This is a genomic window from Exiguobacterium sp. s28 (genome assembly GCF_018618135.1).
GTDB lineage: Bacteria > Bacillota > Bacilli > Exiguobacteriales > Exiguobacteriaceae > Exiguobacterium > Exiguobacterium mexicanum_A.
Map to the genome: position 1 here is coordinate 1 of NZ_JACSLL010000013.1, position 57,671 is coordinate 57,671.

53 protein-coding genes, 1 tRNA gene and 1 pseudogene (1 of these 55 running past the window's edge) are annotated in these 57,671 nt (G+C 52.7%); 36 read left to right on the forward strand and 19 right to left on the reverse strand.

Annotated elements, in window-relative coordinates; translation table 11 throughout:
- Positions 1–324 precede the first annotated feature (324 nt).
- A complete protein-coding gene (miaA, locus tag KNP78_RS12440) occupies positions 325–1,275 on the forward strand; it encodes a tRNA (adenosine(37)-N6)-dimethylallyltransferase MiaA (protein WP_214824563.1) in 951 nt (316 codons plus the stop codon).
- A 12-nt stretch (positions 1,276–1,287) separates the two neighbouring features.
- Positions 1,288–1,536 carry an RNA chaperone Hfq gene (gene hfq, locus KNP78_RS12445; protein WP_021067304.1) on the forward strand — a complete coding sequence of 83 codons (249 nt, stop codon included), beginning with the start codon at positions 1,288–1,290 and terminating at the stop codon, positions 1,534–1,536.
- Between the two features lie 41 nt (positions 1,537–1,577).
- Here hfq and KNP78_RS12450 read toward each other — a convergent pair whose 3' ends face one another.
- Positions 1,578–2,090: a hypothetical protein gene (locus KNP78_RS12450; RefSeq protein ID WP_138859499.1), complete on the reverse strand. Its 513-nt coding sequence runs from the start codon at positions 2,088–2,090 to the stop codon at positions 1,578–1,580.
- A 156-nt stretch (positions 2,091–2,246) separates the two neighbouring features.
- Between KNP78_RS12450 and KNP78_RS12455 the strand changes: the two genes are divergently transcribed.
- From KNP78_RS12455 to KNP78_RS12480, 6 genes are all read left to right on the forward strand, one after another.
- Positions 2,247–3,425 (forward strand): DNA-binding protein, encoded by a 1,179-nt coding sequence (locus KNP78_RS12455; protein WP_214752836.1) that lies wholly within the window; start codon positions 2,247–2,249, stop codon positions 3,423–3,425.
- Between the two features lie 15 nt (positions 3,426–3,440).
- A complete protein-coding gene (locus KNP78_RS12460) occupies positions 3,441–4,370 on the forward strand; it encodes a CobW family GTP-binding protein (protein WP_138859498.1) in 930 nt (309 codons plus the stop codon).
- The gene (locus KNP78_RS12465) at positions 4,370–5,152 is read left to right on the forward strand and encodes a 5'-3' exonuclease (RefSeq protein ID WP_214824565.1); all 783 of its coding nucleotides are present in this window, start codon (positions 4,370–4,372) and stop codon (positions 5,150–5,152) included. The genes KNP78_RS12460 and KNP78_RS12465 overlap by 1 nt, the downstream gene beginning before the upstream one ends.
- Positions 5,133–5,522: a reverse transcriptase-like protein gene (locus KNP78_RS12470; RefSeq protein WP_214824568.1), complete on the forward strand. Its 390-nt coding sequence runs from the start codon at positions 5,133–5,135 to the stop codon at positions 5,520–5,522. The genes KNP78_RS12465 and KNP78_RS12470 overlap by 20 nt, the downstream gene beginning before the upstream one ends.
- A 106-nt stretch (positions 5,523–5,628) precedes the next feature.
- The gene (fumC, locus tag KNP78_RS12475) at positions 5,629–7,029 is read left to right on the forward strand and encodes a class II fumarate hydratase (RefSeq protein WP_214824570.1); all 1,401 of its coding nucleotides are present in this window, start codon (positions 5,629–5,631) and stop codon (positions 7,027–7,029) included.
- A gap of 170 nt (positions 7,030–7,199) precedes the next feature.
- The gene (locus KNP78_RS12480; protein ID WP_214824571.1) at positions 7,200–8,690 is read left to right on the forward strand and encodes a GGDEF domain-containing protein; all 1,491 of its coding nucleotides are present in this window, start codon (positions 7,200–7,202) and stop codon (positions 8,688–8,690) included.
- A gap of 15 nt (positions 8,691–8,705) precedes the next feature.
- Here the strand turns inward: KNP78_RS12480 and KNP78_RS12485 are convergent, their stop codons facing one another.
- From KNP78_RS12485 to KNP78_RS12495, 3 genes are all read right to left on the reverse strand, one after another.
- A complete protein-coding gene (locus tag KNP78_RS12485) occupies positions 8,706–9,185 on the reverse strand; it encodes a dihydrofolate reductase (RefSeq protein ID WP_214797739.1) in 480 nt (159 codons plus the stop codon).
- On the reverse strand, positions 9,182–9,976 hold the full coding sequence (locus KNP78_RS12490; RefSeq protein WP_034777438.1) for a thymidylate synthase: 795 nt from the start codon (positions 9,974–9,976) through the stop codon (positions 9,182–9,184). Before KNP78_RS12490 ends, KNP78_RS12485 begins: the two co-directional genes overlap by 4 nt.
- A gap of 154 nt (positions 9,977–10,130) precedes the next feature.
- The gene (locus KNP78_RS12495; RefSeq protein WP_214752842.1) at positions 10,131–10,802 is read right to left on the reverse strand and encodes a Type 1 glutamine amidotransferase-like domain-containing protein; all 672 of its coding nucleotides are present in this window, start codon (positions 10,800–10,802) and stop codon (positions 10,131–10,133) included.
- A 172-nt stretch (positions 10,803–10,974) separates the two neighbouring features.
- Between KNP78_RS12495 and KNP78_RS12500 the strand changes: the two genes are divergently transcribed.
- The 6 genes from KNP78_RS12500 to KNP78_RS12525 all read left to right on the forward strand — a co-directional run bounded on the left by KNP78_RS12500 (position 10,975) and on the right by KNP78_RS12525 (position 15,232).
- Positions 10,975–11,256, forward strand: a complete 282-nt coding sequence (locus KNP78_RS12500; protein WP_138859493.1) for a hypothetical protein — start codon at positions 10,975–10,977, stop codon at positions 11,254–11,256.
- 104 nt (positions 11,257–11,360) lie between these two features.
- Positions 11,361–12,281, forward strand: coding sequence for an NAD(P)-dependent alcohol dehydrogenase (locus tag KNP78_RS12505; RefSeq protein WP_214824572.1), 921 nt, complete (start codon positions 11,361–11,363; stop codon positions 12,279–12,281).
- 96 nt (positions 12,282–12,377) lie between these two features.
- Positions 12,378–12,902: a type 1 glutamine amidotransferase domain-containing protein gene (locus tag KNP78_RS12510; protein WP_034777442.1), complete on the forward strand. Its 525-nt coding sequence runs from the start codon at positions 12,378–12,380 to the stop codon at positions 12,900–12,902.
- Between the two features lie 27 nt (positions 12,903–12,929).
- On the forward strand, positions 12,930–13,664 hold the full coding sequence (locus KNP78_RS12515) for a Bax inhibitor-1/YccA family protein (RefSeq protein WP_138859490.1): 735 nt from the start codon (positions 12,930–12,932) through the stop codon (positions 13,662–13,664).
- A gap of 80 nt (positions 13,665–13,744) precedes the next feature.
- Positions 13,745–14,863 (forward strand): NAD(P)/FAD-dependent oxidoreductase, encoded by a 1,119-nt coding sequence (locus KNP78_RS12520; RefSeq protein ID WP_214797736.1) that lies wholly within the window; start codon positions 13,745–13,747, stop codon positions 14,861–14,863.
- 21 nt (positions 14,864–14,884) lie between these two features.
- On the forward strand, positions 14,885–15,232 hold the full coding sequence (locus tag KNP78_RS12525) for a hypothetical protein (protein ID WP_214797735.1): 348 nt from the start codon (positions 14,885–14,887) through the stop codon (positions 15,230–15,232).
- Between the two features lie 82 nt (positions 15,233–15,314).
- Here the strand turns inward: KNP78_RS12525 and KNP78_RS12530 are convergent, their stop codons facing one another.
- Positions 15,315–15,878 (reverse strand): TetR/AcrR family transcriptional regulator, encoded by a 564-nt coding sequence (locus KNP78_RS12530; protein ID WP_214824573.1) that lies wholly within the window; start codon positions 15,876–15,878, stop codon positions 15,315–15,317.
- Positions 15,879–15,999: 121 nt separating this feature from the next.
- On the opposite strand from KNP78_RS12530, the gene KNP78_RS12535 reads away from it, so the two are divergent.
- From KNP78_RS12535 to KNP78_RS12560, 6 genes are all read left to right on the forward strand, one after another.
- Positions 16,000–16,872 carry an ABC transporter ATP-binding protein gene (locus KNP78_RS12535; RefSeq protein WP_034777447.1) on the forward strand — a complete coding sequence of 291 codons (873 nt, stop codon included), beginning with the start codon at positions 16,000–16,002 and terminating at the stop codon, positions 16,870–16,872.
- Positions 16,873–17,670, forward strand: coding sequence for an ABC transporter permease subunit (locus KNP78_RS12540; protein ID WP_034777448.1), 798 nt, complete (start codon positions 16,873–16,875; stop codon positions 17,668–17,670).
- A 66-nt stretch (positions 17,671–17,736) separates the two neighbouring features.
- Entirely contained in the window at positions 17,737–18,549 is an 813-nt protein-coding gene (locus KNP78_RS12545) for an aldo/keto reductase (RefSeq protein WP_034777450.1), read from the forward strand.
- Positions 18,550–18,766: 217 nt separating this feature from the next.
- Entirely contained in the window at positions 18,767–19,516 is a 750-nt protein-coding gene (locus KNP78_RS12550) for a TspO/MBR family protein (protein ID WP_034777451.1), read from the forward strand.
- 277 nt (positions 19,517–19,793) lie between these two features.
- A complete protein-coding gene (gene gltB / locus KNP78_RS12555; RefSeq protein ID WP_214824575.1) occupies positions 19,794–24,233 on the forward strand; it encodes a glutamate synthase large subunit in 4,440 nt (1,479 codons plus the stop codon).
- A complete protein-coding gene (locus KNP78_RS12560) occupies positions 24,230–25,681 on the forward strand; it encodes a glutamate synthase subunit beta (protein ID WP_214824576.1) in 1,452 nt (483 codons plus the stop codon). Before gltB ends, KNP78_RS12560 begins: the two co-directional genes overlap by 4 nt.
- A 149-nt stretch (positions 25,682–25,830) precedes the next feature.
- Here the strand turns inward: KNP78_RS12560 and KNP78_RS12565 are convergent, their stop codons facing one another.
- The 3 genes from KNP78_RS12565 to KNP78_RS12575 form a co-directional block, all read right to left on the reverse strand.
- Positions 25,831–27,150, reverse strand: a complete 1,320-nt coding sequence (locus tag KNP78_RS12565; protein WP_214824578.1) for a Na+/H+ antiporter family protein — start codon at positions 27,148–27,150, stop codon at positions 25,831–25,833.
- Positions 27,151–27,298: 148 nt separating this feature from the next.
- Entirely contained in the window at positions 27,299–28,009 is a 711-nt protein-coding gene (locus KNP78_RS12570) for a YebC/PmpR family DNA-binding transcriptional regulator (protein ID WP_034777456.1), read from the reverse strand.
- A 79-nt stretch (positions 28,010–28,088) separates the two neighbouring features.
- Positions 28,089–28,535, reverse strand: a complete 447-nt coding sequence (locus KNP78_RS12575) for a MarR family winged helix-turn-helix transcriptional regulator (RefSeq protein WP_034777458.1) — start codon at positions 28,533–28,535, stop codon at positions 28,089–28,091.
- A gap of 385 nt (positions 28,536–28,920) precedes the next feature.
- On the opposite strand from KNP78_RS12575, the gene adhE reads away from it, so the two are divergent.
- The 9 genes from adhE to KNP78_RS12620 all read left to right on the forward strand — a co-directional run bounded on the left by adhE (position 28,921) and on the right by KNP78_RS12620 (position 40,797).
- Positions 28,921–31,512 carry a bifunctional acetaldehyde-CoA/alcohol dehydrogenase gene (gene adhE, locus KNP78_RS12580; RefSeq protein ID WP_034777460.1) on the forward strand — a complete coding sequence of 864 codons (2,592 nt, stop codon included), beginning with the start codon at positions 28,921–28,923 and terminating at the stop codon, positions 31,510–31,512.
- Between the two features lie 718 nt (positions 31,513–32,230).
- Complete coding sequence (locus KNP78_RS12585; protein ID WP_214797730.1) at positions 32,231–33,142, forward strand: alpha/beta hydrolase; 912 nt, start codon at positions 32,231–32,233, stop codon at positions 33,140–33,142.
- Between the two features lie 139 nt (positions 33,143–33,281).
- On the forward strand, positions 33,282–34,028 hold the full coding sequence (locus tag KNP78_RS12590) for a DeoR/GlpR family DNA-binding transcription regulator (RefSeq protein ID WP_034777464.1): 747 nt from the start codon (positions 33,282–33,284) through the stop codon (positions 34,026–34,028).
- Positions 34,025–34,954 (forward strand): 1-phosphofructokinase, encoded by a 930-nt coding sequence (pfkB, locus tag KNP78_RS12595; RefSeq protein WP_214797729.1) that lies wholly within the window; start codon positions 34,025–34,027, stop codon positions 34,952–34,954. Before KNP78_RS12590 ends, pfkB begins: the two co-directional genes overlap by 4 nt.
- On the forward strand, positions 34,951–36,858 hold the full coding sequence (locus KNP78_RS12600; RefSeq protein ID WP_214797728.1) for a PTS fructose transporter subunit IIABC: 1,908 nt from the start codon (positions 34,951–34,953) through the stop codon (positions 36,856–36,858). Before pfkB ends, KNP78_RS12600 begins: the two co-directional genes overlap by 4 nt.
- A gap of 133 nt (positions 36,859–36,991) precedes the next feature.
- Positions 36,992–37,513 (forward strand): GNAT family N-acetyltransferase, encoded by a 522-nt coding sequence (locus tag KNP78_RS12605; RefSeq protein ID WP_138859476.1) that lies wholly within the window; start codon positions 36,992–36,994, stop codon positions 37,511–37,513.
- A gap of 198 nt (positions 37,514–37,711) precedes the next feature.
- Entirely contained in the window at positions 37,712–38,104 is a 393-nt protein-coding gene (locus KNP78_RS12610; protein ID WP_214797727.1) for a hypothetical protein, read from the forward strand.
- Between the two features lie 74 nt (positions 38,105–38,178).
- Positions 38,179–38,646, forward strand: coding sequence for an SRPBCC domain-containing protein (locus KNP78_RS12615; protein ID WP_214797726.1), 468 nt, complete (start codon positions 38,179–38,181; stop codon positions 38,644–38,646).
- Positions 38,647–38,817: 171 nt separating this feature from the next.
- Positions 38,818–40,797, forward strand: a complete 1,980-nt coding sequence (locus KNP78_RS12620; protein ID WP_214797725.1) for a methyl-accepting chemotaxis protein — start codon at positions 38,818–38,820, stop codon at positions 40,795–40,797.
- A gap of 143 nt (positions 40,798–40,940) precedes the next feature.
- On the opposite strand, the pseudogene KNP78_RS12625 reads toward KNP78_RS12620, so the two are convergent.
- From KNP78_RS12625 to cls, 3 genes and pseudogenes are all read right to left on the reverse strand, one after another.
- Positions 40,941–42,286: pseudogene (locus KNP78_RS12625) on the reverse strand (IS1182 family transposase); the annotation flags it as partial.
- A gap of 339 nt (positions 42,287–42,625) precedes the next feature.
- Positions 42,626–43,531 carry a sensor domain-containing diguanylate cyclase gene (locus KNP78_RS12630; RefSeq protein WP_214755015.1) on the reverse strand — a complete coding sequence of 302 codons (906 nt, stop codon included), beginning with the start codon at positions 43,529–43,531 and terminating at the stop codon, positions 42,626–42,628.
- 233 nt (positions 43,532–43,764) lie between these two features.
- A complete protein-coding gene (gene cls / locus KNP78_RS12635; RefSeq protein WP_214755017.1) occupies positions 43,765–45,222 on the reverse strand; it encodes a cardiolipin synthase in 1,458 nt (485 codons plus the stop codon).
- Between the two features lie 94 nt (positions 45,223–45,316).
- Between cls and KNP78_RS12640 the strand changes: the two genes are divergently transcribed.
- From KNP78_RS12640 to KNP78_RS12655, 4 genes are all read left to right on the forward strand, one after another.
- Positions 45,317–45,742 carry an OsmC family protein gene (locus KNP78_RS12640; protein ID WP_214755019.1) on the forward strand — a complete coding sequence of 142 codons (426 nt, stop codon included), beginning with the start codon at positions 45,317–45,319 and terminating at the stop codon, positions 45,740–45,742.
- A 79-nt stretch (positions 45,743–45,821) separates the two neighbouring features.
- On the forward strand, positions 45,822–46,310 hold the full coding sequence (locus tag KNP78_RS12645) for a GNAT family N-acetyltransferase (RefSeq protein WP_034777473.1): 489 nt from the start codon (positions 45,822–45,824) through the stop codon (positions 46,308–46,310).
- 60 nt (positions 46,311–46,370) lie between these two features.
- On the forward strand, positions 46,371–47,369 hold the full coding sequence (locus KNP78_RS12650) for a Gfo/Idh/MocA family oxidoreductase (protein WP_214824585.1): 999 nt from the start codon (positions 46,371–46,373) through the stop codon (positions 47,367–47,369).
- Between the two features lie 231 nt (positions 47,370–47,600).
- Positions 47,601–48,644: a lipid II:glycine glycyltransferase FemX gene (locus KNP78_RS12655; RefSeq protein WP_214824587.1), complete on the forward strand. Its 1,044-nt coding sequence runs from the start codon at positions 47,601–47,603 to the stop codon at positions 48,642–48,644.
- A gap of 41 nt (positions 48,645–48,685) precedes the next feature.
- Here the strand turns inward: KNP78_RS12655 and KNP78_RS12660 are convergent, their stop codons facing one another.
- Positions 48,686–49,720 (reverse strand): PTS sugar transporter subunit IIC, encoded by a 1,035-nt coding sequence (locus tag KNP78_RS12660; protein ID WP_034777476.1) that lies wholly within the window; start codon positions 49,718–49,720, stop codon positions 48,686–48,688.
- Positions 49,721–49,971: 251 nt separating this feature from the next.
- On the opposite strand from KNP78_RS12660, the gene KNP78_RS12665 reads away from it, so the two are divergent.
- Both KNP78_RS12665 and KNP78_RS15750 read left to right on the forward strand, forming a co-directional pair.
- Positions 49,972–52,635 carry a cation-transporting P-type ATPase gene (locus KNP78_RS12665; protein ID WP_214755025.1) on the forward strand — a complete coding sequence of 888 codons (2,664 nt, stop codon included), beginning with the start codon at positions 49,972–49,974 and terminating at the stop codon, positions 52,633–52,635.
- Between the two features lie 56 nt (positions 52,636–52,691).
- Complete coding sequence (locus KNP78_RS15750; RefSeq protein ID WP_034777478.1) at positions 52,692–52,826, forward strand: hypothetical protein; 135 nt, start codon at positions 52,692–52,694, stop codon at positions 52,824–52,826.
- Between the two features lie 69 nt (positions 52,827–52,895).
- Here KNP78_RS15750 and KNP78_RS12670 read toward each other — a convergent pair whose 3' ends face one another.
- The 3 genes from KNP78_RS12670 to KNP78_RS12680 form a co-directional block, all read right to left on the reverse strand.
- Entirely contained in the window at positions 52,896–53,168 is a 273-nt protein-coding gene (locus KNP78_RS12670; RefSeq protein WP_235420191.1) for a hypothetical protein, read from the reverse strand.
- A 120-nt stretch (positions 53,169–53,288) separates the two neighbouring features.
- Positions 53,289–53,921: a hypothetical protein gene (locus KNP78_RS12675; protein WP_138859467.1), complete on the reverse strand. Its 633-nt coding sequence runs from the start codon at positions 53,919–53,921 to the stop codon at positions 53,289–53,291.
- An 87-nt stretch (positions 53,922–54,008) separates the two neighbouring features.
- Complete coding sequence (locus KNP78_RS12680) at positions 54,009–54,365, reverse strand: PilZ domain-containing protein (protein WP_034777480.1); 357 nt, start codon at positions 54,363–54,365, stop codon at positions 54,009–54,011.
- Positions 54,366–54,511: 146 nt separating this feature from the next.
- Between KNP78_RS12680 and KNP78_RS12685 the strand changes: the two genes are divergently transcribed.
- Positions 54,512–54,760, forward strand: a complete 249-nt coding sequence (locus KNP78_RS12685; RefSeq protein ID WP_034777481.1) for a hypothetical protein — start codon at positions 54,512–54,514, stop codon at positions 54,758–54,760.
- A 31-nt stretch (positions 54,761–54,791) separates the two neighbouring features.
- Here the strand turns inward: KNP78_RS12685 and KNP78_RS12690 are convergent, their stop codons facing one another.
- The 4 genes from KNP78_RS12690 to KNP78_RS12705 form a co-directional block, all read right to left on the reverse strand.
- Entirely contained in the window at positions 54,792–55,487 is a 696-nt protein-coding gene (locus KNP78_RS12690) for a queuosine precursor transporter (RefSeq protein ID WP_034777482.1), read from the reverse strand.
- Positions 55,488–55,635: 148 nt separating this feature from the next.
- Positions 55,636–56,196 carry a hypothetical protein gene (locus tag KNP78_RS12695; RefSeq protein ID WP_214824589.1) on the reverse strand — a complete coding sequence of 187 codons (561 nt, stop codon included), beginning with the start codon at positions 56,194–56,196 and terminating at the stop codon, positions 55,636–55,638.
- 138 nt (positions 56,197–56,334) lie between these two features.
- Positions 56,335–56,405: transfer RNA gene (locus KNP78_RS12700), tRNA-Thr, on the reverse strand.
- Between the two features lie 110 nt (positions 56,406–56,515).
- Positions 56,516–57,671, reverse strand: partial view of an immune inhibitor A domain-containing protein gene (locus KNP78_RS12705; protein ID WP_214824593.1) — the end only. The gene runs 1,217 nt beyond the window's last position; the window shows 1,156 of its 2,373 coding nt (coding positions 1,218–2,373); its start codon lies off the right edge, out of view; its stop codon occupies positions 56,516–56,518.

The window sequence follows — 57,671 nt, forward strand, 5'->3', positions numbered from 1 at the left end:
GAAAAGGGGCTCGGGCAGAGCGCCTAAAGGCCCGAAAACGACAAAGTCACGTTTCAGTTCGCCTGAAACGTGACTTTGTCTACAATCTGTGACGCTCTTCGTGAGCGTCTTTTTTTACGTATTCAATTGTGTCTAAAGTGTGAAAAGTGGGAATGAGGTACGTAAAGGAGGCGACCACGGATGAGTGATGGCTTAATTTTATTGATGGGACTATTATTATGCGGATGGATGCTGTTTGCGGTCGTGTTTGATGATACAATTAAAAGAAGAATTTAACGGACCGTTTCCTTTTTGGAACGGTCTTTCGTTTGAGGAGTGACAAGGATGGAACAAACACCAGTCATCGTCCTCGTCGGACCGACCGCTGTCGGGAAGACGAAGACAGGAATCGAGCTCGCGAAAGCGTTCAACGGTGAAATCGTATCGGGCGACTCGGTCCAAGTGTACCGCGGGATGGATATCGGTTCGGCAAAAGTGACGGTCGAGGAGGCGGAAGGGGTTCCGCATCATTTAATCGATATCTGTGACCCGGACGAGGCGATGAGCGTCGCCAAATTCCAGACGTTGGCCCGGGCGGCGATCGATGACATCTACGCGCGCGGGAAATTGCCGATTCTGGTCGGCGGGACCGGTCTCTACATCAGAGCAATCTTATATGACTATGAGTTCACGGAGCGACCGGTCGATCATGCATTGCGCGAATCGCTCGAGTTAGAGGCGGAGACGAATGGTCCTGAAGCGCTGCACGCCCGCCTGCAGTCGCTCGACCCAAAACGGGCCGAGAGCATTCATCCAAATAACGTCCGCCGCGTCATCCGTGCTCTTGAAGTCGCGCTCCAAGGCGACGCCCAGGCGATGGATAGCCTCCCGTCGGAGCATTACGCCTATAAATTGTTCGTCTTGCATGCGGACCGGGACGTGCTCTACTCGCGCATCAACCATCGTGTCGACTTGATGCTCGAAGCAGGTCTCATCGAAGAAGTCGAGCGCTTACTCACGGCTGGTTACCGGGACACGCAAGCGATGCGGGCCATCGGTTACAAGGAAGTCGTTCCGTACCTTGATGGATTGATGACCCGAGAGCAGATGACCGAGACGCTCAAACAGCACACGCGCAAGTTCGCGAAGCGTCAATTGACATGGTTCCGTCATCAATTTAATGGGATTTGGGTCGATATGGGACGAAAATCATTTGAACTATCGTATCAAAATATTTATGATGAAGTTGAGGAGTTTTTTCGAAAATTCCGATTATTTGAAAGAGACATAGACTAGGGGGAATGCAACATGAAGGCTAGCTATAACATCCAAGACCATTTTTTGAATCAATTACGTAAAGAAATGGTGCCGACGACCGTCTTTTTAGTCAGCGGATTTCAAATTCGGGGAGTCATCAAATCGTTTGACAACTTCACGGTCATCGTCGAATCAGAAGGGCGCCAACAGTTGATCTATAAACATGCGATTTCAACGTTCTCACCAGCGCGGAACGTCACGTTGTTCGAACCGGAAGCGGTCGAAGTGACAGAAGGATAATTCAAGGCATAAAAAAAGGGCGGCCCGGGGACCGCTCTTTTTTATGCCGTTTTGACGTTCGGGTCGAGATCGAGTGCTTCAATCACACGATGGACGGCGCAACCGCCGAGCAGTGAGTCGAGCTGGTCACAGAGCTGTGTCGGTGCCGACCGATACAAGTGGGTATATGTCCGCTTCCAAGATCGTTCGGCCGATTGAATCCGCACGAGCAAGTCAGCATGACCGAGTTCTTTCAGTTTCTCGATGTTCATCCGGTTCGTGCGTGCGAACGCCGATAAGACGACGGCTTTTGCGAGCGGTGTTTGGATCGGATAACCGGCGACGAGCAGGACGGCCATCGCCCCTTTCATTTCATGCTCGATGACCGAGTCGACGAGTTGGTCTGGCGTATATGGGTTACCGGCATGCCCCGAGACCGCCGTGACGAGCTCTTGATGCGAGACCGGGCAAGTCGATGCCTGTAAAATGCTTGCGATTGTCGAATGCGTAGTGGCGTAACGTGTCGCTTCCCCTGTTGCGATCAACCGTTCATACGTATCTACCAATGAAATCATGTGAGTTCCCCCTTTATCTAACTGCCTTTATCGTAACAATTCTAGTAAGCGCTTTCAATATAATTCAGGAAACTTCTGGCCCTATAACGAAAGTATGTTCGCCTCGAAGCGGAAAACACGATACAATGGGCAAAGAGAAGAAGGAGGGCATTGCACATGAACTATTACCAACAGATTGATCCAATTGCAGGGGGCGGATTCGACCGAACACGGTTCCAACTTCCGACCGTAGAGAAGTCGGCGACACGGCTATCGGACCTGACAGACGGAACACCGGTTCAGACGAAAGCGCTCGTCAGTACGGTCGAAGTTCGAGAAGGCAAATCCGGGGCGAAATGGTTACAGCTCAATTTGACGACCTCGAGTGGACTCATCCGTGCCAAGCAGTGGTTGCGCGGCAATGAAGATCAATTGTTGCCGATTTACGAGTCAGGCGTCATCGAGCTCGAAGGGAAAATCGACGTCTACCCAAAACCGGACGGCGCCAAATCGATTACGATCGACCGGGCCAAACCGATTGCCCGGGACGAAGCGGTATCGTTGTTGCCAGGTCTTCCTGGAGACGAGACGATGGAACAATACGCCGACGAGCTGTTCGCGATTCTGTCGACGCTCTCGCCAGACTATCAAGCGATCGCGATGTCACTGCTCGACCGCTATTGGGACGATTTCGTTCTCGCACCGGCCGCACTGTATCATCATCATAACTATGTCGGCGGCCTCTTGAAGCACACGGTCTGTATGCTTCGACTTGGTTATCGGTTTCAAGAACAAGACGACCATTTGGCGATGGCGTTCCGGGTCATCAAAGAAGCCGAGCAGTTGCACAAAGTAGACGTATGGAATACGATGAACGGTGTAAAAGTTGAACAGGCGTTCCGCGGCACGTTCGAGTCGCTTTACGCGGCCTGTGAGGCCATCGCCGAGTTGAAAGAGCCTCTCCGTTGGGACGAGCTCGCGCTCGGGATTTTGTTCCATGATATCGGTAAGTTGTTCGAGTACAGTCACTTGCTGTCGTCCCCGAACCGGTTCGAGCAACTGTTCTCGGTCAGCGGCACGAGTGAGACGACCGGGATCTCCATCAACCCGATGGGAAGCTTGATCGGACACATGCCGTACGGCGGACTTTTGTTCGAGAGAAGTCAACAAGCTGCCGGCGTCACACTTCCGCTCGACGTCCATCACCGGATTTGGCATATGATTTTGTCCCACCACGGCAAGCGCGAGTGGGGCTCGAGCGTGTTACCGGTCACGACGGAAGGATGGATGCTCCATCTGATCGACTTGTTGGATGCCCGTTATGAGAAGTGGGCGCGGGTCCACGAAAATTTATAAGGTGAGGTGCAGTACATGATTCCCGTGCAATTGGTGACCGGTTTTTTAGGCGCCGGAAAAACGACCTATATGAATCGCTTGCTAGAAGCGACGGACGAGCGATTGCTCGTCATCGTCAACGAGCTTGGCTCAGTCAATATCGACGAACAGTTGATCGTCAAGATGGACCAAGAACAGATTGAGTTATCGAACGGTTGCATCTGTTGCTCGATTCAAAGCGATTTGAGTAAGACGTTCTATCAGCTTGCGTCCAAAGATACATTTGACCGCATCGTCATCGAGACAACTGGTGTCGCCGATCCGGCACCGATCATCCAGACGATCTATTACGATGATTACTTACGGACACGGTTCAAGCTGACGGCGATTTTGACGGTCGTCGACGCTAGTCAAATGGACCGCGAATTGTTTATAGAAGGAATCCATCAAATCGCCTATGCAGATGTGATTCTGATGAACAAAGTCGACCTCGTCGATGACGTCACGCTCGAACAAGCGCATGAACGGATTAAAGCACTAAATCCGACCGTTCGGGTCATCGAGACGGTCCAGACGGTAGGGGACTATGACTTGACGGAAAATACGTTCCAGCTTTCACGAGTCGACGAGCAACTCCTCGGTCGACTGACAGCAGGGCACACGTCCGTCTCTTCACTACGGGCCGTGACGCTCACGACCGACGTCCCACTACGTCGGGAACGTGTCACGCAATACGTACGCGAGGTGCTCATGCACTATGAGGACGATGTCTATCGCTTGAAGGCGATTGTCCGTTTAGAAGGAGAAACATCAAAATTCGTCGTCCAAGCGACGAATCAACTGATGGGGGCGACGTTCGCCAACGAACCGAGCGACGACTCGCGTTCCGTCTTCGTCTGGATCGGGAAGAATCTCGATCGAGACGCGCTAGCGCGCGGATTACAAGCTTGTGAGGTGGATGCATGATGAAATTGATGTTGGTCGATGGGTTTAATCTCCTGTCGCGTTATTATTTTGCCACAGAGCGTCGTCGGGCGCTCGATCCCGATGTGACGTTGAAAGGACTGCTCCGTAAAGTTGACGGGTGGACGAACGACTTCACGCATATCGCCTTCTTTTGGGACGGACCACGCGAGACGACGCATCGTTACGCCCTGTTTTCGGACTACAAAGCGACTCGTACTGGCTTACCGGAACCGTTGTTCCACGATTACGTCAAGTTGCGGGCAGCGTTGAGCGAGCGCGGCATTTTACAGTCCGAGCTCGCCGGATATGAGGCCGACGATTTGATCGGGGCCGTCGCGACCGCGTTCCCGGGTGAATCGTATATGTATTCGTCAGACCGTGATTTGCATCAGCTGCTTTCCCCGAACGTGTTTCAAATCGTCCCGAAAAAAGGGGAAGAGATGATGATGAACCAGGACATATTCGAGACGACTTATGGAATACGGCCCGGACAGTTCGTCGATGTGAAAGCGCTCCAAGGTGATGCCTCGGACAATATTCCAGGCGTCCGCGGCATCGGACCAAAGACGGCGACGATTCTTGTCCAGTCATACGACACGGTCGAAGCGCTGTATGACATCTTGAGAAAAGAAGCACTCCAAGAGGCGCATCGGAAGTTTGCGAAGAAACTCGAGGGGCAAGAAGAAGTGGCGCTCTTGTCGAAACGTCTCTCGCTCATTGATATCCATGCACCGATCGAAACGGATTGGGAGGCGTATCGCTTTGGTTCACATTTATTTTGATGCGGCGACGAACCAAGAGGCGGGTGAGAACGGTCTTGGTGTCTGGGTCAAGACGACGGACGGCACCGTATCCACGTACATCACAAAACGAATCGGGCTGACGAGCGTTCAGGCCGAACTCGCCGCGCTCGCGTTCGCCCTCGAACAAGTGCATACGCTCACGGACGAATCGACGTTCATGTTCTATTCGGACGCCGAGACGGTCGTGCGGGCGCTCGAGCAGCGGTTCTTAAAAGACCAAGCGGTGCGTCCTTTGTTCGTCAAGGCGCTGACGCTGTATGACGAATTGCCAAACAAGTTCATCAAATGGATCCCGCGGGCAGAGAACCGGGCCCATGACGTGGCGAAACAGGCATTGTTGATCGGATGAGAGTCGGGCTTTGGCCCGACTTTTTGTCAATTGCAGGGGAATGATTTCTTTTTTGCAAAAGTTTCGCTAAAATGAAAGCGTAGTCAAAAAAAGAGGGGGAATTTTCATGGAATATCGGATCGAACGGGACACGATGGGGGAAATCAACGTTCCGGCTTCAGCCAAATGGGGAGCCCAAACACAGCGCAGTCTAGAGAACTTTAAAATCGGGACGGAAAAGATGCCGCTCGAGGTCGTGCATGCCTTCGCGATTTTGAAGAAAGGTGCCGCACTCGCCAACGCCGAGCTCGGTGTGTTGGAGCAAGCGAAAGCCGACGTCATCGCCGAAGTCGCCGATGAAATCGTCGCTGGGAAACATGACGCCGAGTTTCCACTCGTCGTCTGGCAAACGGGTTCAGGGACACAGTCGAACATGAACGTCAACGAAGTCATCGCCCATTTGGCGAATGATAAGTTGAAAGAGCGTGGTCAAACGTTCACGATTCATCCGAACGACGACGTCAACAAGTCGCAGAGCTCGAACGACACGTATCCGACGGCGATGCACATCGCCGCCATCCTCGCTGTTGAGGACCATGTGTTGCCGTCAATCGAGGCGCTCCACGCGACGCTCGCGAAGAAGGCCGAGTCATTCATGGACATCGTCAAGATCGGTCGGACGCACTTGCAAGACGCGACGCCGGTCACGCTCGGTCAAGAGATCAGTGGTTGGGTCCGGATGCTCGAGTTGTCGAAACAGATGATTGAGCGTACGCTCGAACCGTTGACAGAGCTCGCCCTCGGCGGGACGGCAGTCGGGACGGGGATCAATGCTCATCCACGGTTCGGAGAAGTCGTGGCCGAGAAGATCTCGCAAGAGACCGGAAAACGTTTCATCACGGCCGTCAACAAGTTCCATGCGCTCACGAGCCACGATCAGCTCGTGTTCACACACGGTGCCTTGAAAGCGCTCGCCATGGATGCGATGAAGATTGCCAACGACGTCCGTTGGCTCGCTTCTGGCCCGCGTGCCGGGATCGGTGAGATCTTGATTCCGGAGAACGAACCGGGCAGCTCGATCATGCCTGGTAAAGTCAACCCGACTCAGAGTGAGGCGTTGACGATGGTCGCGGCCCAAGTGCTCGGCAATGATGCGACGATTGGATTCGGGGCGAGCCAAGGAAACTTCGAGTTGAACGTGTTCAAACCGGTCATCATGTACAACTTCCTCCAAACGTGCCGCCTGTTGACGGACAGTCTTCATTCGTTCGACATTCATTGCGCCGTCGGCATCGAACCAGACTTGGACGTCATCGCGCACAACGTCGATCGTTCGCTCATGCTCGTGACAGCGCTCAACCCGCATATCGGCTACGAGAATGCGGCTAAAATCGCAAAACTAGCACATAAGAATGGGACGTCTTTAAAAGAAGCGGCGCTAGAGACAGGACTATTGACAGAAGAGCAGTTTGACGAATGGATTCGTCCAGAAGAGATGACATCTCCTAACCTAAAAGTTGGAAAATAAGAAAAGAGCGGTCGATGACCGCTCTTTTTCATGATGTAATGGGTCATAAGCACTATCTTACTGTCAAACAATGGGCGAGAAATAAGTAAATAGTTGTATTTTCGTGGATAAAGTCGCATAATCATAGACAGAAGAACATATCGGGGAGAACGAAACTGGGGGGGTCGGGAATGAAGCAGCAGCAACTCACAGATCGTATACATACTATTTTGACGCAAATCACGAGCGCGAGACAGATTCAAACATCAGAGATCGAGTTTTTATTAGATTGGATGAAGCAAGAAGTGAAGCGTCGCCGCTTGATGCACTTGCTTGAGATTTTCAGTCGTGTCGAGTCTGATGTTCGTGAATTGCCACCGGTCTTGACGCAAGCGGAGGCGATGGCTTTGATTGCCCCAGTGAAACGTTATATCCATACCGTCTTAGGCATCGAGCAGGAAGACGAGGATCTCGTCCTTGTGTTATCCAACAGTTTTTCGACGTATAGCCGGTATAAACCGCGCGTCGAAAAGCTCGGGGCGCGTCCTGTCTTCTTGCAGACGTTAGAAGAGGCCGTCGAATATGACTATGAAGATGTCCCGAAAGCCATCATCATGGACGTCGAGTTGTGGGCCCGCTTCCCGGAGCGGTCGATTCAATCGTTCGTCAGCAAGATGAAGAAGCTGTATGTCCCGCTCATCGTGATCGGCACGAATGAACATTATCGCCTCGCCGCTTATTCTTACGGCTTCGATGACTATTGGGAGGAATGGGTACCGATGGAAGAACGGCTCGTTCGTCTCGGACATCATATCGAGAAGGCTCGTCTCGTCTCGAACGCGCTCCTCGTCGATGAATTGACAGGCGCGTTCAACCGAAAATATTTGAAAGCGACGTTTAGCCGTTTCATGTCCCGACTTGAGCGTTCCGGTGAGAGCTTCACGCTCGCCCTGCTCGACATCGATCATTTCAAACAGTTGAACGATACGTTCGGTCATGCCTACGGGGACGAGGTGTTGCATCGCGTCGCCGAGGAAGTCCGTCTCGCCATCCGCTCGAGTGACGAATTGATTCGTTATGGCGGGGAAGAATTTCTCATCATCCTCAACGTGTCCGAGCGTCACGTCGTCGATGCGGTGCTTGAACGGGTCCGTAGGCGCATCGAGGAGATGACATTTACATATGAACATCACGTCACCGTATCGATCGGCTATACACGGGTCTGTCAGACCGGTATGACGCTTGGCGAGTGGTGTGCTTATGCCGATGAGGCGCTCTACAAGGCGAAGCGCGATGGACGCAATCGAATCATCCGCTACTCGTCAGCCGTCCGCGAGGAGAAACGGCTCGCTTACGTGACGATGAGTCCTGAGAAGTACGCTTTGCTCGCTGAGCGCTTACCGAAGCAGCATCGTCGCTACGAGGTCATCTATCGCCCATACGACCGTTACGCCTGTAACGATCATATGGAAATGTTTATTCTCGATGACTCGGGCACGAACGAGACGAGAGGGACCTTGTCAGCCGTCAAAGAGCAACGAGGCAAGTACAGCCACATCTTGGCTGTATCGAAACGAACCGCGATCGAGCTCGGGGCGCTGTATGACGACTTGGCCGAGCAGGACCATCAGGATACCATCACTGAAAAAATCGAGCAATGGCTCGAAAAATTACCCGATTAAAAAAGGGACGTCGACTCAGTCGATGTCCCTTTTGTCATATTGACGGAATGTGAAGCTATAGGCATGCCGTTCGTCGGCCGGATGAAACTGTTCGTTCGTCACGATAAGACCGTACGGAAGGGACGGATAAAACGTGTCCGCCTCGAACGTGCCATCGACCTCGGTGACGAAGAACCGGTCCGTTATCGAAAGCGTCTGCTCATAGAGCGTCGCGCCACCGATGATATAAAGGTCTGTCGTCTCGTCTTTAAGCGACTCGAGGTCGTGCCACACATCGACACCTTCAGCCGAGAAGGTACGGTCCGACGTGACGACGATATTGCGTCGGTTCGGCAGCGGCCGACCGATCGATTCAAACGTCTTTCGTCCCATGACGACCGTTTGACCCGTCGTGACAGCTTTGAACTGTTTCAAGTCATCGGGCAGGCGCCACAACAAGGCGTTATCTTTCCCGATTTCCCGATTGCTCCCGATGGCGACGACGTGGATAATCATACGCTCACTTCTCCTTTAATGTGTGGATGAGGGTCATAGCCGACGATCTCGAAGTCTTCAAACCGGAAGTCCTCGATGGATGATACGTCACGCAAAATGTTCAATGTCGGGAGCGGTCGTGTCTCACGCGTCAATTGCAGCTTCACTTGTTCGAGGTGATTATGGTAAATGTGGGCGTCGCCGAGCGTATGGACGAAGTCTCCGACTTCAAGCCCGGTCACATGGGCGACCATATGCGTGAGCAAAGCGTAAGACGCGATATTGAACGGGACACCGAGGAACGTGTCAGCGCTTCGTTGATAGAGCTGGCACGACAATTTTCCGTCCGCGACGTAAAACTGGAACATGAGATGGCACGGCGGCAACGCCATGTCTTCAAGTTGCCCTGGATTCCAGGCCGAGACGATGAGTCGGCGCGAGTCAGGGTTCGTTTTGATTTGCTCGATTACTTGCGCGAGCTGGTCGACAGTCGTGCCGTCTGGTTTCGGAAACGAGCGCCACTGCGCCCCGTAGACAGGACCGAGATTACCGTCCTCGTCGGCCCACTCGTTCCAAATACGAACCCCGTTGTCTTGAAGGTATTTGACGTTCGTGTCACCGGTGATGAACCAGAGCAGTTCATGGATGATGGAACGCGTATGTAATTTCTTCGTCGTGATCAGGGGGAACCCGTCCTGAAGGTTGAAACGCATCTGGTAGCCGAACACGCTCGTCGTCCCGGTCCCGGTGCGGTCTTCTTTGACGACCCCGTTCTCGAGGATATGGGTGCATAAATCATGGTATTGTTTCATGTGGGAAGTCCCCTTTCTCGTTCAAAAATTTACAAAAAGACGCACTCATTATAACACAATATATTGACGACATAACGTTTCGATTTCTACATACAGATTTTGCAAGCGATAATTATCTCGGATTTAACATGAAACCATATCGTAATGGGAGGTACTAATCTGTATGGAAAGATGTGGTCTCAGGTAGCTTCGTTATGTTTCGATTCGCATACAAATAAACGTCTCCAAAGATATCGACTTGATCACCTTGAACACGAAGTGCACAATCTTTGTTCGACAAATAGATTGGTAATTCTTCGGATAAGAGGGCGAGCTCTTGCTTGACGATGTGCATGTGATGTTCGAGATCGAAGTGGGAGAGCACCGAAAAATCGTTGAGGGCCACGCCCTGGAAAATCGTTGGGGTTGAAACCTCATAACCCATGAATGGCGAGCATAACCAAGACAAAGACATATTGATTGCGCCTGCACTAGCGCCTATGACGATGGCCTCGCTTTGTTGAATCGATTGGATTAGGTCATATTCATGTATGAACTGATTTTGCTTGACGGTGTCCCCACCTAACAAGAAGATCATCGAAGCTACTTTAAGAAGATGTTTTGCATTAGTTCGGTCCGTTTCATAATTGATTACGTGATAGTCGTTGAACAAGATGCCGGCTTCCTGTAACCACGATAGCTCGATAACACCATTTTCCGCAGTTGAGGCAGGGTCCGAGCTGATCATTACGAGGGACTGCCGATTTGTCACGTCTCGTGATAAGGCATCTGCCAAATGAGTTGGGAAAAAATCGTTGAACCATCCAAGATAGTAGCACGTCTTCATAGTGAGCCTCCTTCGTATGGAAGTTCTTTCAATAAATTGATTAGAATCAATCTCATTGTAACCGAATTGGTTGAAATTTTTTCCATAAATAATATGTGATTGTTTATAATGAAGAAGACAAACGAGTTCACCTTGTCATGTTGATTGATGTACGTTCAAAAGGAGGATTATCGTGAAGAAGCAATCATTAATTTTCTTATTATCCGTATGCTTACTGAGCCTTGGCCTAATCGGAAATCTTGTTTTTGAAACGATGGGCTTTTTCTTAAATCCAACCATTCAGGTGATCAGCATCCCAATCGCATCCACTGAAGGGTACTTCATCCATGGACTTATCGCCCTTGCCATTACTTTTCTTGGGTTATTTCTGCTTCCTTTCGCATTGAATCGTAACAAAGTAAAAATCACTTCCGTTTTTCTGTTGGCGGTCATTCTTATTCCTCAGCTTGTTTGATGAAAAACTCATTCCAGGAACCAGATGACTTTTCCATCTAGTTTTATTTTATTGAGACGGTGAATTCATTAGTAACTACTGCACGTCTTAAGAGGAGGGTTACGATGAAAGCAGTGATTTGTACCGCATATGGGCCACCTGACGTGTTACAGCTCCGAGAGGTCGACAAGCCTGTGCCAAAATCGGATGAGTTGTTGATCAAAGTTCACACCACTGCCGTCCATTCCGGCGACCGTCGATTACGGGCTCTTGATGTACCGGCTCTAGGTAAGCTCCCGATGCGAGTCATCGTCGGTTTCAAGGCGCCGCGCCAACCGATTCTTGGTGTCGTCTTGGCAGGGGAGATCGTCGAGACGGGTAGTCGCGTTGAAGACCTCAAGGTCGGTGACCGTGTCTATGCGCTGACCGGGATGCGGTTCGGCGGCTATGCCGAATATGCGTGTTTCAAAGCGAATAAATGTGTCGAACGCATGCCGACAAACGCTAGTTTTATCGAAGCGGCCAGCTTGCCGTTCGGAGGGACGACGACCCTTCATTTTTTGCGCAAAGTGAACATCGAACAAGCGAAGACCGTATTGATTTATGGGGCTGCCGGGGCAGTCGGTTCGATGGCCGTTCAAGTCGCGAAACATTACGGGGCTCACGTAACGGCAGTCTGTCGAGAGCGGAACTTCGAACTCGTCACAAGTCTCGGCGCGGACGTGGTGATTGACTACACCATAGACGGCTACGACGAGAAACTGACCACATACGACGCCGTGTTCGATGCGGCCGGGAAAATCGATAAGCGGTTGGCCCGGAAACATGTCGCCGAACACGGGAAATTCAGTTCTGTCGCCGGACAAGGACCTGCGAGTGAACGGAAAGAGGATTTGACTTTCCTGAACGATCTGTTTGAAGCCGGCCGAGTAAAGGCCGTCATCGATTCGGTTTATCCGCTCGAGGACATCGTCGCGGCACACCGTTACGTTGATGCCGGAGGAAAGGCTGGAAATGTGATTGTGACCGTGACACAAGCAAATTGATTCAAGTTAAGCGACGTGCGTTTCATCAATCGTCCCTGTTTTCGCCACGTGGCTTATGGGGTATACTTGTGAAAGACAAATAAAGGGAGGGATTCGATGCAATTACAAGGTAAGAATGTCCTGCAAATCGTCAGTGACGACTTTGAAGACTTAGAATTATGGTATCCGGTCCATCGGTTACGCGAGGAAGGCGCAAACGTCATCCTCGCCGGCGAAAAGGCGGATCACGCCTATATCGGTAAGTACGGCGTTCCAGCCAAATCGGACATCGCGTTCGATGACGTCGACATCTCATCATACGACGCTATCCTCGTCCCAGGTGGTTGGTCACCCGACTTGTTGCGCCGCTTTGATTCGGTGAAAGGGTTCGTCCGCTATATGCATGACGAGAAACGGCCGATCGGTCAAATTTGTCACGCTGGCTGGGTATTGATTTCAGCGAAGATTCTTGATGGTGTCAACGTCACGAGCACACCGGGTATTAAAGATGATATGGAAAACGCGGGTGCGATTTGGCACGATGAGCCGGTCGTCGTCGACGGTCATATCGTCTCGAGCCGCCGTCCGCCTGACCTGCCTGACTATATGCGGGAATTCATCAAGGTCATGGCCAAAAACTGAAAAATAGAATAAAGGGGTTAACGACAGTTGAGACTTAAATCGAATCCAGTTCTCCGTAAATCGATGGAGACAACAGCTTATAGCACCACGCCGATGACGAAAGCCGGTACGTGGTCGAAAGTGTTCACGTTACTCTTGCTCGTCACGGCAGCCGCCGGGACGACGTGGATGCTCGTGCCGACAATCGGGGAGGCATTGTTGTTCCCGCTCATGATCGGCTCGCTCATCCTCGGCTTGGTCTTGGCACTCGTCATCACGTTCAAACCGAGGACGGCACCTGTCGTCGCACCATTGTATGGTATCGTCGAAGGGGTGTTCGTCGGGTTGATCTCGTACTTCTTCGAAGCGATGCTTCCAGGCATCGTCGGCCGTGCCGTCTTGACGACGTTCATCGTCGCGTTCGCGATGTGGTTCGTCTACTCGACGGGACTCGTCAAAGTGACGCAAAAATTCCGCGCCGGTGTCACGGCCGCGATCTTTACGGTCATGTTGCTTTATCTTGTTCAAATCGGGATGAGTTTCTTCGGTTCAGGACTCCCGTTCATGACGGGCTCGTCACCGCTCGCCATCGGCGTGCAATTTGTGATTGTCATCATCGCCTCACTCGCGCTCGTGCTTGATTTCGACTATATCGCTCGTCAAGTCGAGAGTCGGGCTCCGAAAGAGCTCGAATGGGTCGCGGCGTTCGGGTTGATTGTAACGCTCATCTGGCTCTACATTGAAATTCTTGATTTACTGTATCGCCTCGCCATGCGCGACTGATCATCGGCCTTCGGGCCGGTGATTTTTTATGAAAGGAAAGGATGTGAAGCCGTCATCGAACCGATGATGGCGCTACTGTTATGAAAAAAGTGATTGTGATTGGATCAGGAATTGTCGGCATCTCGACCGCGTACCATCTAGCCGGGAAGGCCGACGTCACCGTTATCGACCGGAAAGAAAAGGGCCGTGCGACCGACGCGGCAGCAGGCATCGTCTGCCCGTGGATTGCCCAGCGCCGGAACAAGGCGTGGTACGCGCTCGCCAAAGGGGGCGCTCACTACTATGCGACCGTCGTCGACGATTTGAAACGAGAAGGCGAGACGGAGACCGGCTATAAACGCGTCGGGACACTTGCCTTGCACGAAGACAAAAAATTGAACGAGATGCAAGAACGGACGGCGCTGCGCCGGGAAGAAGCCCCGGAAATCGGCGACTTGACACGGATGACGGCGGAAGAAGCGAAAGCACTATTCCCGCCGCTCTCGGACGAATATGACGCCCTCCTTGTCGAAGGTGGGGCTCGTGTCGATGGAGAGAAATTGCGGGCGGCCCTCGAACGGGTCGCCGTGAAGCGCGGTGTGACCGTGATTGACGGTTCGGCCGTGCTCGTTGAAGCGGACGGCTATCATGTCGAATGTGACGGGGCCCGCTTTGAGGCGGATGAAATCGTGCTCGCCTGCGGAGCGTGGTTGCCCGAGTTGATGGAACCAATCGGTTATACGGCACGTGTCGCCGGGGAGAAGGCGCAAATCGTTCACGTACAGCTACCTGATACGGACGCGTCCGACTGGCCGGTCGTCATGCCGCCGCGGCGCCGCTATTTGCTCGGATTTGAAGAAGGACGAATCGTCATCGGCTCGACGCACGAGCGGGACAAGGCGTTCGACGCACGACCGACGGCGATCGGGATTCATGAAGTGCTTTCGAAAGGGCTAGAATCGGCCCCGGGACTCGCTGAGGCCGAACTGATTGAGACGCGTGTCGGCTTCCGCCCGGTCACCCCGAACTCGATCCCGATTCTCGGACGCGTACCGGGAGCGGAGCAGTTGCTCGTCGCCAACGGTCTCGGGTCATCCGGTTTGACGGTCGGCCCGTTCATCGGGAAAGTGCTCGCCGACCTTGTTCTGACGGGAGACTGCGAGCTCGATCTATCACTCTATCCAATCGAGGAATCGGTGTTTAGAACGAACAACAGTTAATCATAGGAAGGTGGAGTACGAATGCGATACGAATTTGATTTGATTGACGATGAACATGATCAATTTGAGCAGCTGGCGGATAATGTAGGCACGGTCATGGTGTTTGATGAGTCGTGGGAAAATGTCAGCCCGCAAAGCAAGGTGATGATCTCCTTAAGCCGAAATGCCATGATTGGCCTCGGTACGGAGTTGATTCGCATGGCACACCGCTTTGAAGTCGGTCGACACGTTCATGTTGAACCGATGATGGAAGGACTGGTTTGTCAACGCATGGGCGTTTTCATGACGCCTGAAAGCTCGGAACTGATTATCGCCTGTGGAGACGAATTGGACGTGGATTCGTACATTCCCCCTGAACTCCAAGAATAGCATTTCTTCTACTACGTTAACGGAATATAAAAAGTCGCCTATCCTTTTTTACACGCACATGAAGGGGAAGGCGACTTTTTAGTTATTTCCAGATGATGCCGTGAAGGAAAAATCGGAAATAGTCTTGCATCGATTCGGCCATCGGTGACGTCGACAGGCTAGGGTCGGACAAAATCGCCTGTTGCACGAGTTGAACGTAGCGTAAGTACGAATCGGTCGACAGCTCCGGGTCGATGGCCCCGCTCGTCTTCCCGTACTCAATCAATTGCCGGAATGCGGCGTAGCCTCGTCCTGCCAACTGTTGCCACGATGCGTCCGCTTGAATCATCGTCGTGATCGTCTCGTCGAACAGCCCGGCCGTCTCGATTTTACGAGACAAAATCTCAATCAGCAATTGATCAAACGGGACATGGTCAGCGATTTGTGACTCGATCCATCCCATCTGTTCCTCCGTCATTTCGGTCAAGACGGCGACAATCACTTGTTCTTTGGAGCCGAAGTAATTATAAATCGATACCGGTGAGACCGAGGCGGCGCGAGCGAGCTCACTCACCGTGAAACGAGACTTTTTCTCGTTCATTAGCCGAAAGGCAGCATCTAAGATTGCTCGTCGTTTCGTTTCAGTTCGTTTTGTGAATCCATCCATGATGACCCTCGCTTCTCTGATGTTTTGTAATCAATATACCATTTCCATTTCAAAAAATAACGTGATATACTAGTTTTGTAATCATATATATAATAAATTTCAAAACTAAGGAGTGAGAGCGGTGATTCAAATTAAAGGACTGACGAAGCGTTTCGATGCGTCACACGGTATCTTCGATGTGTCGTTCACGGTCGAGCCGGGAACCGTGTTCGGATTTATCGGACCGAACGGGGCGGGGAAATCGACGACGATTCGTCACTTGATGGGGTTGCTCCACGCTGAATCGGGTGTCGCCACCGTCATGGGACATGATTGCTGGAACGAGAGTGAGACGGTGAAGGCGCTTGTCGGCTATTTGCCTGGCGAGATCAATTATCCACAGGACATGACTGGGGAAGATGTCATCCGACTGACTCGGAAACTTCATGTGACGAGCGCGGAGCGCGAACGGAAGTTGCGTGACGTGTTCGCCTTCGATACGTCACTCAAAGTGCGCAAGATGTCGAAAGGAATGAAACAAAAACTTGCCATCGTCACCTGCTTCATGAAAGATGTGCCGGTTTATATTCTCGATGAACCGACGAGCGGGCTCGACCCGCTCATGCAGGAACGGCTCGTCGATTGGGTCATCGCTGAGAAAACAGCGGGCAAGGCGGTCTTGATGAGTTCCCACCACTTCCCGGAGATGGAGAAGACGTGTGACCGGGCCGCACTCATCCGTGATGGTCGGATGATCATCGAAGCGGAGATGACCGAGTTAAAACGGCATAGTCAGAAGACGTATCGGATCGAATTGAAGGACGAGGCGGCAGCAATGCGGTTGAGCGAAGAAATCGGTTCGCGTAACGGTGTGGTCGTCACCGTCACTTTATCGACGGTCGAAGAGTTGAACGACTTGATTCATCGACTCGCCCGTCACGAAGTCCAATCGTTGTCGAGCGGCACGGACGAACTCGAGCATCTGTTCATGCAATATTATGGGGAGGCGAAATAAATGGTTCTCATCTCGGCACTGTTTAAACAAAATCGTAGCTGGATTCTTGGGTACTCGCTCGGGACGAGCCTCTACTTGTTCTTTTTGGCGGCGGTGTTCCCATCCATCCAAGAGACGGGGCTGATTGAAGGAAAGTTGGATTCGTTGCCACCCGAGTTGCTAGAAGTGTTTAAAATCGACCCGAACTTGGCGATGGACAACGTCATCAATCTGCTCGCGGGCAATTACTATGGGCTCATCTTTTACGTATTGGCCATCCTGTTCGCGCTCACGTTCGCCTCACGGCTCATGGCTAAACCGGTCGATTCAGGTGAGGTCATGCTTTATTTGGCCGCACCGATTTCACGTGCCGGTTACGTGACGGCTAGTATGGTGTTGCTTGTGATCGCGAGTGGTATACTCGTCGGGTTGAACGGGCTCAGTCTGATGCTCGCCAACGTCCTATTTGATTTACAGATCGACATCGGCTTACTGTGGACGCTTCAGTTGAACGCAGGACTGATTCTAGTCGTCCTCGGTGCGCTCGCCTATGTGCTCGCAAGCCTGTTCGACGACAGCACACGGTCATATATGGTCACGGGTGGGATTTTCGCGCTCTTCTTGATGGCGAACGTCTTCTCGGGATTTAGTGACCAGCTCGACTGGTTGAATACGTTATCGATTTTCTCGTTGTTTGACGCCAATGCTCAAATCCAAGGGGAATCAGCGTTTCGTTCTTTCATCTGGTTGGGGGGACTTCTCATCGTCGCCATGCTGTTGTCTTATGGACGTTTTACCCGAAAAGATTTGACGATTTAGTTTTTCGAAATAGAATGACGGGTATGATACAATCAGCTCGAACAGATTGGAAAGGGGAATGATTGTATGCAACTCGCAACGTTACGCAACGGTGTCAAAATTCCAATGATCGGCTTTGGGGTATGGCAAGTCGACAACGAGACGGAGGCGCCACAGGCTGTCGCCGAGGCACTGAAAGTCGGATATCGCCATATCGATACGGCAGCCGTTTATAAGAATGAAGAAGGCGTCGCCAAAGGGATTCAAACATCAGGCGTCGCTCGTGAAGATATCTTTTTGACGTCGAAGATTTGGAACGAAGATATCCGCCAGCGCCGGACGAAAGAAGCGTTTGACGAATCACTCGCTCGACTCGATACGGACTATTTGGATCTCTGCCTCCTCCACTGGCCAGTCGACGGGTTCGTCGAGGCATGGAAAGATTTGATTGACCTCTATGAGGCCGGTAAAATCAAGGCAATCGGGGTGTCGAACTTCAAAGAACACCATCTCGAAACGTTGAAAGAAGCGGGTCTCATGACGCCCCTCATCAATCAAATCGAGTTGCACCCGCAACTGCCGCAACCGGATCTCGTCGAGTATTGCCAAGACGAGGGAATTCAAGTCGAGGCCTGGAGCCCGCTCATGCAAGGGAAGTTCCTCGACATCCCGACTTTCGCTGAGATCGCGGAGAAACACGGCAAGACGCCGGCGCAAGTCGTGCTTCGCTGGCATTTGGACACGGGGAATGTCGCGCTTCCGAAATCCGTCACACCGCACCGCATTCAAGAGAACTTCGAAGTGTTCGACTTTGCGCTCGATGCGGACGACTTGGCGAAAATCGACGCCGTGGCGACGCATGACCGCCTCGGTCCGGACCCGGATGAGATCGACTTCTAAACAATTGATGCTATTGTCCACGAACTCAGGTGGGCGATCCCGAATGCGGTGACACTGCCGTTTCTTTGACACGACTCCGGTTTAGGCCGGGGTCGTTTTATTATGTGTCCAGCGAGTTATTCAAGAGCTAGTCCAGATGTGTATGAGCGTTGGCACATGGGTATAGAAAACTATGCTAATAAAGGAGGTGTCAGGTCTTCTTCGGAGGATCCTACTTATGGACTTATCAAAATGGCCTTTAATCAACTGGCTGGCGTTTTTAGCGACAGTCGTCATCAACTACTTCGCGAGCGGTGAAAATGCGGCCGTGTCGGACCGAATCGATATTTACTTCAAACCGGCCGGCTACGCGTTCTCGATTTGGGGCGTGATTTATATCGCGCTCGCCGTCTGGCTCGTCTTGCAACTGAAGAAAGGGTCGGTTGCGAACCGGCAGGCGAATCGGATGAAAGCGGGCTTTCTCGTCTCGTGTATCTTGAACGGCCTCTGGTTGCTCACGTTCACGAACGAGTGGTTCATCGCTTCGCTCGTCGTCATGATCGCATTTCTCGCGACGCTCGCCTGGCTCTATTACATCGCCTTCCGGACGTCGACAAGTTGGCTCGACCGGTTCCCGTTCTCGATTTATATCGGCTGGGTGTCCGTCGCGACGATCGTCAACGTGTTCGTCGTCATGAACCGAGAAAATGTCACCACGTTGCTCGGGCTCGACGAACTGGCTTGGACGTCGCTCATGCTCATGGTCGGTGTTGTCCTCGCACTCGTCTTCATGTGGTGGCATCGTGACTTCATCTATCCGCTCGTCTTCGTCTGGGCCTACGTCGCCATCTTCGCACGAATCGACAATGCGACGCTTTATGTCGTCCTCGTCAGTGCCTTGATTTTGCTCACCCTCGGTTATGTCGGCTTGATCATTTGGAAAAAACCACGGGCATTCTTGCATCACTCACGAAAAACGGTTGAATAAGGTCGAAAGCAGAAGCGGTAGCTCAATAGACTACCGCTTTTTTGCGAATTTATTTGAGTTCTTATGAACCTATATATCAATATATTTTATGGATAATTATTCTTTATGCATTATAACATGTTTTCAAAAATTGCTTGATAACGCTAATGAATCCGCTTACATCGATATAGTGGTGGACGTGAATTATGCAGAATGGTATACAAGACCCTTGATTTATCAGAATATTTAGAACAAAATAAAATTTATGAAACAAGATCGAGAGAGAGGGGTTGATTCGATGAAGCGAACAGGCTTGTACGATTCACGATTCGAAAAAGACGCATGTGGCATTGGGCTATATGTCAACCTAAACGGAGAGAAGAAACACGACATTGTCAGTAAATCATTATCGATGCTCTGTAAGCTGGAACACCGGGGCGGGCAAGGCGTCATCGATGCCGGAGACGGCGCGGGGATCATGACCGAGCTACCGCACGAACTGTTCCTCGAGACGATGAATTTGCCGACACCAGGTCGCTACGCGGTCGGGATGGTCTTTTTCCAACCTGACGAATCACGGCTGCAAGAAAAGCAACGGCAGATGGAAGCGATTGCCGATGAGTTTGACTATGCGACCATCGCCTGGCGTGAGGTCCCGGTCGATAGTTTGGCCATTGGGGAACACGCCCGGGTGACACAGCCGACGATTTATCAATGGTTCGTTTCTTGCCCATTCGCAGACTACGACTCGAACGAGCGGACACTCTACCAACTCAGACGAACGATTGAGAAGACCGAAGACTTGAATCTATACATGCCGAGTTTATCGACGAAGACGATCGTCTATAAAGGGATGCTGACGCCTGAACAGATTGAGCGATTTTATCTCGATTTGCAGGCGCCGGCCTATAAGAGCACGTTCGGTATCGTCCATTCTCGCTTCTCGACGAACACGTTCCCATCATGGGAGCGGGCCCATCCGAACCGCATGATTGTGCACAACGGAGAAATTAACACACTCCGCGGCAATATCGACGCGATGCGAGCGCGCGAAGGCGTGACATCGACCGATTTGTTCGAGGACGTGAATCAGCTGTTCCCAGTCCTTCAAGAGACGGGCAGCGATTCGTCGATGCTCGATAACGCCTTCGAGTTCTTCACACGGACCGGACGTTCCATCGCTCATACGGCGATGATGCTCATCCCTGAGCCGTTCGCAGAAGTGAAAATAGATCCGTTCAAAAAAGACTTCTACCAATATCATTCATCGATCATGGAGCCTTGGGATGGACCGACTGGTGTCGTCTTCACGGACGGCCGTCAAATCGGCGCCATCTTGGATCGGAACGGACTACGGCCGATGCGTTACATCGAGACGCTTGATGGCGAACTCATCTTGTCGTCTGAGAGCGGCGTCATTCCCGTACAAGCCGAGAACGTGAAGTCGAAACAGCGACTTCGTCCAGGCCAGCTCCTATTGATCGACTTAGAGTCGAAACGCCTCATCCCTGACGCGGAAATCAAACAGACGATCGCGCGAGCCGAGCCGTACGGTAAATGGTTGAAGCAGATGACTAAGCTTGAAGAGTCTCCGGTCGAAGAGCCGTTCGTCGCCGAACTGCACCGGAAACAGCGGGCGTTCGGTTACACGAAAGAAGATATCGAACAATATCTCGTCCCACTCATCCTTGAGAAGAAAGACCCGATTGGTTCGATGGGTCATGACCAACCGGTCGCGGTCTTGTCTGAACGGCCACGCTCATTGTTCCATTACTTCAAACAGCACTTCGCCCAAGTCACGAATCCGCCAATCGATGCATTGCGTGAGAAGATCGTCACGGCCACGTTCACGTGGCTCGGACCACTCGCGAACCCGGTCCACACCGGTCGCGGTCATGCGCGTCGCGTCTGGCTCAAACATCCGTTCCTTGATGCGGCCGCGGTCGAACAAGTGAACGAGACGCTTCGCGTCGAACGGGTCGAGACGACATACGAACACGACCTCGAGGCTGCCCTTGAGACGTTGTTCGAACGTGTCGAAGGGCTCGTCCGCGATGGGGCTGAAGTCATCATCTTGTCAGACCGAAGCATGAACGAAAACCTGCTGGCGATGCCGTCGCTCCTCGTCTTGAGCGCCGTCCACCAACATTTGATTCGCGTCAATCTTCGCGCGTCGTGCAGTCTCGTCGCTGAGAGTGGCGAAGTGCGTGAAGTGCACCAAGCGGCCGCCTTGATTGGGTACGGCGCTGACGCCGTCTATCCGTATCTCGCCTATGCGACGATTGCCGAGGCGGTCGAGGCCGGTCAACTGCCATACTCGTTCACAGAAGCCGTTCGCCGCTATCAGACGGCATCGGTCGATGGCATCGTCAAGATTATGTCGAAGATGGGGATCTCGACCGTACAAAGTTACCGTGGGGCCCAAATCTTTGAGGCGGTCGGGATTGACCGTGCCTTGATCGAACGCCATTTCCGCGGGACGACATCACAGTTGTCCGGTGTCGGTTTCACTGAACTCGAAGAAGAGTCGCGCCGCCAGCATGAAGCTGCCTACGAGCGGGAACGACCGCTCGAGGCCGGAGCCGATTTCCAGTGGCGCGCTGATGGGGAAGAGCACGCCTTTAACCCGAAGACGATTCATTTGCTCCAGCGGGCCTGCCGCGAGAACGAGCGTCGGTATTATGACGCTTACGTCAAACTCCACGAGTCGTCAGGCCAATTCTTACGTCAATTGTTCGCGTTCAAACAACAAGATGCGATTTCGATTGATGAAGTCGAGTCGGTCACTTCGATCGTCAGCCGCTTCAAGACGGGAGCAATGTCGTTCGGATCCTTGTCGAAAGAGGCGCACGAGACGCTCGCCATCGCCATGAACCAAATCGGCGGCAAGAGTAACTCAGGGGAAGGCGGGGAGGACCGGAATCGGTTCACACCTGATGAGGACGGCAGTGAACGCGTCAGTCGCATCAAGCAAGTCGCAAGTGGTCGTTTCGGTGTGACGGCCGAATATTTGTATCACGCCGATGAGATTCAAATCAAGATGGCGCAAGGTGCGAAGCCAGGTGAGGGTGGACAATTGCCAGGGAACAAAGTATATCCATGGGTCGCCGAAGTGCGCGGCTCGGTCCCAGGTGTCGGACTCATCTCGCCACCGCCGCACCACGACATCTATTCGATTGAAGATTTGGCGCAACTGATTTTCGACTTGAAGCACGTCAACCCGAACGCGAAAATCAGCGTCAAACTCGTCTCGAAGTCAGGCGTCGGGACGATCGCGGCCGGTGTCGCCAAAGCGAACGCCGACACGATTGTCATCAGTGGCTATGACGGAGGAACCGGGGCGTCACCACGGACATCAATCAAGCATACGGGACTCCCGTGGGAGCTCGGTCTGCTCGAGACGCATCAGACGCTCGCGTTGAACGGACTCCGGGGCCGCGTCACGCTCGAGACCGACGGTAAGCTCATGACCGGGCGTGATATCGTCCTCGCCGCCATCTTCGGCGCCGAAGAATACGCGTTCGCGACGGCGCCGCTCGTCGTGCTCGGTTGTATCATGATGCGGGCGTGTCACCTCGACACGTGTCCGGTCGGTGTCGCCACACAAGACCCGGCCTTGCGCGCAAAGTTCATGGGCAAACCCGAACACGTCGTCAACTTGATGACGTTCCTCGCCGAAGACGTGCGAGAGATTTTAGCCTCGCTCGGTGCGAAATCGCTCCGTGACGTCATCGGCCGGACCGACTTGTTAGAGGAAAGCGTCTGGAAACAAGAACATCCGAAAGCGAGAACACTTGATTTGGCACCGATGCTATCGATTCCGACAGCGTTGCCGGAAAAAGAAGAGCTGCCGCATCCGGCCTATCAGTCGTATGACCACCGAAAATTGATCCCGGCCGTATCACGCTCGATCAAGTCGCTCCAACCGACGTTCTTCGTCGGCCGCGTCCGCAACACGGACCGCGCCGTCGGGACGATGCTCGGGCATGAAGTGACGAAAGTGCATGGCAACGTCGGTCTCGCCGAGGATACGATTTCACTTCGCCTCAGCGGATCGGCCGGCCAAAGTTTAGGGGCGTTCCTGCCGAGCGGGATCACGATCTCGGTCATCGGTGACGCGAACGATTACGTCGGGAAAGGCTTGAGTGGTGGAAAACTCGCCGTCATCGCCGAGAAACATGCCCCGTTTGAAGAGAGCGAACAAGTCATCGCTGGGAACGTCTGTCTCTACGGCGCGACGTCTGGGATGGCGTTCTTCAACGGTCATGTCGGAGAACGATTTGCCGTCCGTAACTCGGGTGCGGTCGCTGTGACAGAAGGCGTCGGCGATCACGGCTGTGAGTACATGACTGGTGGGACGGTCGTCGTCCTCGGTACGGTCGGTCGTAACTTTGGGGCCGGGATGTCGGGCGGAGTCGCCTATCTTTACGGGGACCAGGCGTACGAACAACTTGTCAACGAAGAGCTCGTCTCGATTGATCGAGAGTTGACCGATGAAGATGCCGAACAGATTTACGCGTTGCTCGAGATGCACCAGTTCCATACGGACAGTGTGAAAGCGAGAGCCGTACTTGAGGCGTTTGAGCAAGAACGAAAATGCTTCGTCAAAGTCGTACCGCGTGTTTATGCGAACGTACTTGACGTCATGCGTCACATCGAGGCGACGCGTCCGGAATTGAGTGACGCCGACCGCGCCCTCGAACTATTCCGCGTCGTGACTGAAGGAGGGGGAGCATGAGACATAAATTTATCGATATCCCACGGGAGACATTGCCAGAACGTTCCGTCCTTGAACGGATTCATGATTACAGTGAATACGCTTCACGGATGGAAGACGGACCGATCGTCAAACAAGCCGAGCGTTGCATGGATTGCGGCACCCCGTTCTGTCACGTCGGGGACATGATCGGTCAAGAGACGATTGGTTGTCCAATCCACAACTTGATTCCCGAATGGAATAAGCTCGTCTCGGATCAAGATTGGTATCGGGCCTACGAACGATTGATGGAGACAAACAACTTCCCAGAGTTTACGGGGCGTGTCTGTCCGGCCCCGTGTGAAGGGTCGTGTACGCTCGGCATCAGCGAGGATCCGGTCGCGATCAAATCGATCGAACGGACGATCATCGACCGCGCGTTCGAGGAAGGTTGGGTCAAGCCACGCCATGTCAAGAAACGGACCGGACACCGTGTTGCCATCATCGGCAGCGGGCCGGCCGGACTCGCGGCGGCCGATCAATTGAACCAGCTCGGCCATGCGGTCACAATTTATGAAAAAGCGGATGAGGCGGGCGGCCTATTGTTCTATGGCATCCCGAACATGAAGCTGGAGAAGGACGTCGTCCGTCGTCGCGTACGGCTACTCGAGGCAGAAGGGATTCGCTTCAAGACGGGCGTCAACGTGGGAACCGATGTGACGATCGAGTCACTCCGTCACACGTACGATGCTGTCATTCTCGCGACAGGGGCTCAAAAACAACGGACGCTCGGCATCGATGGGGATGATGCCACAGGTGTCGAGCCGGCGATGGATTATTTGACGGAATCGACGCGGGTGCTCGGCGGGAAATCGCTCGACGCTCGATACGACGCGAACGGGAAAGACGTCATCGTTATCGGTGGCGGGGACACGGGAGCGGACTGCGTGGCGACGGCGATTCGTCAAGGCGCCAAGTCGGTGACGCAGTTCGGGAAACACCCGGAGAAAGGCATGTTCCGGGCGCCGGAGCGGCCATGGCCGCTTCAACCGGACACGTTGTCGACTGATTACGCTTATGCGGAAGCGATTGAACATTTCGACCACGACCCGCGCACGTATTTGATTCGTTCGAACCGGGTTATCAAAGATGGAGACCGTGTCGTCGGGATTGAGACGGAACGGATGGAGAAAATCATCAAACCCGACGGACAGGGGACGTTCTTTGTCGTCGACGGGTCGGTCGAGACGTATCCAGCCGATCTCGTCCTTGTCGCCATCGGGTTCGAACGACCGGAGCGAGAGCTCCGGAAAGTCGGCATCGAGGCGAACCATGACTACACGTCGAACGTCGAGGGTGTGTTTGTCGCAGGGGATGCGAGACGGGGACAAAGTTTGATCGTTTGGGCGATCCGGGAAGGCCGCGAAGTCGCGGATACCGTCGACGGATACTTGAACACTTGTCAACAACAGCTAAAAACTTCATCATAAAAAGGAGCGACGCGATGTCGCTCCTTTTTTACATGGATATTTAGGAGGAGTTAGCAATGATTATCGAAATCCTCATGTATACCGGGATTTGGTTCTTACTCGTGCTCGTCTTGCTCGGCACGATTTACGCGCGGCGCAATCGGAAGTGATTACAATACCATGGCGGCAATCAAACCGAAGATGATGAGCGGGATATTGTAGTGAAGGAACGTCGGCCACACCGTCTCACGCAAGTGGTCGTGTTGACCGTCGGCGTTCAAGCCACTCGTCGGGCCGAGTGTCGAGTCACTCGCTGGGCTACCGGCGTCACCGAGCGCACCGGCCGTCCCGATGATGGCGATTGTCGCCTCGACCGAGAAACCGTACTGGATGCAAAGCGGGACGAAGATGGCCGCGATGATTGGAATCGTCGAGAAACTCGAACCGATTCCTAACGTGATCACGAGTCCGACGAGGAGCATGACGAGCGCGGCGACAAATTGTGAGTCGCCCATGATGCCGCTTGCGCCACTGACGAGCGGATCGATGGCACCGGTCGCACGGATGACGGCGGCAAAACCGCTCGCTGCGATCATGACGAAGCCGATGAAAGCCATCATGCGCATCCCGCTCGTGAAGATGTCGTCTGCCTCTGACCAAGGGATGAGGCGAAGCAGCGTCAACAGGATGAGTCCTGAGACGGCCGATGCAATCATCGATTCGGTCTGAAGTTGAACGACGAGCACGACGAGGACGACGGCAGCTGTGAGCCAGATTTTGAGCGGGCTCAACGTCCGAATCTCGTAATCAGTAGGCCCGAGTTGAATCGTATCGTACGTCCGCGGCTTCCGGTAGTGGAAGAAGGCGGTGACGAGACCGACGAGCATCCCGAGGGCTGGGATGGCCATGATGCTGACAATATTGACATCACCGACGGCCATGCCGTTCGTTTCCACGTTTGGTAGCAAAATCTCATTCAAGTAAATGCCGCCGAATCCGACCGGAAGTAACATATACGGCGTGACGAGACCGAACGTGAGGATCGTCGCCACGAGCCGGCGGTCGAGCTTCAACTCGTTAAAGAGCACGAGGAGCGGCGGGATGACGATCGGGATGAACGCGATGTGAATCGGTAATGCGTTCTGCGAACTGATTGCTAGTAATAAGAGGAACGATAGCAACAACGCCTTGACGCGCGCCACGCTCTTACCGGTGACGTCGCGGCCTGACATGCCAATCAACTTTTCAGCCAGGACGTCTGGGAGCCCTGTTTTTGACAAACCGACGGCGAACGCGCCGAGTAGCGCATAACTGAGGGCGATGGTAGCCCCTCCGCCAAGACCGTCGCTGAAGGCGGTCAACGTCTCATTGAACCCGAGACCTCCGACGAGACCACCGACGACGGCGGCGAGGATGAGCGACAAGACGATGTGAACTCGACTGATCGCGAGAGCGAATAATACGATAACAGCTAATAAGACAGCATTCATCAATTCCAACACCTTTCTTTCAAAACTCTTTCTCTTGTTATCACTTTAATATGATAAAGACTTTTGAAATTTAACATACGTTTTTCGGGTTGTCAAATCGATTGTTCAAAAAAAGCGATAACTCCGAAAAGTTATCGCTCGTTCATGATCATTCAACGTTATGGTACACCTGGCGCACGTCTTCAAGATCTTCGAGGACGTCGAGCAGTTTTTCGAACTGTTCTTTCGACTCGTCGTCGAGGGCGATCTCGTTTTGTGGCAACATCGTCAACTCGGCGACTTCAAACGTCTCGATGCCTGCAGCTTTGAAAGCAGTCTGGACGGCATGGAACGCTTCTGGTTCCGCATAAACGATAATCGTCTCATCTTCTTCGATGACATCGCGAACGTCGAGGTCGTGCTCCATCATGAGTTCGAGTACGTCGTCAGCAGACATGCCGCTGACACCGATGACGGCCGTCGCGTCGAACATGTAAGCGACCGATCCGCTGACACCCATGTTGCCGCCGTTTTTGCCGAAAGCGGCGCGGACTTCAGACGCCGTCCGGTTGACGTTGTTCGTGAGCGTGTCGACGATGAGCATCGAGCCGTTCGGTCCGAACCCTTCATAGCGGAGTTCATCGAAGTTCTCTTCGTCGCCGCCTTTCGCCTTGTCGATGGCGCGGTCGATGATGGCGCGTGGGACGTTGTACGTCTTCGCCCGTTCAACGACGAACTTGAGCGCTTGGTTTGATTCTGGATCTGGTTCCCCTTGGCGGGCGGCTACGTAGATTTCACGGCCGAACTTCGCATAAATGCGACTCGTATTGGCGTCTTTTGAAGCCTTTTTCTCTTTAATGTTGTTCCATTTACGACCCATTACATGTCATCTCTCTTTCCATTGTTCGATTGATTCATCCTCGATTATATAAGAAGACGTGGATGTTGACGAGTAAAAATCATCCCTCGCTCTTATCCATCTTCTCGACGATCTCCGTCAACGTCTTCAGGCTGTCGATCAATCGATCCGTCTCTTCCTCGTCTAAAAAAGCGAGGCGGTCCTCGAACAAGCGTCGAAACGAGTCGCGACGCTCGCGAAGAACGAGCTCACCTTTGTCGGTCAACTGGTTCCAGATGACACGGCGGTCACGCTCGTCCGGCACGCGGGTGATGTAGCCCTCATCGACGAGCTTCGTGATGAGCGGCGTCACGTTCGGCGGGGCGATCGATAGCGTCTCGCTGATGTGTCCGTTCGTCACGGCGCCTTCATCCTCAATCAACATGAGGAGATGAAAGTGGGAAAAGTTCAAGTTTGGGATTTGCGGGAGGTCGGAACGGCGTAACAACTTCCTGCGGATTAATGGGATCAGTTTTACGAACTGATCGGCTGCGTCTTGTCTCGGCATAGTCATGTCACTTCCTAATTAGGTTCTTTCTTCATTATACACGACCGAGGGCGGGGTGGACGACCAATCCTTGTTGCGTGACAAATTGCACAGCACATCAGACAAACGGGCGTCACAATATATGTAAGCGTTTACATTTGTAAGACTTCATTTTTTCATGAAAACGCATACGATTTTACTGAGCGTCCTATCAAAAAGCAAGACCTATCCTCATTCTTCAAAAAAATATTGTGAAAGAGTTCACATTGTTGTCACGCACAAATTGTCGGAAACGTTGTATTCTATGAATGTGAAGGAAAGCACAAACTCTTATCAAACCACTGATCGCCCCGTGCTCTCCATCAAGTCAGCAGTATAAGCTCTCATTCATGAGGAGGAACCCAACATGGCAGTTAAAGAGAAAGCAGTAGTGGAAACATCAGCAGAACAGATGGTCGACACGCTCGTCACACGAGCACATACAGCGCTCGACACGTTAATGACGTTTGATCAAGAGAAAATCGATGCGATCGTTCAAGCGATGGCGCTAGCCGGTCTCGAACAACACGTCGCACTCGCGAAACATGCATATGAAGAAACTGGTCGCGGTGTGTTTGAAGATAAGATGATCAAAAACATCTTTGCGACAGAATATATTTATAACTCACTCCGTGGTGAGAAGACGGTCGGCGTCATCGAAGACGATGAGCAAAACGGCATCACGTACATCGCGGAACCAGTCGGTGTCGTCGCCGGGGTCACACCGGTCACGAACCCGACATCAACGACGATGTTCAAAGCAATCATCGCCATCAAAACACGTAACCCGATCATCTTCGGCTTCCACCCGTCGGCACAACAGTGTTCAAGTGAAGCGGCCCGCATCCTTCGTGACGCAGCCATCGAAGCCGGCGCACCGGAACATTTGATCCAATGGGTTGAAAAACCGTCACTCGATGCGACGAAAGCACTTATGAACCACCCAGGAGTCGCCATGGTCCTCGCAACAGGCGGTGCGGCGATGGTCAAATCAGCCTATTCGACTGGTAAACCGGCCCTCGGTGTCGGTCCTGGTAACGTTCCAGCCTACATCGACAAGACAGCAAAAGTAAAACGTGCCATCTCGGACGTCATCTTGTCGAAAACGTTCGATAACGGGATGATTTGTGCATCTGAACAAGCGATCATCGTCGACCAAGAAGTTTACGAAGAAGTGAAAGCCGAAATGACGGCGCTCGGTTGCTACTTCTGCTCACCAGAAGAGAAAGCAAAACTCGAGACACTCGTCATTAAAACAGACTCTTGTGCGGTAAACCCTGAAATCGTCGGGAAGCCTGCAGCCTGGATCGCCGAGAAAGCTGGACTTAGCGTTCCGGCCGATACGAAAATCTTGATTGCCGAACTCGAGACGGTCGGCGCGACAGAATTGCTCTCACACGAGAAACTTAGCCCAGTACTCGGAGCCTACAAAGTCCAATCGCGTGAAGAAGGTTTCGCCATCGCAGAGAAGATGCTTGAAATCGGTGGTCTCGGTCATACGGCAGCCATCCACTCGACAGACGACGACGCCATCCTCGCATTCGGACTCCGGATGAAAGCTTGCCGCATCATCGTCAACTCGCCAACGGCACACGGCGGGATCGGTGACCTCTATAACGAAATGACACCATCACTCACACTCGGTTGTGGGTCGTACGGTAAAAACTCCGTCTCTGAGAACGTGACGGCGAAACATCTACTCAACGTGAAAAAGGTGGCGAGACGTCGCGTGAATATGCAATGGTTTAAAGTCCCTGAAAAGATTTACTTTGAGAAAAACTCGGTTCAATACCTTCAATCGCTCACATCGAAAAAACGGGCGATGATTGTTACAGATGAAATGATGGTCAAACTTGGATTTGCCGATAAAGTCGTCAAAAACTTGCCGGCTGGTGTCGAGTACCGCATCTTCGACCAAGTCGAGCCAGACCCATCGGTCGAGACGGTCATGCGTGGTGCCGAAGCAATGCGTCACTTCCAACCAGACATGATTATCGCACTCGGTGGTGGATCACCGATGGATGCCGCGAAAGGCATGTGGCTCTTCTACGAACGCCCAGAAGAGAAGTTCTCGAACCTTCGCCAAAAATTCATGGATATCCGCAAGCGGACGTACAAGTTCCCGACACTCGGCAACAAGTCGATGTTCGTCGCCATCCCGACAACATCAGGTACGGGTTCTGAAGTGACACCGTTCACGGTCATCACAGATAAGAAACGCAACGTCAAATACCCGATTGCTGATTATGCAATCACACCGGACGTCGCCATCGTCGACCCTGAGTTCGTCATGACGGTCCCAGCTTCAATCACGGCTGATACAGGTATGGACGTGTTGACACACGCCATCGAAGCGTACGTTTCGGTCATGGCAAACGACTATACGGATGGACTCGCGCTTCGTTCGATGAAGATGATCTTCGATTACCTCCCGAAAGCGTATGAGAACGGCAGTGACGCCGAAGCGCGTCAGAAAGTCCACAACGCATCGACAATGGCTGGTATGGCGTTCGCGAACGCGTTCCTCGGTATCAACCACTCGATTGCACACAAAATCGGTGGCGAGTTCCATGTCCCACACGGACGGACGAACGCGATCCTCATGCCGCACGTCATCCGCTATAACGCGACACGCCCATCGAAACTCGCGGCGTTCCCGAAATATGAGTCATTCATCGCCGACGAGCGTTACGCTGAAATCGCGCGCTACCTCGGACTTCCAGCTAGCACGACGGAAGAAGGCGTCGAGTCGCTCATCCAAGCGATCATCGAGCTCGGTCAGCGCTTGAACATCAAGCTCTCGTTCAAAGCCCAAGGCATCAAGAAAGCGGACCTCGACGCGAAAGTCGACAAGATGGCAGTCGACGCGTTCGAAGACCAATGTACGACGGCCAACCCGAAAATGCCGCTCGTCGAAGAATTGAAAGAGATCATGTACGCTGCATACGAAGGCGTATAATCAACGGAAGGCGGCCACTCAAACGAGTGGCCGCCTTTTTCATGCAATGAGGGAGAGTCCAATGAATAAGAGGATAACGGATAATGCGATGGCGTTGAACCAGACGACAAACTTGATGGCCATCTCAGCCCATTTCTTTTCGTGTAAGCCGAAATCAATCAAAATCCCATAATGGTTTAAACAGATGCATTTAAAACGATATAAGTTCCATCGCTCGCAGTACAAGAAGCAGATAAAAAACCGTTGGAATAAACGTAATCAACAAACCAATCCATTTCGTCCGCTCTCTAAATTGTAATAAGAAACCGATTGTCCATAATACGAACCACAACATAAAGTACCATCGATAATGTGGGGTATCCGTTTCCGCAAAAACGGCTCGGCCAATCGTCAACCCAACCGAATTTAACAAGACGAACAAACCAGATAGGAGATTCCAACTATGTCTTACTATTTTCTCTAGCATTCTTGTATTCCTCTCCTTGATTGAAATTGAAGTTCCAGTAAACGATTACTACGTGACGTAAATTAGACGCACAATCATAACCAGACCTTTCGACAAATGGAATAATTATCCTTTCGTATAATCATATTTGTTACGAGAGATTCATCTCTTTAACAGTTTGCTCCAAAACGTCGAAACATCAGACGAACTCGACCTTTTGTTTTGCTCGATACACGACATCATGTCCGGTATGATGAAAGGGGAGGCGATATAATGGAACGACAACTGAACGTGACAACGAATTATGGACAATTGGCTGGCACATGGCTGACCCACGAACAACCCCGGAAGACGGTCGTCCTGCTCAGCGGGAGCGGACCGAGCGACCGGGACGGGAACGTCGGGCCAGTCCAGTTCAATACGTATAAAAAATTGGCGGAGGCGCTGTTCGAGATGGGTGTCAACGTCTACCGCTATGACAAGCAAGGCATCGGTGCATCGGACGGCGACTTCAATAAAGTCGGGCTGCATGACTTGGTGACCGACGCGATCGATGTCGTCAACGCGATTAAGCGTGAGCCAGACGTCCACGAAGTCTATGTGCTCGGTCATAGCGAAGGGGCCGTCATCGCGCCGGCAGTCCAGCTCGATACGAATGCGGCCGGATTGATTCTTCTCGCCGGTTTTAACGACTCGTCGAAGAAGATGTTTCTCCACCAGGCCGATGCGTTAGCGAAAGAAATCGCTTCGGTCAAAGGGCTGAAGGGGATGTTTTACCGGTTGACCGGTGTGCCGAAAAAAGTTCGCCAACGTCAAGACGATTTGCTCGAACGGTCACTGCGGACGAACGTCGCCGCGTTCAAATACCGCGGGCAAGTCGTCAACGCCAAATGGATTCGCGAGCATGCATCCTATGACGTCCGGGAGCGGCTCGAACATGTGCGTGTTCCCGTGCTCGCTATCACCGGCGACCGTGACGTCCAAGTCCCACCGGAGCACGTCCATTCGATTCGGACGAAAGGGGACGTCGACAGCCAAATCATTCACGACATGAACCACTTGCTCGTCGAGCGGACGAGTCCGCACTCACTCCTCACGCTCCATAAGGAATACCGGGACGCCATCGAGGCACCGCTCCATCCCGAACTCATCCATCAATTGAACGATTGGTTGATGAAACGATAACGAACCACCAAAAACGGTCACTAAGTGACCGTTTTTTATGTTATAATTGTGACAATCCAAAAAATAATGAATGATTTTGAATGTTTATGATTGTTTTTTAAATGAAAACGCTTTATATTAGAGCTACGGAGGGAATACGATGTTAACGAAACAACGACATCAACTGATTTTGCAACGTCTGTCGGAGCAAAAGATCGTCAAATTGAAAGAATTGGTCGAGTTGACGGCATCGTCGGAGTCGACGATTCGCCGGGATTTGACCGACCTTGAAGCCGAAGGTTATCTCGAACGGGTTCATGGCGGTGCAACGCTCGTGGCCCGCTACGAAGAAGAGCCGACGTTCGAAGAGAAACGAGATCAACACGTCGATGAGAAAGTCGCGATCGCACGGAAGGCCGCGACATTCATCGAAGATGGGATGTCCGTCTATCTCGATGCCGGGACGACGACGCAAGCGATGGTTCCTTTCTTAAACGGAAAAGACGTCATCGTCGTGACGAACAGTTTACCGATCGCCAACGACTTGTTCGATCTCGATATTAAAACGTTCGTGATCGGCGGCGAGTTGAAACGGTCGACACAGGCACTCGTCGGCTATAACGCTCGCGAGAGCATGATGAACTATCGGGTCGACCTCGCATTTCTCGGAATTAACGGCGTAGACTTAGAAGCCGGGTACACGACCCCGGACCCGGAAGAGGCACTCGTCAAAAAGACAGCGATCGACTTGGCCCGTGAGGCGTATATCTTGGCGGACGATTCAAAATTCGGGAAACGTTCGTTCAGCCGTGTGGCATCACTCGATGCAGCCACACTCGTCACATTTGGTGACACGCCATACATCAGCTCGATCCAATCAATCACAAAGGTGGTGAACGCCCAATGATTTACACATTAACCCTCAATCCCTCAATCGATTACTACGTCACTCTCCCTGAAGTCGTCCTCGGAGAAGTCAACCGAATTCAAGAGACGACACAGCGTGCCGGCGGAAAAGGAATCAACGTCGCGTTCGTCTTACGCGAATACGATGTCGACACGGTCGCGTTAGGATTCGTCGGCGGTACGACTGGAGACTTCATCAAGAAGGCGTTGACGGACAAAGGCGTCCAAACCGATTTCGTCGAAGTCGACGGACAAACGCGGATCAACGTCAAGATCCGGGCGCAAGAAGAAACGGAATTGAACGCAAGTGGTCCCGTCATCTCGGACACGGAACTTGAACAGTTGACGCGTCAATTCGATCACGTCCAACCGGGCGACATCGTCGTGCTCGCTGGAAGCATCCCGGGCAACTTGCCGGATACGCTCTACCGGACGCTCGCCGAGACGGTCCGCGCGAACGGTGCCGAGTTCGTCGTCGATACGACGAAGGAAGCAATGCTCGAAGTGCTCGCACTCAAACCGCTCATGATCAAACCGAATCATCATGAACTCGGTGAGCTGTTCGATACAGACATTGAGACGTTCGAGCAGGCGCTCCCATACGCGGAGCAGTTGGTCGAACGCGGTGCTCAAAACGTGATCGTCTCGTTCGCCGGTGATGGTGCCATGCTCGTCAACGCTTCAGGCGCTTATACGGCGAATACACCGAGCGGTAAACTTGTCAACTCGGTCGGCGCAGGCGATTCACTCGTCGCCGGATTCGTCGCCAACATTCTAGACCACGACGCAACCGAGGCGTTCCGCTATGCGGTCACGACCGGCAGCGCGTCTGCATATACGTTCGGGCTGTGCACAAAACAAGACGTGGACCGCTTGGTCGGCGAAGTCAGCGTCACCCCACTATCTCGATTGGAGGAAACAACATGAACATCACGGATCTTCTTAAAAAAGACACGATTCAACTGAATCTCCGCAGCCGTTCGAAAGCCGAAGTCATCGAAGAACTCGTCGACGTGCTCGACCGCGCCGGCAAACTATCGGACCGCAACGGCTATCGCGACGCCATCCTCGCGCGTGAGGCACAAAGCACGACCGGACTCGGTGAAGGGATTGCCATCCCGCACGCGAAGACGAAAGCCGTCAAACAACCGGCCATCGCTTTCGGACGCTCGGAAGGCATCGATTACGAGGCACTCGACGGCCAAGACAGCCGCTTGTTCTTCATGATCGCGGCCGGAGAACACGCCAATAACGAACACTTGGAAACACTTTCGAAATTATCCGTCTTCCTTATGGACCCAGCTTTCCAAGAACGTCTCTATGCGGCCACGTCAGAAGATGACGTCATCCGGGCCATCGAAGAAAAAGAAGCAGCCGAGGCGGCTCCTGTCGCTTCGAAACCGGTTCAAGCCGATGCTCCTTACATCCTTGCCGTCACGGCGTGTCCAACAGGTATCGCCCACACGTACATGGCCGCCGACAGCTTGAAGCAAAAAGCAGACGCGATGGGCGTCGACATCAAAGTCGAGACGAACGGATCGACTGGCGTCAAAAACGAATTGACAGCAGCCGATATCGCGAAAGCGACTGCCATCATCGTCGCAGCCGACAAAGCCGTCGAAATGGACCGTTTTGCTGGCAAACATGTCATCGAAGTCCCGGTCGCCCAAGGCATCCGGAAGCCGGAAGAGTTGATCAACCGGGCCGTGAAACAAGACGGACCGGTCTATCAAGCGACTGGTAAATCAGGTCAGCAAAAAGAACAGCGCACCGGTATCTACAAGCACTTGATGAGCGGTGTATCTGCGATGCTTCCTCTCGTCGTCGCTGGTGGTCTCTTGATCGCCCTCAGCTTCTTCTGGGGCATCAACTCCGCCAACCCGGATGACCCGTCGTACAACGAATTCGCCGCCCAACTTATGACGATTGGTGGCGCAGCGTTCGGCTTCCTCGTCCCGATTCTTGCTGGTTTCATCGCGATGTCAATCGCCGACCGTCCAGGTCTCGCACCAGGTCTCGTCGCCGGAGCACTCGCCAGTCAAGGGAACGCCGGATTCCTCGGTGGACTCATCGCCGGTTTCCTCGCTGGTTATGTCGTCCTCTTCTTGAAGAAAGCGCTCGCGAAATTGCCAGCCACACTTGAAGGAATCAAGCCAGTCCTGTTGTACCCGTTACTCGGTTCACTCATCTCTGGGATGATCATGCTTCTCGTCGTCAACGAACCAATAGCCGCACTCATGTCTTGGTTGATGGAGACACTTAACGGTATGAGTGGCGCGAACGCCATCTTGCTTGGTGTCATCGTAGGTGGAATGATGGCCGTCGATATGGGCGGTCCGATTAACAAGACAGCCTACGTCTTCGGTACAGCAGCACTCACTGCCGGTAACCAAGAAGTCATGGCAGCCGTCATGGCCGGTGGGATGGTACCACCGCTTCTCGTCGCACTCGCATCGACAGTGTTCGCTCGTCAAAAGTTCTCGAAACAAGAACGTGAAGCCGGGAAGACAGCATATATCATGGGTGCCTCATTCATCACGGAAGCGGCTATCCCGTTTGCAGCGGCCGACCCGATTCGGGTATTACCGTCAGCGATTCTCGGATCTGCGATTGCAGGTGGATTGTCAGCCTTCTTCGCTATCCAATTGCCAGCGCCACACGGTGGGATCTTCGTCTTCCCACTCCTTGAAGGAGCTGGAAACGTCGTCATGAGCATGGGACTTTACGCCCTCGCGATTCTCGCCGGAGCCTTGATTGGAGCACTCCTCCTCTCATTCTTGAAAAAACCATTGACGGAGACGCAAGCTACAACAACGCGTAACGTCGCTTGACCAGTACGACCGTAGGATTTCCTACGGTCGTTTTTTGTCAAATGATTGTCAGTCAAATCTGGAAGAAGTCTGATTTCGATTGGGTGATTTGTGGTAAAATACTTGTAAAACTTACGCTAAGGAGGGGGTACGGATGCTCATACGGAAAGCCGAGCCAAAAGACGCTTACGGGATTGCGCGGGTGAGGGTGAACGGATGGCGCACAACCTATCGGGGAATTGTGCCGGCCGACTTTCTCTTGAAGCTCGGTTCGAACGCAATCGAGTGGTCTGAAAAGGTCCGCAGCGCCCTCGCGAAACGAGAAGTCGAAGGGTTTGTCGCCATCGTCGAAGAGGAAATCGTCGGGTTCGTTCTTTATGGGGAAGAACGGACGGGCGAATATCCGGACCATCCGAATGAGATTTATGCGATTTACATTCTAGAGGACCATCAGCGTAACGGGATTGGTTCGCTATTGCTGGAGCAAGCGATTCAAGCGATGTCGAATCACGGGCTCATCATTTGGGCGCTCGAATTGAACCCTTACCGCACGTTCTATGAGCAACGTGACGGGCAAGTCATCGATGCGAAAGAGCGCTTGTTCGGGGAACTTGCCCTCCGTGAAGTCGCCTACGGATGGACGAAAGGGAATCACGACGCGATTGTCGGAGCATAATCGGACACGACTCTACTGTCGTGTCCTTTTTTTAGACTACACACAAAACAAAGGAACAGGCTAGGTGACTATGTGAACATCTATAGCATAACCAAATATCATCCTGAAACGAGAGGAAAAATTGACGAGTGGACGGAAATCACGGACATCCTCCGAACGTTTGACGGTGTCGTCTTCACGTTGGAGGAATATCTCCGCGTGGAATCGAATTACGTTGAAGCGATTGAGCGAATCATGGGTTATTTAGGAGTGAAGACATTGACTGTCTCCTATCTTGAACGACGTGATTATGCGTATCGCCCCTCTTCGAAAAGCGCGTTCAATGCGCTTTATCCGATCCGGATGAGAGATCTTCGTAAAAAAGTGAGGCCAGGGAAGGCACTGTCACGAGACCAAATCCCGAACATGCTTCGACTCATGTTAAGGAATGCGCTTTACGCTGAGTTAGAGTCTAAAGTGAATGAGTCAGACGAAGAGTATAGGTTCAAAGTGTTCTTTGGATACGACTATATGATGGGCGTCCATTCGGTAATAGATTTATCCCCGCTTCGAGACGAATTGTTACGCATGGATATGTATCTTGAGAGTTGATTTGGCGAAGAAATTTAAAAGGAAGTTCCGCACGACTGACTGTACTGTAGCACGCGCTAAAGGAGTGATCCGATATGAATCGACGCATCGATACAGCCGTGGCATGGATTGAGGCAACTCCAGAACGGATCTATCAAGCATTTCTCAACTCTGATGAGCTCGTCGAGTGGCTTCCACCGAAAGGGATGTCGGCTCGCGCGACCGTGTTCGAGCCATGGGTCGGCGGCACGTATCAGCTCGTCCTCACGTATGAAGAAGCCGATCTCGTCTCCGGCAAAACGACGGACCGGACCGATGTGTCGAACGGACGCTTTTTGGACCTCGTCCCCGGCCAGAAAATCGTTCAAATCGGAACATTCGAGTCAGCAGACCCGGCTTTTGCTGGTGAGATGATTCAGACGTGGTATTTGGAGGCGCTCGATGGAGGGACGTGCGTCACAATCGTTTGTGAGAACGTACCGCCGGGCATCCAGAAACAAGATCATGATGCCGGACTTCGCTCCACGCTCGACAATCTGGCCCGCTATTTGACCAACGATTGAGACCGTTTGTTCGCTTCTTGCGAACAGACGGTCTTTTTGTGTATGAAAAGGGTTTCAGTAACGAAAAATAGAAAAAGGTGATGTTTTTTTGTCTAGGGTGTCAACATCCTCTTCCAACTGTCCGATACAAAGGTTAACATAACGAGTTTTCTCGGGAATGGGAGATGTTTTATGAGACGAAAGCACGACCGTACGATCACCATTAAACAAAAATTGATTACGATGTCGTTGGTGCTATTATTGATCCCTTCTTTATTGATTGGATTTGTCGCCTACAATCAGGCGAAACAAAAGATCACCGAACAAATCATGCAGTCGGCCCACGCGGGAGTGGAGCGGATGAATGATGAAATCACCAACTTGATTGAACCAATCCAACGTGATGTTGCGTTCTTTGCCGGACGAATTGATTCGTCCCTCTATGAGTCGGGGGCAGAGAACCTTGATTTGGAAGAGAAGTTTCTTGAGTATTTGGAGACGCATCCGAACGTGACGAATATCTACTACGCCTCGACGGGAGGGGAGATGACGATTTATCCGGCACAAGAGTTACCGGATGATTACGACCCGCGGACTCGTCCATGGTATGAGGCGGCCGAAGCGGCCGGTGGGAACGTCGTTGTGACGGACCCGTACGTCGATGCGGCCTCGAACAAGATGATGGTCACGCTGTCTCAGACAGGGACGGACGGTCGCGGGGTCATCGCGGTTGACGTCGAGGTCGACGATATCGCAGCCGTCGCGGCGAGCATTCAAATCGGGAAAGAAGGCTACGTGACGATTCTTGATGCGTTGCAACAGTTTGTCACCCATCCGACGATGGCAGCCGGAGAGAAGGCAGAAGGCGAGTGGATTGAACCGCTCTATTCGGGAGAAGCGGGCCGCTTTGCTTATGAGTTTGAGAACGAAGGCAAACAGATGGACTTCATGACAAACGAGTTGACGGGGTGGAAGATTGCCGGGACGCTCTACGATGAGGAAATCACAGATGAGACGTCTGGAATCTTATGGACGACAGTCGGGGTGATCGGATTGATGCTCGTCTTGGCAGCCGGCTTGCTCTATGTCATCTTACGTTCGATTTTACGTCCATTGAATCGTTTGACCGTCGGGGCTGAACGAATTCAAGCCGGAGATTTGACCGAAGACATCGTCGTCGAATCGAATGACGAAGTCGGGCGTGTCTCCTCGAGTTTCAATGAGATGACGCGGTCTCTGCGCGCTATCATTCAAAGTCTTGATCAATCGATCGGACAAGTCGCCGCCTCGTCGCAGGAATTGATGGCCAACTCGGCTCAGAACACGGCCTCCTCGGAACAAATCGCTGGAGCGGTCCAACAGATGGCCGCCGGTGCGGATGATTCGAAACGTCAACTTGATGATAACGCCGTCTCGCTCCAAGCGATCACGGGCGGCATCATGCGCATCGCCGAGAGCTCGACGGATGTGTCCGAGCTGTCGCGCGAGACCGCGCTCGAGGCTGAGGACGGGACGACTGCCGTCACAGAGAACGTGGTCCAGATGCAAGCGATCGACTCGTCGGTCGAGACGTTCGGCAAAGTCATTCACTCGCTCGCCGAACGGTCGAACGAGATTGGCAATATCGTCGATGTCATCAACGGCATCGCGACCCAGACGAACCTGCTCGCCTTGAACGCCGCGATTGAAGCGGCACGGGCCGGCGAGAACGGGAAAGGCTTCGCCGTCGTTGCGAGCGAGGTCAGAAAGCTTGCCGAACAGTCACAACAGTCGACGAAACAGATTTCCGAGTTGATTGATAATATCAAACAAGAGACGGAACGTTCGGTCCAGTTGATGAAAGAAGTGTCGGCCCATACGAAAGCTGGGCTCGAGACGACGGAGAACACGGCCAAGCGTTTCCAGAAAATCATGACGCAAACGCAAGCGATGACGCCGCGCATCGAGGACGTGACGGCGACGGTTGAAGAAATCGCGGCGAACGTCGAGGAAGTATCGGCTGCGGCAACACAAATTGCCCATATCGCCGACGAGAACTCGGTCGCCTCGAAACAAGTGGCGGCGACGACCGAGGACCAACTCGGTTCGATGGAGGAAATCGCACAGTCCGCGAAGGCGCTCGCGGATATGGCGGAAGAGTTGCAGGAGCTTGTCTCACGCTTCAATGTATAAAAAAGAGGATGCTGCGGCATCCTCAGGCTGTTGACGAACCAATTCGCAAAAAGCGAATTGGTTCGTCTTTTTTTAGGTTCGATGAGCTTGAGGCGTTCTGCCTGGCACAAGATTGAAAAAATGGTATGTATACGGTCTCTCCAGGCCAACAGGTTGGCCAGCTTCTTCATGTTTTGTGCGGTGGCTGCCACCAGGTTGGCGCGCTGGGCCGCCTCACGGCCCCGGTAGAACGTGAAGCGGAGCCCATGAAGCTCCTTCGCGTCGGCGAACGAGCGCTCCACCGTCTGTGGCCGGAGACGGTATAGGTATTGACCGGATGCGGTCAATCGATTCCTGTTCACCGCTTCGAGGAACGGCTCGTCCAAATGGCGCGTTATGATCCGACGGTTCGTCTCGTTCTCCATGCATTTTTCGAGGAGCGGGCAGTCTTGACAGACTTTCGGGTCGGACACGTATTGGCGGTATCCTTGGCGGGTCGTCGTGCTGTAACGGAGGATTTGGCGGGCCGGGCAGCGATAGGCGTCCTCATCCGCGAGGTAGGTGAATTTGGACTTTCGGAACTTCCCTTTCTTGCCGCCGAAGCGGCGTCTCGAGATGACGCTATAGATGCCGCGAGTGACGAGCGACTTGGCGATCTCCGTTGAGAAATAGCCCGCGTCGAGCGCCACCGCCTCGAGCGGGAAGGCGAAATGCTGAAGAATGTAGTCCAGACGCTCCAGATAGACGCTGCTGTCATGCACGTTCCCCGGCGTGACGTAGGCATCGACGATGAAGTTATACTTTGCGTCGACCGTTCGGTGGACGAGCCAAAAGAAGCCTTCCGGCTTCCGGGTCCGATACATGTAGCCCGCCTCGGGATCGGTACGGCTCACCTTGCTCACCTTCTTTTTAGGTTCGCCGGGCTCGGCGGGCTCTAGCGCTTTTTTCCGTGCGCGGACCGATCCTCGTTCACGCGCGCCAACAGTTCATCCTCGACCGCGGTGACGACCGCGTCGACCTCGGTCTTGTCGAACTTCTTCTTGCTGGCGTTCGCCCGGATATGTGTCGAATCCGTGAGGAGGATCCGTCCCGAGACGAGGTTATGCGCCTCCGCCTGATGGATGATGTCGTCAAAAATTTGTTGAAAGACGTCCGTCCCGGCGAACCGTCGCCGGTAGGCTTGGCTGATCGTCGAATGGTCAGGGACTTTCTCGTCCATTCCGAGCCCGAGGAACCATCGGTACGCCAGGTTTGTCTCGATTTCTTTGATGGTTTGGCGGACGGATCGGATGTTGAACAAAGGGCCGAGGAGGATGATTTTGATGAGGATCTCCGGATCGATGCCGGGCTGCCCGGTGTTCGAATAGAGTGGTGCGCACAGACGATGGACGATGGAGAAGTCGACATGGCGGTCGATCTTGCGGACGAGATGGTCTTTCGGGACCAACTGGTCCAACGAGGCCGCGGTGTGGATCGGTTCATGGCGTTTGGCGATGTGGGCTCGGTACATGATTGATTCCCCTTCCTGTTCGGAGGCGGTGACGGTCCATACATACCGTTTCCCGTTTTCATCGGTTCGAAGAACATATCAGGGCTTTTTCTTCGGCCATCGAGGCCTCAGAAAAAGACAAACGGCCGCCAGATGGCGACCGTTTGCGTTGCTCGTCCTTCCGGCGCCCCGACTCCTGCAGGAGAGCAATCCAACGGAGACCCAGCAGCGACGCTAGTCGCGATGCGGCTCCGGGATTGCCTGCGGAAAGCGTGGGCGCCGGAAGGACGAGCGATATCAATCATGTTAGTCAACAAGCTGAGGATGCTGCGGCATCCTCTTTTTGGTGGGATCAGTTAGTTAACGTTTACTCGATACTTGATTCCGGCCGCGGTTCTTGGCAATATACAGTGCCTCATCGGCGTCTTGAAGCGCCTGTTCGACCGTCTTCCCATCTTCAAGGGCGCTGACGCCGAACGAACAAGTGACGCGCGGGACGGGACCGAACGGCTCGGCGTTAATCTTTTGTCGGAGCTTATCGGCGAGTTGCACCCCGTCAGCAAGCGTTGACTGCGGGGCGACGATTAAAAATTCCTCACCACCCCAGCGGCCGATCGAGTCCGACTTGCGGATGTTGCGCCTGAGCAATTGGGCGATCGAACGTAAGACGAGGTCTCCGGTCGGATGGCCGAACGTATCGTTGACAAGTTTGAAGTAGTCGATATCGAGCATGATGACAGCGGCGGGCGCCCTTGTGTCGACCGTCTCCTGAGCAGTCGACGAGAGAACGTCCCCGACTTTCTTCCGGTTATACAGCTCTGTCAGCGGATCGAGCGAGGACAGGTGTTCCATGCGTTCTTCATAGCGACGTTGCTCGGTCGCGTCTTCTAAAATGCCGACGCCGCCGTCAAGTTGTCCGTCCGCGGAAAAACTCGGAGACATCGTCGTTCGGATGAAGCGAGCCTGCCGTTCTGGTGCTTTATACCAGCCGGCCATGCGAATCGTCTCCCCGTTCAAGACGTTCCGAATGGCGCCTGAGAAGTCGAACGAAGAAGAGCTGCATCGCTCGAACATCACATTCGAGGTCGGAAGCATCCCGAGTAAATGAACGAATGATTCGTTATAGCTGACGATTTGCCCGTCACGATTGAAGGCGAACAGGCCAATCGGGAGCTGGTCCCATGAGGAAGGATCGGGTTTCGTGGTGTGAGTGTCATGATGAGTCCGTTCTTGATCAGCCATTGTATGACATATGCGTGAACGCATACTTCCTCCTTTCCTAGCCGAAGCAGTAGTGTAGGACGTTCGTACTGATACTTTATACCCTAATTTGGGAAGGAACTAGCGAGTATTCTTTTAAAAGATAGCAATTTTTAGAATATGACGAGAAATCGTCACAGCTTGGTGTGAGTGCATAGCTCTCGACTTCCGAACAGAAACATACCCCATCGCGTTGGCACATTTGGCCGATACGATGGGGTAGTTAGCGTAATCAGAACTTATAAGATTGGACTGAGCAATCGTGACACGCCTTCACGCATCCGGACGGTCCATTTCCGGGCCGCATAGTCGTCGACCGTGTATTTGCGGCTGACGGCGACGTCTGACTCGAACAGCGATGCGAGTTCGAGCGCGACCCGCTGATCATAAATGACGGCGTTCACTTCAAAGTTCAATCGGAAACTGCGGGCATCCAAGTTCGTCGTCCCGACGGTCGAAATCTCATCATCGACGACGAGCGTCTTGGCGTGTAGGAAGCCTTGCTCATACATATAGACGTTCGCCCCGTAGTCGAGCAATTCGCCGAGGAACGATAGCGACGCCCACATGACGAACGGGTGGTCGGGCTTCCCTGGAATCATGATGTCCATCTTGACGCCGGACAAAAGTGCCATCTTACAGGCGTCCATGAAGCTCGTGTCCGGGATGAAGTAAGGCGTCTGGATGATGACGCGATGTTTCGCCGACATGATCATCTTGATCATCATGTTTTTCAAATGTTCCGTGTCCGAGTTCGGTCCGCTCGTCACGATTTGCATCGGCGACTTGTCCTTGATGTCGTGGCGTGCGAAACAGAATGAGTTCTCCGGGTCATGATGTTTGCTGCCTGAATAGTTCCAATCGAGAATGAATCGATGTTGCAAATGGTAGACGACGTCCCCTTCGACGCGGAGGTGCGTGTCACGCCAGTACCCGAACTTCTCGACCAGGCCGAGATACTCAGTGCCGACGTTGAAGCCTCCGACATAACCAATCTTGCCGTCGATGATGACGACTTTCCGGTGATTTCGGTTGTTTAACTTGAAGTTGATCAACCCGAGCGTCGGCGGGAAGAAGACGCGGACCTCGCCATCGTGGGCGATCAGCTCTTTGAAGTCTGAATCACGGAGGCTGCGCGAACCGACGGCATCATATAACAGCCGGACTTTGACGCCCGCCTTGGCGCGTTCAATCAGTTCATGGATCAGCGCCTTGCCGAGCGCGTCCCGTTGAATGATGTAGTACTGGATGTTGATCTCGGTCTCGGCGCTGCGGATATCGTCCATGAGCGCTTTGAACTTCTGTTCGCCATCATGCATGATGGCAGATTTGTTGTGGACGCTAATCAAAGACTTTGAGGAGCGCAAGTTCATCTCGAGCAATTGCTCGTACTTTTCGAACACAGGTTGAGCCAAAACGGTCTCTTTCCGGCGAATCTGTTCGATTTGACTGTCGACTTGAAGGGCGTGGAACGAGCGCTCTTCGACGCTCAAGTTGAAGAAGTTGTCCTTCTTCAACTGTCGGCCGAGGAAGAGATAGATGATGAACCCGATAATTGGCAAGAAGAACAAGACGAGAAGCCACGCCCACGTCGCCCCGACATCGCGGCGCTCCGCGAAGATGACGGCTAACGCGAACAATAAATTCAATCCGAGGACGATATACAGCCCCCAACTAATAATGACCGACCATTCCATGCGACCAACTCCTAAACGACAATTTCCTTACATAGATTAATAATACATCATTCAAGGGAATAGTAAGCTATCGAAACGTAAGGAGGAGACAAAGATGCATTTACAAGTGAATTGGAAACAAGGGATGGCGTTTCAGACGACGACGCCTTCGGGTCATGATGTGACGCTTGACGCCGGGGAAGATGTCGGTGGTCTCAATACGGGTCCGCGTCCGACCGAGATGCTCCTGCAGGCGACGGCCGCTTGTACGGGGATCGATATCGTCTCGATTCTTCATAAGATGCGGTTGCCGCTCGAGCGGTTCGAGATGGAAGTCGACGGGGTCCGGGCGACGGAACATCCGAAGAAGTTCACGGCCATCCACATCTTATACGTCCTCGAAGGGGATATGCCCGAAGAACGGGTCCGCCGCGCCATCGAGTTGTCCGTCGATCGCTACTGTTCGGTGTCGCACAGTCTCGACGCGACGATGACGTACAGCTATCGTTTGAACGGCGGCGAGGTCGTCCCATTTACGTAATGTGAGCAGGATGGTTGAAAAGAGTCGAAACGGTCCGTTATATTTGTATTTCAAATACTGTAATACAAAGGAGGACGTTATGATTCGACTCGCGACGAAACGCGATGCCAAACACATCGCGGACCTAATCGAACAACGAGCCGTAGCGCTAAAACAACAAGGTAGCGATCAATGGGCGGAATATTTGGAGCAAGACCTCATAGACCGGGTGCAGACAGACATCACCTCGGGATATGTATATGTGTACGAGCAAGATGGAACGGTATTGGCCTCGATCGCCTTACTTCCGGCAGATGACTGGGACCATAGCTTATGGGAAGATGGCGAGCGCGGTCAATACATCCATCGAATCGTTGTCAGTGAACGGCTGAAAGGGCGAGGCGTCGGTCAACAACTGATGGAGCACGTCTTACGTGAAGCCGACACACAGGAGCCGGTCCGGCTTGATTGTGTGGCTGATAATGATTTCTTGAACAGTTATTATCCACGGTTTGGCTTCGTCTTCGTGGACTCACGGGACGGGTATAACACGTTTGAATACAGCATGGATGAGAGTGTCAGTGCATAAGGGGTCGATTGACTCCTTTTTTTGATATACTGAGAAGCGAATGGATAGGAGGAGAACGGTATGATTCAAACGATTCTTGTCGGCTTCGGTTTTTCCGCGACGACATTTCATTTACCATTTTTACAGGAGCTGGATCACTTCCAGATCGCCGGTGTTGTCTCATCAAGACCTGAGGACGTACATGCCGTACTTGGCGATGTCGCGGTATATGCAACGCTAGACGAGGCCCTCGCGACTGAGGCGACCTTGTTCATCGTCACGACGCCGTCCCATTTACATAAGGACATGGTGGAACGTTGTTTACAGGAAGGGAAGGACGTTCTCGTCGAGAAGCCTGCGTTCTTGACGACAGAGGAAGGAGAGGCGTTGATTGCACGCGAACAGGTAAGTGCCGGAATCGTCAACGTCTTCCATAATCGACGGACGGACGGAGACTTCTTGACGGTCAAACGACTGCTCGAGGAAAAACGACTCGGCGATTGGAAAGTGATCGAGTCACGGTTCGACCGGTTCCGTCCGGTCGTCCGGGATCGGTGGCGCGAGAATGCGGGGCCGGGAGCAGGGATATTGTTTGACCTCGGTAGCCATTTGATCGATCAAGCGCTCGTCTTGTTCGGTGCACCCGACAAAGTGTCGTCAGATGTTATGATTCAACGCGAAGGAGGTCAGTCTGACGACGGCTTCCATCTGACCCTGTATTATGGAGAAAAACGGGTATATCTGCGTTCGAACCCGTTCATCGCCGTCGAGGCGCCGCGGTTCGAAGTGCACGGGACGGAAGGCAGTTTCTTGAAGATTGGACTCGATCCGCAAGAGGCGTGTCTCCGGAACGGGGAAGTACGATGTCCCGACCGTGAGAGTGGAACGGTCGTCACAGACGTTGAATCGACAATCGACATCGAAGCAGGTGAGTATTTATCCTTCTACCGGGCGCTGGCGGATAGTTATATGACACGTCATCCGCTCGTGCCGCTTCGTGAAGCGCTCTTGACGACGAGAGTCATCGAAACGGCTCGTGAAGCATCACGGCTACAACGTGTCCTCGACTTCAAGTCATAATCATGAAGGACGACCTGATGCCATTGGCGAGGTCGTCCTTTTTAAAATCTCAAAGAAATCGCTATGATTTTATTGTGAACGAACAAACTCGCTTCATGTTTGTTAACAACAAAAAGCTATTCCCCTCCTTCAAATAGTCAGCTTTGAATGGGAACAGGACATAGGAAACGACTCCAGACTGTCCTGTCACACTTCAAACAATGACGACTTATAGGAAGAGGGGAACGGATGATGTTCAATCAGATTGTGAAAAATCGATGGGAGTGGGAGAACTGGTTGCGGGAGGTCAGTTGTGATTCGTACGATCATTACGATTATGTATTGGCCAACTGTGAACTGGGCGAGCAGCCTGAGTTGTATATTGCGGCCAAAGAGGACGGCATCTTGCTGTATCCGTACATCCGTCGTCCAATTGCACATCGTCATGATGATCTCGTGACGGCGTATGGTTATGGCGGCCCGTTCCGTGAAGGCAACTTTTCGAACGAAGACGTCGCAGAGGCTAGACGTCTCTTTTTAAAACGTCCTGAGAATCAAGCCACGGTTACTGAGACGATTCGATATCATCCTTGCCGCTTCGACCTTGATTTGATGTGTGCCTTCGGCCAAGCCGTCCCGATTCGTCAAACGGTGCACGTCCGGCTCGATGACCCGTTCGACCAACTCGAGCAACGCTTCAGTAAAATGACGAAACGAAACGTGAAGCGGGCTATCCGTGAACAAGTGACGGCGGTACAAGGACAGACCCATGAACTATGTGAATTCATCCGCCTTTACCGGGCGACGATGGACCGGCGAGCAGCGAACGAGACGTACTATTTCTCGGACCGATACTTCGAGGACCTGTGGAACAGCGATACATGCGAAACGGAGCTGTTATTCGCTGTCCATGAGGGCGTCATCGTGGCAGGCGTGTTCATGTTGTTCGGGGACGATGGGGCGCATTATCATCTCGGAGGCTCGGATGCGAACTACTTGGCGCTGCGACCGAATCATTTCTTGTTCCGCGAGATGATCCGCCGCGCGGCCGAGAAAGAAAAAGCATACGTACATCTCGGTGGCGGAGCGACCGGGGAAGATGCGCTCTATGACTTCAAGCAGAGTTTCTCAGGGGATGAGCCGCTCACATACTATATCGGACAGTCCGTGCTCGATGAGGCGGTTTACCATCGGTTGAATCAAGACCATTTGCTCCGCTACGGACCATCTGATTTCTTTCCACTCTATCGGACACCGGTCGCAGAGACGGTCGCCGAGGTGCAAGCAGAACGATAACAAAAGGTTCTCACTCGAGATGGAGTGAGAACCTTTTTGTATTAAGCAGCCTCTTCGTCGGAAGCGGCCATTTTTTCGGTTTGGCGAGTGATAGGGAAATTACTGAACAGTTTACTGCCGACGAGTCCGGCCACAATGCCGACGCCGAACAAGATGAGCGCCGTCACGGTCACGGTCTGCCAATCATTGAAGCCGTACATGACGAGCAATCCCGGAATCCCGGCAGCAGAACCTGGCGCGTCGTTCACCATGCCGGTCATCGCGACGATGAGTCCGGCGATGGCGCCACCGACGAAGTTGACGCTGTAGATTGGGATCGGGTTCGCCGAGATGAGATCGGCTTGCGTGAGCGGTTCAATCGCGACCGATAGTTGATCTTTCTTCGTCCCGATGTTCAAACGCTTGAACAGCAAGAAGTTCATCGAGATCGACGCTGTCAACGCGAGGGCGGCGATGGCCATCGGCACACCTGTCAAACCGAGCATGGCGGTGAGTGCCATCGAGCTGAGTGGCGACGTCGAGACGACCGTGACAATCCCACCAAGGACAAGTCCCATCACGACGGGGTTTTGCGTCGCGGCAAGTTCGATGACCGCACCGATTTGCGACAATGTGTTCGAGACGAGCGGATCGACTCCTGTCGCCACGAGGCGAGCGAGCGGAGCCATGACGATCACGTAGAAAATCATGTCGACACCGGCCGGTAAATGACGGTCTAGTTTACGACCGACAAGGGCAAGGATGTATCCGGCGAAAAAGCCAGGAAGAATGCCGAAGCCGGCGACCGATAGACCGAGCATGAGCGCGTAGACCGGATTGATCCCGAGTGCGATCGATACGAGCGCGGCTGCGGCCGGACCTGATAATGAACCGGCCGCCTGTCCGACTTCCTCATATAAAGGGAGCGGGAGCAAACCGCCGATGGCGTAGGCGTTGAACGCCTCGACCAAGAAACTCGCGATGGCGGCGCCGGCCAAGGCGCCCATCGCTTTCATCCCGAACGGGGCTTTGTAACTGAATAACGTGAATAAGGCAAGAATCAACAGTAAAAGTGCGATACCTTGAATAATGATCATACGGTGTACCTCTTTCTCTCTGTTCTATATTTCCTCTATAGTTAACCATCCGAACGGTTCTGTAAAGCCATTTCATCCATCTGACACGACTTTTTTTGATGGTAGCGTTTCCAACTGACGAATTGGAAAATTGTGAACGAATTCAGCTGTAAAATTAGCGAAAAAACAAGCTCAAATGTGTCAGTCCGGCCCGGAGTGGGAAGAGAAAGGGGAAAGACTTTCCATATAGGAATGACCAAGGAGGAGTAGAGATGCAGATGGAGACAAAAAACTGGCACGCACTCGAACCGGATGCGGTAAAGAGTTCGCTCGAGACGGACACATCTAGTGGTCTGTCGAAAGGAGAAGTGTCAAGTCGGCAGGAACAGTACGGGAAAAACGTGCTGCCCGAGAAAGAGAAGACACCTGAAATCATAAAATTTTTGCGTCAATTCAATGATATTCTCGTCTTCGTCTTGCTCGGTGCCGCTGTCGTCACCGGCTTTTTAGGGGAGTACATCGATACGATCGTCATCGTGCTCGTTGTGACGGTTATCGCCGTCGTCGGATATCTCCAAGAGAACAAGGCCGAGCAGGCGTTAGAAGGAATCAAAAAATTACTCGAGACGAAGGCGAGCGTCATCCGTGACGGCAAGCAAATCCAAGTCGACTCGAGCGACCTCGTCGTCGGGGACATCTTGGTCCTTGCCGCCGGGGACAAGGTCCCGGCTGACGCCCGTGTTATCCAGGCCGAGAAATTCAAAGTCGAGGAATCGGCGTTGACAGGTGAAGCGACGACGGTCGAGAAGAAAATTCAAGTCGTACCGGAAGACGCCGTCCTCGGTGATCGCAAGAACATGATTTATTCGGGTACGAGCGTGGCGACGGGAAGTGCGAAAGCAATCGTCACGTCCATCGGAGAAGGCACGGAGCTCGGCCAAATCAACGCCTCGATTGCTGAAGTCGAGACGGTCAAGACGCCACTCATCCGCCAGACGACGAAGTTTGGTCAGACGGTATCCATCGCCATCCTCGTCATCTCGGTCGTCATATACGCGTTCGGTTACTTCGTCCGTGACTTTGACCCGATCGAGTTGATGTTGACGACGATCGGTCTTGCCGTCGCCGCCATTCCAGAAGGATTACCGGCCGTCATCTCGATCATCCTCGCGCTCGGTGTCCGGAACATGGCTGAGAAAAAAGCCATCGTCCGCAGCTTGCCGTCGGTCGAGACGCTCGGAGCCGTATCGGTCATCTGTACCGATAAGACCGGGACGTTGACGAAAAACGAGATGACCGTCAAACAAGTCGTCACGGCCAAACACGACATCGAAGTGTCAGGGAGTGGATACGCCCCGGACGGTGATTTAGAACTGAACGGTCAACCGTTCGATTTAGATGATGATGAGTCGATGATCGACCTTCTCACGGTCGGGAAAACATGTAACGACGCCCAGCTGTATGAAGAGGGCGGCGAATGGGTCGTCAATGGTGACCCGACGGAAGCATGTTTGCTCACGCTCGCTGAGAAAGCGGAGCGGCCGATCGAACGTTTGGACGTCATCTCGAAAATTCCATTCGATTCGGAGTACAAATATATGGCTACGCTCGTTGATTATAAGGGCGAGCGGATGATCTTCATCAAAGGGGCACCGGACCGCCTGTTCGATATGGCGGAAGACACGGAGTTCGACCGTGTCTATTGGGATGAAAAACGAAAAGAAATTGCCGACCGCGGACAACGCGTGCTCGGGGGCGGTTTCAAACGCGTCGACGCCTCGAAAGAGACGGTCGACCATGAAGACGTCGAGAACGGCATCACTTTCCTCGGCCTCTACGGCATCGTCGATCCGCCACGACAAGAAGCGATCGAAGCGGTCGCGGCTTGTCGTGACGCGGGGATCCGTATCAAGATGATCACCGGCGACCATAAAGACACGGCCGTCGCCATCGCCCGAGAACTCGGAATGGAAGTCGAGGGCGCCCTCGAAGGGAAAGAATTGACGAACATGTCCGACGAAGAAATCAAAGAGGCGTCGGTCCATAATGACGTCTTCGCCCGGACGAGCCCGAACGATAAACTTCGTCTCGTCAAAGGACTGCAACAAAACGGCTTAATCACATCGATGACCGGTGATGGCGTCAATGACGCCCCGGCCTTGAAACGGGCCGACATCGGGGTCGCGATGGGGATTAAAGGAACGGAAGTCGCAAAAGAGGCCTCACAGATGGTGCTCGTCGACGATAACTTCAAGACGATCTACAACGCCGTCCGTGAAGGTCGTCGCGTCTATGACAACTTGAAGAAGACGATTTTGTTCTTGCTCCCGACAAACGGGGGACAAGCACTCCTCGTCGCAATGAGTATCTTATTGGGCGCCGCGGCACCACTCAGTCCGGTCCAAATCCTTTGGGTCAACATGGTCGTCGCCATCACGCTCTCGCTCGCCATCGCCTTCGAGCCGCTCGAAGAGAGCACGATGAAACGGCCGCCGCGTCCCGCGAACGTGCCGTTGCTGAGTCGCTACTACGTCTTCCGCATCACGTTCGTCTCGATTTTAATCGGGGGCGGTAGTCTAGTCATCAACTATATGCTCGGCGATTTCGATTACTCGACCGACAAGTTGCAGACGATCACGCTCAATACGATTGTCATGGCGCAACTGTTCCATTTGTTCAACTGTCGGACCGAGCTCGCCCCGGCGTTCAACCGCCACTTCTTTGACAACAAGATCGCCTTCCTCGTGTCGGCACTCTTGATCGGGCTCCAGCTGTTCATTACGTACGTCCCGTTCATGCACACGCTGTTCGGTACGGCACCACTTGAACTGCAAGACTGGATTTATCCGGTCGCGTTCGGTCTCATCGTCTTTGTCATCGTTGAAATTGAAAAAGCCATCTCGCGTCGTGTGATCGGCAACAAAGACATACACTGATGTTTTGACCACTGCCTAATGTGGAATTAGTCCATTATGCAGAGGAGGGATGCTCAATGAAACGTGATGAATCACAACCAGGGGTTCACCCGGACCCGGTACCGGATGAGGAATCAAATCCGGCTACAAAACCGGCTCCGACACAACATCCGGACCCGGCACCCGAAGAAGACGACAAAGAATCAAAATAAGGAGACTTCAATGAGGAAGTATCCACAAAAAAGGCTTTCCGACAAAAATCGGAAAGCCTTTTTATGGCATTATTTTTTCGGTGCCGGGGTCCGAAACTCATTCATTTTGTCGAACTCTTTTTCATTGAAGTATTCGACGACAACGAAATCACCGACTGGGCACTCCCAACGGTCTTTCGCTACCTGACATTCTTTGAGTGTCACTTTCTGGTCATACATGTCGAGCTCGAGCGTGTCTTTCAAAAATTGATCGGCCTGTTTGTCATTGATCTTAAAATATTCGCTCAAGATGATCTCTTCGGCTTTATCGTTCGTATGCGTCATCACTTTAAAAAATCTCATATGTGTACCTTCTTTCGTCTGTAAGCTGAATTCTCAGTATATAGGAGCTAGCCCGATTTGGGAACCGTCATCCCGGTTTCGATAAAAATGCCCCTAACGCGAATGCGAAAGGGGCTCGGTTCATTTCATTTTTTGTCGGCTTGGCGGTGCCTCGTTGAACGGTTGTTTATGGCGAATGATCAGCCAGAACAACAAACCGAACAATGGAATGTAAGGCAGCGGCCACAAGCTCATCTTATAACGTTTGGCATCCCGGTTCATCAACGTGATTTGGATGAAGGCGAGCAAGAAGAAATCGACCGTCATCGTCCGGACGAACTGGTTCTGTTCGACGTATGACCAATACTCGGCCACGTTCCCTGTCGTCGACGCGGCGATGAACAAGCCGATCGTGACGAGCAAGAGCAACACCCCGAGCAATCGTGTCGGGAGCGGTTTGATCGGCGTCGGATAAGGCGACTGCCGTGCGAACGCCAAGTACGGGGCGATGATGAAGCCGCCGACGACGAAACCGGTCGCTGCCGGTAAGAGCGGGTTCGGGCGCAACTGGTTCACCTCGGACCAAAGAAGCGGGAACAAGGCGAGCGGATAAACGCCTAGGATGCTGAAAAGGGAAAGCGAATACCCTTCATAGGCGTCCGTATTATACGTGATGAAATCGAGCAAAAACCGGCTCGAGAACGGTTCGTTCGGACCGAGGAGCGCGATGGCGATCGCAGCGGCCCACGGAATGAGTAAAAACTTTCTAGTCATGCCCTACACCTCGAGTCTGTCTCTGTTTCTTTTAGTATACCCCGGAATCAAGCGAACAAAAAATGAGAAGTGTCAATCGACACATTCTCATTGGTTTTCGCGCGCATACGCTTTAATCATCGTCACGAGTTGCTGGGTCTCGTCAGAGTTCGAATCGAGTCGAATCCCGTAATCATACAGGCTCCCCATTTGTCCACGGTGCCGTACGTGACCCGTCAGGTCGAGCGGTTGAATCAACGGGACGAGGTCGAGTTTGACTTGGACTTTCAATCCTTCAGAAAGTGGAAATAAGTAGTCGCACCGCATCTTCAGACCGTGGGCGCTGATATTGAGCAGTTGTGCTTCCCCGTCATGAAGTTCTTTGTCTTCCCAGATGAGGCGATATGGGATGAAGCGGGGGTTCGGTAAAATATAACGAAACGTTTCTTGTCGTCGATAGCGCATCGGTTCACCTCATTTCTCTACCTTGATTATCGGCTATTTTTGGCGAATCGTGAAGCGTTGAATGCACCAAAATTTAGGAAGCGCGGTTTACAGAAATGCAATCGCTTTCTATAATGAGAAGACAGAGTGGATAGAGGAGGGATCGTATGAACGTCAAGGACTTACTCCGACGCTATTCGATCGACGAACCAATCATCTACGCGAAAAATCTACACGGGCAGTGGGTCAAGTTGGAGCAACTGCCGCCCTACACCATACTAGAGGTCGAGGCGACGGACGAGGCCATCGAGGCGCTCGCCATCGACGCGTACGTGGCGCTCACCGTTTGTCGGGAGAAATCGTCGCTTGAAGATGCACGCCCTTATGCGGTGCGGCTTCATATCAAAGGTAAGTAAAAACCGCGAGCCGATGGGCTCGCGGTTTTGTTTAGGCTGCTTTTTCTGTCTCGTCTTCCTGTGGGACGGTCCGTTTCGCGTAATACATGAACGGTGTCGCCATCCAAGCGATGATGAACTTGGCGACGTATGTCGTGATGAAGATATTCCACCAGATGTCCCATTCCATGCCCCAGAAGGCAATCGTACAGAACGTGAGCGTGTCGATGAACTGTGAGACGACGGTCGAACCGGTCGTCCGGAGCCACAGTTTCTTCTCACCGGTCTTGGCACGAATCTTCGAATAGATGAAGACGTCGAACAGCTGTGAGACGAGGTACGCCGCGAGACTACCGAGCGTGATGAGCGGAAGCATCGAGAACAGCGCCTCGAAACTCTCATGCATGAACAGCGCCTCTTCGAACGGCTCATAGAGCAATGCGAATTGCATGAGCACCGTCGAGACGATCAAGATGAAGAAGCCGAGCCAGACGCCTTTACGGGCGGTGTGACGACCATATTTTTCATTCAAGATGTCAGTCGCTAAATAAAGGGAACCGTAGACGATATTCCCGAGAGTGAAGATGAAACCACCGATTACAATCTGCTGCGTCACTTGGATGTTTGCGACGACCGAGGCCATCGCGATCCAGGCGAACAGCCCGACACGTCCGAACAGCTTATAACTGAGGACGAGCAGACCGAGCGTGAGCAAGGCAGAAGGAATCCATAACCATTCATTGAGCATGGGGATCGTACTCCTTCCAAATCATTCATTCTGTCAACTTTACAAGTTTATAGAGGAACGGAAACCGTGTCAAGACAGTTTCCATGACTAGACGGAAAAAGCTCTCATCCGGGGTTGGATGAGAGCGATATATCTAGTTGATATGCTGTCATACACCACTTAGATTAATGGCGATGCCTTTCATCATCGATGACAGATGATTCAATTTGGTACGGGCATGTTCCCAAGATTCCCAATCGTCACCTTCTATAAATCGTGTCAACGTCTCACTAATGTAAGTGAGTTCGTTCAATACGGAGGTCAACGCCTCCCGGTCGATGCCTGACGCGTCAGATGCGACAAGGTGATCGAGCGCCGGGAGAATCTCATCAATGTCGGCACGGACGGATTCGAGCTCTTCCCGGTTACTGTCGATTTGCGTAGAGATTTCGTCGAGCGGACGGTCTTCACAAGACATCCCACAGGGGAAAATCGCCTGCTCTGATTCGCGCAACGCGCCGAGCGTATCACTGCTCAGTGACTCAAGATACCCTAAAAAGATTGTGACTTCTTCTTCGGTCGGGACGGGCTCGGAGAAAGGTTGTGTCTCGGATACATCGATTACGACATTTTTCGTTTTCGGGGGTGAGTCAGACGTAAGATCTGTCGTCTGTTCGGTACAGGCGGCCAATAAGGCGACGGCAGCAAGTAGAATGATGAAACGTTTCATATCGAGTCTCCTTTATATAAGTATTTATCCATTATACCATTTATTGGAATATAAGGATGGACGATCGACAATAAAAAAGCACTTTCTCAATAGTTTGAGAAAGTGCTTTTTTTGGTCCGTGTCACGGAATCCATTTGATGCCTCCGACGAGAATCGAACTCGTGCTGCAGCATTACCATTGCTGAGGTCTGCCACTAACCTACAGAGGCGGTTACATCTAGTATGTTACACAGTCTGTCATGAAATTTCAAGCTTTTTTAGAATAATAAGACCCCCGTTCTCCTCATGGTGAGAAGGGCGGGGGTGCGTTGAATCAAGCTTACTTCGTCCGGACCCAAACTGCTCCAGCCGAGTTGTCTTTCGCTTCGCCGACGACGTCGACGACGAGACCGTATTGTGGAAGTTTACGGCCCGCATCTGGGATGAGCGAGTTGATGTACGTGTTGGCGTCGTTGAACTGTTTCACGCCTGGTTGAGCTTTGTAGTCATAGATGCCACGGCTCGGTGAATCGATGTACCAAGGGAGCGTCTTGTCTAAGCTGAACGCCGCGTCTGCGATCTGGTAACGCGTGCTGCCAGCGACTGTGTCTTGACCGTTCAAGTTGCCGATCAGTGCCTCAGGATGCGAGTCGACGACACCGAGGAAACCTTCACCCGGATGGATGCCGACCCAGTTGTCTGAGAACGAATCATCCGCATACCAGACGACGAGACCTGTGTTGTACTTGACGCCACGGCCGTTCAAGAGACCAGTGTCAGCGCCTTCATGGTTGCGCCATTCGAGGTAGTAGTAGTGCGGTTTCGTGTCATAGCCGTCCGACTTGACGAAGCCGTCGAGCGTGACTTTCTCTGCGCCTTCCGCATCGTCAGCGAGGAGCGATTGTCCGCTTGACGTGATCGACAAGTTGTCGAGGGCGAACCCTTCAAGGGCAAGACCACCGTCCGTCACGTATTCGAAGACGATTTGTACGTCTTGACCAGCGAATTGTGACAAGTCGTACGATTTGTTCACCCAAGCGCCGTTCGTCGATTCCGCACCGTTTCCAGTGTTGTCATCGCCGTAGACGTCAAGGACGACTTCTTTGCCGCCGCTGAGTGCTTTCACGTACAAGTAGTCGTAGTCAAACTCGATATCGAAACGTGTGTCGAAAGCGAGTGTGCCGTCCGCTCCAAGTTTGACCGTCGGTGTCGAGAGTTCAGTATGCAAGTTATCGCCTTTTGTCGAGTAGTAGTAATACTCGCCGTATTCTGGTTCGATGCCTTTTACTTTCTTGTCTGGAAGGTTCACTTTCAACAATCCAGGGTTGGTTGATTTCGTCACCGATTGATCGAGTTTCGAAACAAAACCTTGTTGCGTGATGTCTTCAAGGTCGACTTCCGTGATGTTCGCCCAGTTGCCGCCCATCAATTTTTGGAAGTACTCTTTGTTTTGTGGCGAGAAGCTCGTTGGCTCTGTACCCGCCACTTTACCAGCC

Bases quoted from the DNA above. Each gene is read 5' to 3' on its own strand.
- KNP78_RS12615 (WP_214797726.1), top strand. From the start codon at position 38,179: ATGAATCGACGCATCGATACAGCCGTGGCATGGATTGAGGCAACTCCA.
- KNP78_RS12455 (WP_214752836.1), top strand. From the start codon at position 2,247: ATGAACTATTACCAACAGATTGATCCAATTGCAGGGGGCGGATTCGAC.
- KNP78_RS12520 (WP_214797736.1), top strand. From the start codon at position 13,745: ATGAAAAAAGTGATTGTGATTGGATCAGGAATTGTCGGCATCTCGACC.
- KNP78_RS12690 (WP_034777482.1), bottom strand. From the start codon at position 55,487: ATGCTCAATGAATGGTTATGGATTCCTTCTGCCTTGCTCACGCTCGGT.
- miaA (WP_214824563.1), top strand. From the start codon at position 325: ATGGAACAAACACCAGTCATCGTCCTCGTCGGACCGACCGCTGTCGGG.
- KNP78_RS12645 (WP_034777473.1), top strand. From the start codon at position 45,822: ATGATTCGACTCGCGACGAAACGCGATGCCAAACACATCGCGGACCTA.
- KNP78_RS12530 (WP_214824573.1), bottom strand. From the start codon at position 15,878: ATGGATGGATTCACAAAACGAACTGAAACGAAACGACGAGCAATCTTA.
- hfq (WP_021067304.1), top strand. From the start codon at position 1,288: ATGAAGGCTAGCTATAACATCCAAGACCATTTTTTGAATCAATTACGT.
- KNP78_RS12590 (WP_034777464.1), top strand. From the start codon at position 33,282: ATGTTAACGAAACAACGACATCAACTGATTTTGCAACGTCTGTCGGAG.
- KNP78_RS12680 (WP_034777480.1), bottom strand. From the start codon at position 54,365: ATGCGCTATCGACGACAAGAAACGTTTCGTTATATTTTACCGAACCCC.
- KNP78_RS12450 (WP_138859499.1), bottom strand. From the start codon at position 2,090: ATGATTTCATTGGTAGATACGTATGAACGGTTGATCGCAACAGGGGAA.
- KNP78_RS12620 (WP_214797725.1), top strand. From the start codon at position 38,818: ATGAGACGAAAGCACGACCGTACGATCACCATTAAACAAAAATTGATT.
- KNP78_RS12630 (WP_214755015.1), bottom strand. From the start codon at position 43,531: ATGCGTTCACGCATATGTCATACAATGGCTGATCAAGAACGGACTCAT.
- KNP78_RS12550 (WP_034777451.1), top strand. From the start codon at position 18,767: ATGGACTTATCAAAATGGCCTTTAATCAACTGGCTGGCGTTTTTAGCG.
- KNP78_RS15750 (WP_034777478.1), top strand. From the start codon at position 52,692: ATGAAACGTGATGAATCACAACCAGGGGTTCACCCGGACCCGGTACCG.
- KNP78_RS12525 (WP_214797735.1), top strand. From the start codon at position 14,885: ATGCGATACGAATTTGATTTGATTGACGATGAACATGATCAATTTGAG.
- KNP78_RS12655 (WP_214824587.1), top strand. From the start codon at position 47,601: ATGTTCAATCAGATTGTGAAAAATCGATGGGAGTGGGAGAACTGGTTG.
- KNP78_RS12570 (WP_034777456.1), bottom strand. From the start codon at position 28,009: ATGGGTCGTAAATGGAACAACATTAAAGAGAAAAAGGCTTCAAAAGAC.
- KNP78_RS12510 (WP_034777442.1), top strand. From the start codon at position 12,378: ATGCAATTACAAGGTAAGAATGTCCTGCAAATCGTCAGTGACGACTTT.
- fumC (WP_214824570.1), top strand. From the start codon at position 5,629: ATGGAATATCGGATCGAACGGGACACGATGGGGGAAATCAACGTTCCG.
- pfkB (WP_214797729.1), top strand. From the start codon at position 34,025: ATGATTTACACATTAACCCTCAATCCCTCAATCGATTACTACGTCACT.
- adhE (WP_034777460.1), top strand. From the start codon at position 28,921: ATGGCAGTTAAAGAGAAAGCAGTAGTGGAAACATCAGCAGAACAGATG.
- KNP78_RS12695 (WP_214824589.1), bottom strand. From the start codon at position 56,196: ATGAAACGTTTCATCATTCTACTTGCTGCCGTCGCCTTATTGGCCGCC.
- KNP78_RS12685 (WP_034777481.1), top strand. From the start codon at position 54,512: ATGAACGTCAAGGACTTACTCCGACGCTATTCGATCGACGAACCAATC.
- KNP78_RS12670 (WP_235420191.1), bottom strand. From the start codon at position 53,168: ATGAGATTTTTTAAAGTGATGACGCATACGAACGATAAAGCCGAAGAG.
- KNP78_RS12575 (WP_034777458.1), bottom strand. From the start codon at position 28,535: ATGCCGAGACAAGACGCAGCCGATCAGTTCGTAAAACTGATCCCATTA.
- KNP78_RS12540 (WP_034777448.1), top strand. From the start codon at position 16,873: ATGGTTCTCATCTCGGCACTGTTTAAACAAAATCGTAGCTGGATTCTT.
- KNP78_RS12565 (WP_214824578.1), bottom strand. From the start codon at position 27,150: ATGAATGCTGTCTTATTAGCTGTTATCGTATTATTCGCTCTCGCGATC.
- KNP78_RS12545 (WP_034777450.1), top strand. From the start codon at position 17,737: ATGCAACTCGCAACGTTACGCAACGGTGTCAAAATTCCAATGATCGGC.
- KNP78_RS12490 (WP_034777438.1), bottom strand. From the start codon at position 9,976: ATGAAACAATACCATGATTTATGCACCCATATCCTCGAGAACGGGGTC.
- KNP78_RS12675 (WP_138859467.1), bottom strand. From the start codon at position 53,921: ATGACTAGAAAGTTTTTACTCATTCCGTGGGCCGCTGCGATCGCCATC.
- KNP78_RS12485 (WP_214797739.1), bottom strand. From the start codon at position 9,185: ATGATTATCCACGTCGTCGCCATCGGGAGCAATCGGGAAATCGGGAAA.
- KNP78_RS12665 (WP_214755025.1), top strand. From the start codon at position 49,972: ATGCAGATGGAGACAAAAAACTGGCACGCACTCGAACCGGATGCGGTA.
- KNP78_RS12465 (WP_214824565.1), top strand. From the start codon at position 4,370: ATGAAATTGATGTTGGTCGATGGGTTTAATCTCCTGTCGCGTTATTAT.
- gltB (WP_214824575.1), top strand. From the start codon at position 19,794: ATGAAGCGAACAGGCTTGTACGATTCACGATTCGAAAAAGACGCATGT.
- cls (WP_214755017.1), bottom strand. From the start codon at position 45,222: ATGGAATGGTCGGTCATTATTAGTTGGGGGCTGTATATCGTCCTCGGA.
- KNP78_RS12585 (WP_214797730.1), top strand. From the start codon at position 32,231: ATGGAACGACAACTGAACGTGACAACGAATTATGGACAATTGGCTGGC.
- KNP78_RS12480 (WP_214824571.1), top strand. From the start codon at position 7,200: ATGAAGCAGCAGCAACTCACAGATCGTATACATACTATTTTGACGCAA.
- KNP78_RS12560 (WP_214824576.1), top strand. From the start codon at position 24,230: ATGAGACATAAATTTATCGATATCCCACGGGAGACATTGCCAGAACGT.
- KNP78_RS12650 (WP_214824585.1), top strand. From the start codon at position 46,371: ATGATTCAAACGATTCTTGTCGGCTTCGGTTTTTCCGCGACGACATTT.
- KNP78_RS12605 (WP_138859476.1), top strand. From the start codon at position 36,992: ATGCTCATACGGAAAGCCGAGCCAAAAGACGCTTACGGGATTGCGCGG.
- KNP78_RS12660 (WP_034777476.1), bottom strand. From the start codon at position 49,720: ATGATCATTATTCAAGGTATCGCACTTTTACTGTTGATTCTTGCCTTA.
- KNP78_RS12505 (WP_214824572.1), top strand. From the start codon at position 11,361: ATGAAAGCAGTGATTTGTACCGCATATGGGCCACCTGACGTGTTACAG.
- KNP78_RS12640 (WP_214755019.1), top strand. From the start codon at position 45,317: ATGCATTTACAAGTGAATTGGAAACAAGGGATGGCGTTTCAGACGACG.
- KNP78_RS12600 (WP_214797728.1), top strand. From the start codon at position 34,951: ATGAACATCACGGATCTTCTTAAAAAAGACACGATTCAACTGAATCTC.
- KNP78_RS12460 (WP_138859498.1), top strand. From the start codon at position 3,441: ATGATTCCCGTGCAATTGGTGACCGGTTTTTTAGGCGCCGGAAAAACG.
- KNP78_RS12495 (WP_214752842.1), bottom strand. From the start codon at position 10,802: ATGAAGACGTGCTACTATCTTGGATGGTTCAACGATTTTTTCCCAACT.